Source organism: Aliiroseovarius sp. ABM4_368, from assembly GCF_056161205.1.
The window spans coordinates 1-55,753 of the sequence record NZ_JBSWYR010000006.1 but is presented as its reverse complement, the minus strand read 5'-3'; the positions used below and the strand labels follow the sequence as shown (position 1 = coordinate 55,753).

Annotated in this window: 54 protein-coding genes and 3 pseudogenes (1 of these 57 cut by a window edge); 15 read left to right on the top strand and 42 right to left on the bottom strand. The window is 57.2% G+C overall.

Features of this window, described 5'->3' with window-relative positions; genetic code table 11:
• A protein-coding gene (locus ACXAH3_RS15255) for an ATP-binding cassette domain-containing protein (RefSeq protein ID WP_474863093.1) crosses the window boundary here: on the bottom strand, positions 1 to 66 show its 5' portion. 612 nt of this gene lie to the left of the window's left edge; the window shows 66 of its 678 coding nt (coding positions 1-66); its start codon is at positions 64 to 66; its stop codon lies beyond the left edge, outside the window.
• A 32-nt stretch (positions 67 to 98) separates the two neighbouring features.
• Complete coding sequence (locus tag ACXAH3_RS15250) at positions 99 to 803, bottom strand: ABC transporter permease (RefSeq protein WP_474863091.1); 705 nt, start codon at positions 801 to 803, stop codon at positions 99 to 101.
• A 266-nt stretch (positions 804 to 1,069) separates the two neighbouring features.
• Here ACXAH3_RS15250 and ACXAH3_RS15245 point away from each other — a divergent pair, with 266 nt between their 5' ends.
• Positions 1,070 to 3,025 carry a sensor histidine kinase gene (locus ACXAH3_RS15245; RefSeq protein ID WP_474862987.1) on the top strand — a complete coding sequence of 652 codons (1,956 nt, stop codon included), beginning with the start codon at positions 1,070 to 1,072 and terminating at the stop codon, positions 3,023 to 3,025.
• Positions 3,026 to 3,036: 11 nt separating this feature from the next.
• Here ACXAH3_RS15245 and ACXAH3_RS15240 read toward each other — a convergent pair whose 3' ends face one another.
• The 9 genes from ACXAH3_RS15240 to ACXAH3_RS15200 all read right to left on the bottom strand — a co-directional run bounded on the left by ACXAH3_RS15240 (position 3,037) and on the right by ACXAH3_RS15200 (position 11,591).
• Positions 3,037 to 4,371 carry a sigma-54-dependent transcriptional regulator gene (locus ACXAH3_RS15240; protein WP_474862985.1) on the bottom strand — a complete coding sequence of 445 codons (1,335 nt, stop codon included), beginning with the start codon at positions 4,369 to 4,371 and terminating at the stop codon, positions 3,037 to 3,039.
• 9 nt (positions 4,372 to 4,380) lie between these two features.
• Positions 4,381 to 4,503: a hypothetical protein gene (locus ACXAH3_RS15235; protein WP_474862983.1), complete on the bottom strand. Its 123-nt coding sequence runs from the start codon at positions 4,501 to 4,503 to the stop codon at positions 4,381 to 4,383.
• An 81-nt stretch (positions 4,504 to 4,584) separates the two neighbouring features.
• Positions 4,585 to 5,784, bottom strand: coding sequence for a formate dehydrogenase subunit gamma (locus tag ACXAH3_RS15230; protein WP_474862982.1), 1,200 nt, complete (start codon positions 5,782 to 5,784; stop codon positions 4,585 to 4,587).
• Positions 5,785 to 5,863: 79 nt separating this feature from the next.
• The gene (fdh3B, locus tag ACXAH3_RS15225) at positions 5,864 to 6,457 is read right to left on the bottom strand and encodes a formate dehydrogenase FDH3 subunit beta (RefSeq protein WP_474862980.1); all 594 of its coding nucleotides are present in this window, start codon (positions 6,455 to 6,457) and stop codon (positions 5,864 to 5,866) included.
• 12 nt (positions 6,458 to 6,469) lie between these two features.
• Positions 6,470 to 9,445: a formate dehydrogenase subunit alpha gene (locus tag ACXAH3_RS15220; protein WP_474862978.1), complete on the bottom strand. Its 2,976-nt coding sequence runs from the start codon at positions 9,443 to 9,445 to the stop codon at positions 6,470 to 6,472.
• A gap of 104 nt (positions 9,446 to 9,549) precedes the next feature.
• Positions 9,550 to 9,744 (bottom strand): twin-arginine translocation signal domain-containing protein, encoded by a 195-nt coding sequence (locus ACXAH3_RS15215; protein ID WP_474862976.1) that lies wholly within the window; start codon positions 9,742 to 9,744, stop codon positions 9,550 to 9,552.
• A 49-nt stretch (positions 9,745 to 9,793) separates the two neighbouring features.
• Complete coding sequence (locus ACXAH3_RS15210; protein WP_474862974.1) at positions 9,794 to 10,399, bottom strand: TorD/DmsD family molecular chaperone; 606 nt, start codon at positions 10,397 to 10,399, stop codon at positions 9,794 to 9,796.
• A 14-nt stretch (positions 10,400 to 10,413) separates the two neighbouring features.
• Positions 10,414 to 11,025, bottom strand: coding sequence for a DUF3306 domain-containing protein (locus ACXAH3_RS15205; protein WP_474862972.1), 612 nt, complete (start codon positions 11,023 to 11,025; stop codon positions 10,414 to 10,416).
• Complete coding sequence (locus ACXAH3_RS15200; RefSeq protein WP_474862970.1) at positions 11,022 to 11,591, bottom strand: DUF3305 domain-containing protein; 570 nt, start codon at positions 11,589 to 11,591, stop codon at positions 11,022 to 11,024. Before ACXAH3_RS15200 ends, ACXAH3_RS15205 begins: the two co-directional genes overlap by 4 nt.
• Positions 11,592 to 11,914: 323 nt before the next feature.
• On the opposite strand from ACXAH3_RS15200, the gene ACXAH3_RS15195 reads away from it, so the two are divergent.
• The 5 genes from ACXAH3_RS15195 to ACXAH3_RS15175 are packed head-to-tail and all read left to right on the top strand — an operon-like array spanning position 11,915 to position 16,314.
• The gene (locus tag ACXAH3_RS15195; protein ID WP_474862968.1) at positions 11,915 to 13,861 is read left to right on the top strand and encodes a 4Fe-4S binding protein; all 1,947 of its coding nucleotides are present in this window, start codon (positions 11,915 to 11,917) and stop codon (positions 13,859 to 13,861) included.
• A 13-nt stretch (positions 13,862 to 13,874) separates the two neighbouring features.
• The gene (locus ACXAH3_RS15190) at positions 13,875 to 14,069 is read left to right on the top strand and encodes a DUF6494 family protein (RefSeq protein WP_474862966.1); all 195 of its coding nucleotides are present in this window, start codon (positions 13,875 to 13,877) and stop codon (positions 14,067 to 14,069) included.
• A gap of 3 nt (positions 14,070 to 14,072) precedes the next feature.
• Positions 14,073 to 15,128, top strand: coding sequence for an Mrp/NBP35 family ATP-binding protein (locus ACXAH3_RS15185; protein WP_474862964.1), 1,056 nt, complete (start codon positions 14,073 to 14,075; stop codon positions 15,126 to 15,128).
• Entirely contained in the window at positions 15,125 to 15,835 is a 711-nt protein-coding gene (locus tag ACXAH3_RS15180) for a biotin/lipoate--protein ligase family protein (protein WP_474862963.1), read from the top strand. Before ACXAH3_RS15185 ends, ACXAH3_RS15180 begins: the two co-directional genes overlap by 4 nt.
• Positions 15,835 to 16,314, top strand: coding sequence for a DUF6505 family protein (locus ACXAH3_RS15175; RefSeq protein WP_474862961.1), 480 nt, complete (start codon positions 15,835 to 15,837; stop codon positions 16,312 to 16,314). Before ACXAH3_RS15180 ends, ACXAH3_RS15175 begins: the two co-directional genes overlap by 1 nt.
• A gap of 183 nt (positions 16,315 to 16,497) precedes the next feature.
• Here the strand turns inward: ACXAH3_RS15175 and ACXAH3_RS15170 are convergent, their stop codons facing one another.
• The 9 genes from ACXAH3_RS15170 to ACXAH3_RS15130 form a co-directional block, all read right to left on the bottom strand.
• Positions 16,498 to 16,668 carry a DUF2798 domain-containing protein gene (locus ACXAH3_RS15170; protein WP_474863089.1) on the bottom strand — a complete coding sequence of 57 codons (171 nt, stop codon included), beginning with the start codon at positions 16,666 to 16,668 and terminating at the stop codon, positions 16,498 to 16,500.
• A gap of 100 nt (positions 16,669 to 16,768) precedes the next feature.
• The gene (locus ACXAH3_RS15165) at positions 16,769 to 18,502 is read right to left on the bottom strand and encodes a SulP family inorganic anion transporter (protein WP_474862960.1); all 1,734 of its coding nucleotides are present in this window, start codon (positions 18,500 to 18,502) and stop codon (positions 16,769 to 16,771) included.
• A gap of 103 nt (positions 18,503 to 18,605) precedes the next feature.
• Positions 18,606 to 20,285 (bottom strand): bifunctional protein tyrosine phosphatase family protein/NAD(P)/FAD-dependent oxidoreductase, encoded by a 1,680-nt coding sequence (locus tag ACXAH3_RS15160; RefSeq protein ID WP_474862958.1) that lies wholly within the window; start codon positions 20,283 to 20,285, stop codon positions 18,606 to 18,608.
• A gap of 11 nt (positions 20,286 to 20,296) precedes the next feature.
• Positions 20,297 to 21,178, bottom strand: coding sequence for an MBL fold metallo-hydrolase (locus ACXAH3_RS15155; RefSeq protein ID WP_474862956.1), 882 nt, complete (start codon positions 21,176 to 21,178; stop codon positions 20,297 to 20,299).
• 29 nt (positions 21,179 to 21,207) lie between these two features.
• The gene (locus tag ACXAH3_RS15150) at positions 21,208 to 21,636 is read right to left on the bottom strand and encodes a DUF6691 family protein (RefSeq protein ID WP_474862954.1); all 429 of its coding nucleotides are present in this window, start codon (positions 21,634 to 21,636) and stop codon (positions 21,208 to 21,210) included.
• A 1-nt stretch (position 21,637) separates the two neighbouring features.
• The gene (locus ACXAH3_RS15145) at positions 21,638 to 22,069 is read right to left on the bottom strand and encodes a YeeE/YedE family protein (RefSeq protein ID WP_474862952.1); all 432 of its coding nucleotides are present in this window, start codon (positions 22,067 to 22,069) and stop codon (positions 21,638 to 21,640) included.
• A gap of 4 nt (positions 22,070 to 22,073) precedes the next feature.
• Positions 22,074 to 22,286 (bottom strand): YgaP family membrane protein, encoded by a 213-nt coding sequence (locus tag ACXAH3_RS15140; protein ID WP_474862950.1) that lies wholly within the window; start codon positions 22,284 to 22,286, stop codon positions 22,074 to 22,076.
• Between the two features lie 92 nt (positions 22,287 to 22,378).
• A complete protein-coding gene (locus ACXAH3_RS15135; RefSeq protein WP_474862948.1) occupies positions 22,379 to 23,041 on the bottom strand; it encodes a Crp/Fnr family transcriptional regulator in 663 nt (220 codons plus the stop codon).
• Positions 23,038 to 23,508: an Rrf2 family transcriptional regulator gene (locus ACXAH3_RS15130; protein ID WP_474862946.1), complete on the bottom strand. Its 471-nt coding sequence runs from the start codon at positions 23,506 to 23,508 to the stop codon at positions 23,038 to 23,040. The genes ACXAH3_RS15135 and ACXAH3_RS15130 overlap by 4 nt, the downstream gene beginning before the upstream one ends.
• 120 nt (positions 23,509 to 23,628) lie before the next feature.
• On the opposite strand from ACXAH3_RS15130, the gene ACXAH3_RS15125 reads away from it, so the two are divergent.
• Positions 23,629 to 24,267, top strand: a complete 639-nt coding sequence (locus ACXAH3_RS15125) for a peroxiredoxin (protein WP_474862944.1) — start codon at positions 23,629 to 23,631, stop codon at positions 24,265 to 24,267.
• 44 nt (positions 24,268 to 24,311) lie between these two features.
• Positions 24,312 to 24,743: a DsrE family protein gene (locus tag ACXAH3_RS15120; RefSeq protein WP_474862942.1), complete on the top strand. Its 432-nt coding sequence runs from the start codon at positions 24,312 to 24,314 to the stop codon at positions 24,741 to 24,743.
• Between the two features lie 168 nt (positions 24,744 to 24,911).
• Here the strand turns inward: ACXAH3_RS15120 and ACXAH3_RS15115 are convergent.
• The 6 genes and pseudogenes from ACXAH3_RS15115 to ectA form a co-directional block, all read right to left on the bottom strand.
• Positions 24,912 to 25,046, bottom strand: a pseudogene (locus ACXAH3_RS15115) (integrase core domain-containing protein); the annotation flags it as partial.
• A 43-nt stretch (positions 25,047 to 25,089) separates the two neighbouring features.
• Positions 25,090 to 25,245: pseudogene (locus ACXAH3_RS15110) on the bottom strand (helix-turn-helix domain-containing protein); the annotation flags it as partial.
• 141 nt (positions 25,246 to 25,386) lie between these two features.
• Positions 25,387 to 26,823 carry an aspartate kinase gene (locus ACXAH3_RS15105; protein ID WP_474862940.1) on the bottom strand — a complete coding sequence of 479 codons (1,437 nt, stop codon included), beginning with the start codon at positions 26,821 to 26,823 and terminating at the stop codon, positions 25,387 to 25,389.
• Between the two features lie 30 nt (positions 26,824 to 26,853).
• On the bottom strand, positions 26,854 to 27,258 hold the full coding sequence (locus ACXAH3_RS15100) for an ectoine synthase (RefSeq protein WP_474862938.1): 405 nt from the start codon (positions 27,256 to 27,258) through the stop codon (positions 26,854 to 26,856).
• A 3-nt stretch (positions 27,259 to 27,261) separates the two neighbouring features.
• On the bottom strand, positions 27,262 to 28,548 hold the full coding sequence (gene ectB / locus ACXAH3_RS15095; RefSeq protein ID WP_474862936.1) for a diaminobutyrate--2-oxoglutarate transaminase: 1,287 nt from the start codon (positions 28,546 to 28,548) through the stop codon (positions 27,262 to 27,264).
• 66 nt (positions 28,549 to 28,614) lie between these two features.
• Positions 28,615 to 29,145, bottom strand: coding sequence for a diaminobutyrate acetyltransferase (ectA, locus tag ACXAH3_RS15090; RefSeq protein WP_474862935.1), 531 nt, complete (start codon positions 29,143 to 29,145; stop codon positions 28,615 to 28,617).
• A 227-nt stretch (positions 29,146 to 29,372) separates the two neighbouring features.
• Between ectA and ACXAH3_RS15085 the strand changes: the two genes are divergently transcribed.
• The gene (locus ACXAH3_RS15085) at positions 29,373 to 29,849 is read left to right on the top strand and encodes a MarR family winged helix-turn-helix transcriptional regulator (protein WP_474862933.1); all 477 of its coding nucleotides are present in this window, start codon (positions 29,373 to 29,375) and stop codon (positions 29,847 to 29,849) included.
• Between the two features lie 482 nt (positions 29,850 to 30,331).
• The gene (locus ACXAH3_RS15080; protein WP_474862931.1) at positions 30,332 to 30,937 is read left to right on the top strand and encodes a restriction endonuclease; all 606 of its coding nucleotides are present in this window, start codon (positions 30,332 to 30,334) and stop codon (positions 30,935 to 30,937) included.
• Positions 30,938 to 31,189: 252 nt separating this feature from the next.
• Here ACXAH3_RS15080 and ACXAH3_RS15075 read toward each other — a convergent pair whose 3' ends face one another.
• On the bottom strand, positions 31,190 to 31,789 hold the full coding sequence (locus tag ACXAH3_RS15075) for a TetR/AcrR family transcriptional regulator (RefSeq protein WP_474862930.1): 600 nt from the start codon (positions 31,787 to 31,789) through the stop codon (positions 31,190 to 31,192).
• Between the two features lie 100 nt (positions 31,790 to 31,889).
• On the opposite strand from ACXAH3_RS15075, the gene ACXAH3_RS15070 reads away from it, so the two are divergent.
• Both ACXAH3_RS15070 and ACXAH3_RS15065 read left to right on the top strand, forming a co-directional pair.
• The gene (locus tag ACXAH3_RS15070) at positions 31,890 to 33,083 is read left to right on the top strand and encodes an efflux RND transporter periplasmic adaptor subunit (protein WP_474862928.1); all 1,194 of its coding nucleotides are present in this window, start codon (positions 31,890 to 31,892) and stop codon (positions 33,081 to 33,083) included.
• Positions 33,084 to 33,086: 3 nt separating this feature from the next.
• Positions 33,087 to 36,194, top strand: a complete 3,108-nt coding sequence (locus ACXAH3_RS15065; protein ID WP_474862926.1) for an efflux RND transporter permease subunit — start codon at positions 33,087 to 33,089, stop codon at positions 36,192 to 36,194.
• Positions 36,195 to 36,612: 418 nt separating this feature from the next.
• Here ACXAH3_RS15065 and ACXAH3_RS15060 read toward each other — a convergent pair whose 3' ends face one another.
• The 7 genes from ACXAH3_RS15060 to ACXAH3_RS15030 form a co-directional block, all read right to left on the bottom strand.
• Positions 36,613 to 37,431, bottom strand: a complete 819-nt coding sequence (locus tag ACXAH3_RS15060; protein WP_474862924.1) for a phosphodiesterase — start codon at positions 37,429 to 37,431, stop codon at positions 36,613 to 36,615.
• Positions 37,431 to 38,462: an ABC transporter ATP-binding protein gene (locus ACXAH3_RS15055; RefSeq protein ID WP_474862923.1), complete on the bottom strand. Its 1,032-nt coding sequence runs from the start codon at positions 38,460 to 38,462 to the stop codon at positions 37,431 to 37,433. Before ACXAH3_RS15055 ends, ACXAH3_RS15060 begins: the two co-directional genes overlap by 1 nt.
• On the bottom strand, positions 38,459 to 39,250 hold the full coding sequence (locus ACXAH3_RS15050) for an ABC transporter permease (protein WP_474862922.1): 792 nt from the start codon (positions 39,248 to 39,250) through the stop codon (positions 38,459 to 38,461). Before ACXAH3_RS15050 ends, ACXAH3_RS15055 begins: the two co-directional genes overlap by 4 nt.
• A gap of 3 nt (positions 39,251 to 39,253) precedes the next feature.
• Positions 39,254 to 40,057 carry an ABC transporter permease gene (locus ACXAH3_RS15045; protein ID WP_474862921.1) on the bottom strand — a complete coding sequence of 268 codons (804 nt, stop codon included), beginning with the start codon at positions 40,055 to 40,057 and terminating at the stop codon, positions 39,254 to 39,256.
• A 61-nt stretch (positions 40,058 to 40,118) separates the two neighbouring features.
• Positions 40,119 to 41,114 (bottom strand): ABC transporter substrate-binding protein, encoded by a 996-nt coding sequence (locus tag ACXAH3_RS15040; RefSeq protein WP_474862920.1) that lies wholly within the window; start codon positions 41,112 to 41,114, stop codon positions 40,119 to 40,121.
• Between the two features lie 4 nt (positions 41,115 to 41,118).
• Positions 41,119 to 42,195: a LacI family DNA-binding transcriptional regulator gene (locus tag ACXAH3_RS15035; protein WP_474862919.1), complete on the bottom strand. Its 1,077-nt coding sequence runs from the start codon at positions 42,193 to 42,195 to the stop codon at positions 41,119 to 41,121.
• Between the two features lie 831 nt (positions 42,196 to 43,026).
• Positions 43,027 to 43,524, bottom strand: coding sequence for a hypothetical protein (locus tag ACXAH3_RS15030; protein WP_474862918.1), 498 nt, complete (start codon positions 43,522 to 43,524; stop codon positions 43,027 to 43,029).
• 506 nt (positions 43,525 to 44,030) lie between these two features.
• Between ACXAH3_RS15030 and ACXAH3_RS15025 the strand changes: the two genes are divergently transcribed.
• The gene (locus ACXAH3_RS15025; RefSeq protein WP_474862917.1) at positions 44,031 to 45,146 is read left to right on the top strand and encodes a glycosyl transferase family 90; all 1,116 of its coding nucleotides are present in this window, start codon (positions 44,031 to 44,033) and stop codon (positions 45,144 to 45,146) included.
• Positions 45,147 to 45,548: 402 nt separating this feature from the next.
• Here the strand turns inward: ACXAH3_RS15025 and ACXAH3_RS15020 are convergent.
• Positions 45,549 to 46,577: pseudogene (locus tag ACXAH3_RS15020) on the bottom strand (IS110 family RNA-guided transposase).
• Positions 46,578 to 46,736: 159 nt separating this feature from the next.
• The gene (locus ACXAH3_RS15015; protein WP_474862916.1) at positions 46,737 to 47,750 is read right to left on the bottom strand and encodes an SLC13 family permease; all 1,014 of its coding nucleotides are present in this window, start codon (positions 47,748 to 47,750) and stop codon (positions 46,737 to 46,739) included.
• Between the two features lie 171 nt (positions 47,751 to 47,921).
• On the opposite strand from ACXAH3_RS15015, the gene ACXAH3_RS15010 reads away from it, so the two are divergent.
• Entirely contained in the window at positions 47,922 to 48,581 is a 660-nt protein-coding gene (locus ACXAH3_RS15010) for an AraC family transcriptional regulator (protein WP_474862915.1), read from the top strand.
• A gap of 9 nt (positions 48,582 to 48,590) precedes the next feature.
• Here the strand turns inward: ACXAH3_RS15010 and ACXAH3_RS15005 are convergent, their stop codons facing one another.
• From ACXAH3_RS15005 to ACXAH3_RS14995, 3 genes are all read right to left on the bottom strand, one after another.
• Positions 48,591 to 49,460, bottom strand: coding sequence for an MBL fold metallo-hydrolase (locus ACXAH3_RS15005; RefSeq protein WP_474862914.1), 870 nt, complete (start codon positions 49,458 to 49,460; stop codon positions 48,591 to 48,593).
• A 56-nt stretch (positions 49,461 to 49,516) separates the two neighbouring features.
• The gene (locus ACXAH3_RS15000; protein WP_474862913.1) at positions 49,517 to 49,960 is read right to left on the bottom strand and encodes a Dps family protein; all 444 of its coding nucleotides are present in this window, start codon (positions 49,958 to 49,960) and stop codon (positions 49,517 to 49,519) included.
• A 66-nt stretch (positions 49,961 to 50,026) separates the two neighbouring features.
• Positions 50,027 to 50,671 (bottom strand): peroxiredoxin, encoded by a 645-nt coding sequence (locus ACXAH3_RS14995; protein WP_474862912.1) that lies wholly within the window; start codon positions 50,669 to 50,671, stop codon positions 50,027 to 50,029.
• A 104-nt stretch (positions 50,672 to 50,775) separates the two neighbouring features.
• Between ACXAH3_RS14995 and ACXAH3_RS14990 the strand changes: the two genes are divergently transcribed.
• Positions 50,776 to 51,696 (top strand): hydrogen peroxide-inducible genes activator, encoded by a 921-nt coding sequence (locus ACXAH3_RS14990; RefSeq protein WP_474862911.1) that lies wholly within the window; start codon positions 50,776 to 50,778, stop codon positions 51,694 to 51,696.
• A gap of 324 nt (positions 51,697 to 52,020) precedes the next feature.
• Here ACXAH3_RS14990 and ACXAH3_RS14985 read toward each other — a convergent pair whose 3' ends face one another.
• From ACXAH3_RS14985 to ACXAH3_RS14975, 3 genes are all read right to left on the bottom strand, one after another.
• Positions 52,021 to 53,403 (bottom strand): transposase, encoded by a 1,383-nt coding sequence (locus ACXAH3_RS14985; protein WP_474862910.1) that lies wholly within the window; start codon positions 53,401 to 53,403, stop codon positions 52,021 to 52,023.
• 469 nt (positions 53,404 to 53,872) lie between these two features.
• The gene (locus ACXAH3_RS14980) at positions 53,873 to 54,229 is read right to left on the bottom strand and encodes a DUF5368 domain-containing protein (RefSeq protein ID WP_474862909.1); all 357 of its coding nucleotides are present in this window, start codon (positions 54,227 to 54,229) and stop codon (positions 53,873 to 53,875) included.
• An 11-nt stretch (positions 54,230 to 54,240) separates the two neighbouring features.
• A complete protein-coding gene (locus ACXAH3_RS14975) occupies positions 54,241 to 55,551 on the bottom strand; it encodes an NAD(P)/FAD-dependent oxidoreductase (protein WP_474862908.1) in 1,311 nt (436 codons plus the stop codon).
• Positions 55,552 to 55,753: the final 202 nt, after the last annotated feature.

Sequence of the window (55,753 nt, the reverse complement as noted above, 5' to 3'; positions counted from 1 at the left end):
CACGCCTTTGGCTTGCAGTTGAAGGTCCACAGGACCAACAAGCGTCTTGCCCGCGCGGCGCAACATTGCGCCTTCCAGTGTGACAGGGAAAAGATGGCTCACCAGCGCCCCCCCCGTTCGGTCTGTCCGATCACGTGGATGGCAAGGTTCACAGTGATCGCCATGGCAATCAGGACAAAGCCCAGACCAAGAGCCAGTGCGAACTCGCCCTTGCCAGTTTCAAGCGCGATGGCGGTGGTCAAAACCCGCGTGTGATGGTCAATGTTGCCGCCGACAACCATGATGGCGCCGACCTCGCCTATGGCGCGGCCAAATCCGGCCAAAGATGCCGTCAAAAGCGCCCGCCGACCGTCCCATAACAGCGCCTGAATGCGCTGAAGCTGAGTAGTGTTCATCGAAATCAGAAGGTCGTGATAGTCGGACCAAAGCTCTCGCAGGGCTTGATGCGCAATCGATGCGATCAGTGGCACGATGATTATGACCTGCGCGATGATCATCGCCGTGGGCGTGAACAAAAGGCCCAGAACTCCAAAAGGCCCCGACCGGCTGAGCAGCACATAGACAATCAGACCCACAACTACTGGCGGCAGTCCCATAAGTGCGTTTAGAACGGCAATGGTCACCCGCCGCGCGCGAAACCGGCGCACCGCCAAAAGTGCGCCCAAGGGCAGAGCGATGGCCGACGCGATGACAAGCGCAGTTAACGTGACATACAAAGACCGCAGCGTGATCTCGACCAGATCCGCATCAAGCGTAACAAGCAGCCAAAACGCCTCGGTTATCCCGGACCAAATTTCCAAGATGTCATCCTTTTACGCAGTTCGCAGGATCATGGTCATAATGTCCGACCTACTGCGTTCCGATCAACCACATCATAGACGATAGAAAAACCGAATTCTGTTGCAGAACCGGCAATTTGGACAAATTGACCGTCGCTTGGTGGGTGCCTGTGCCTCTGCCTGCCAATTCGACCAAGATGTACCCTGTGCGTGCGCCGTGATGCTGGCGTGCAGGGCCGAGTCTGCTAAGCTTGTGGAAGTTGTTTTGCGCAAGCCCGGAAGGAAGCAAATTGAACTCTGTCCGCCTGAAGCTTTTGGTGCTGGCTTTGGCACCTTTGGGGGTGCTTTTACCGCTTCTAATGTTGCTTGCGATGGCGCGTTGGACCTCGGATTATGACAAGCTGTTGATCTCGAAAGTGGACAGCGATCTGCGCATCGCCGAACAGTATTTGGGTCACATTCTAACCGGCACCGGGGCAGGGGTGGCGGCAATTGCAGAGTCGCGTGCGTTTGAAGCAGTTCTGACCCAAGAGGATGACAAACGCACGGCGTTTCTGGAAGGGATGCGTGCCGATCAGGCGTTGGATTTTTTGTACTATCTTCCAGAAGGTGACGCCGAAGGCGCCCGCCGTTGGCCGGTCATTCAAGCTGCACTGGATGGGGCGCTTTCTTCGCACATCGACATCTTCGCGGCGGATGATCTGGCGGCTTTCCCTCAGCTTTCAAACCGCGCACGGATCGATCTGATCGAAACCAAGGCCGCCGTTCCCACAGACCGCATTGTCGAAGATCGTGGCATGGTTATTCACACCGCTGCCCCGGTTGAATTACCCGATCACCGCGGCGTGCTGGTCGGGGGTATCTTGCTGAATCGCAACCTTGATTTCATTGATACGATCAACGCGCTGGTCTATTTGAACGCCGCCACCGATGGGGACCGACAGGGCACCGCGACCTTGTTTTTGGAAGACGTTCGCGTGTCGACCAATGTCCGCCTATTCGAGGACGTCCGCGCCCTTGGCACCCGCGTTTCAGCCGAGGTCCGCGCCGAGGTTCTGACCGAAGGCCAAACCTGGCTGGACCGCGCCTTTGTGGTGAACGACTGGTATATTTCTGGCTATATGCCCCTGATCGACAGTTTTGGCGAACGGGTTGGCATGCTTTATGTCGGTTTTTTGGAAGCCCCGTTTTCAAGCGCTAAACGTGCGGCTTATTTGGCGATGCTTGCGTCTATGGCGGCGGTGCTAATTCTGACGGCGCCGCTGTTTTTACGGATGGCGCGTGACATATTCTCGCCTTTGGAAAAAATGACAAGCACCATGAAACGGGTGGAACGCGGAGACCTTGCGGCGCGGATTGGCGATGTGGGGCGCAAAGACGAAATCGGGCAGGTTGCCACCCATTTGGACACGCTTTTGGATCAGGTGCAGGAACGCGACCGCGCGTTGCGAAGCTGGGCGGACGAACTGAATGACAGGGTTGATCGGCGCACGGCCCAGCTGCGTGCGGCCAAGGACAAGCTGGAAGAAACATTCCAGCAGTTGGTAACATCCGAAAAGCTGGCCTCGATCGGCGAGATTACTGCGGGCGTGGCGCATGAAATCAACAATCCCGTCGCGGTCATTCAAGGCAATGTGGACGTGATGCGCCAGACCTTGGGTACGGATGCCGAAGGTGTGAAAACCGAGCTGGATCTGATTGACCGACAGGTGCAGCGCATCGACGGAATTGTTGGCAAGCTGCTGCAATTCGCGCGGCCCACCGATTACTCCGCCACCGGCGAGGGGGTCGAGCTGTCGCAATTGGTCGAGGATTGCCGCGGGTTGATCGCCCATGTGCAGCCCCAAGAAGACGTGCGCGTGACAACTGATTTTGCCGCCGCACCGAACGTTGCAATCAGCGCGGGCGAAATGCAGCAGGTGGTGGTGAACCTGATGGTGAATGCCGTGCAAGCGATGGACGGGGTGGGCGAGATGGTGCTGACCATCCAGCCCTCCAAGAATGACGATCAAGACGGGGTAAAGCTGACGGTTGCCGATAGCGGGCCGGGGGTTGATGCGGACAATCTGAACCGAGTGTTTGACCCGTTCCACACCACCAAACTGGGCGAAGGCACCGGACTGGGCTTGTCGATCAGTCAGACGCTGATCCAGCAGGCCGGGGGGGCGATTTCAGTCGCGAACCGGCCCGAGGGCGGGGCGATCTTTACCGTTTGGCTGCCCGTAGTTCAACCTGACGCCGACTGATCGCCATCCCCTCACATCCCCCATGAGGCGCATTTTCGATCCACCGTTTTGCGCGACACACCCAAACGGCGCGAGGCCTCGGCGCGGTTGCCGTCACAGGCATCAAGCACGTTCAGAATGTGGCGCTTGGTGACCAGATCCAGCGTCTCGATCGCGCGCGACCCGGTGACGTCCCCGCCGCCAGTAAACTCGTCCGGGAATGCCCCAAGGATGACCGACCGTTCGATCATATTGCGCAGCTCGCGCACATTTCCGGGCCAGTTATAGCGGCTGATCTTTAGCAGCGTGTCGTCGTCCAGATCCAGCCCCGGCAAGGCCAGTGTCTTGGAAAACTGGTCCATGAACAGAGCTGCCAATTCGACGATATCTTCCGCCCGGTCCTTCAAGGGCGGCATGTCGATATTGACCACATTAATCCGGTGATAAAGGTCCGCGCGGAACGTGCCGTTTTCGACCGCCGCGGGCAGATCGGCGTTGGTTGCAAAGAAGAACCGCAGATTCAGGGGGATGTCCCGTTCGGCACCCACGGGGCGGATGCGCTGGTCTTCCAGCACACGCAACAGCGCGGCCTGCATTTTGTCAGGCATCTGTGCAATTTCGTCCAGAAACAGCACGCCGCCATCGGCCAGCAGAAACAGCCCGTCACGCCCCTGTCCATCTTCGTTGATCACGCCGAACATGTCTTCGGCGCAATTGTCTTGCGAGATCGCGGCGCAGTTCACCGCGACAAAGGGTTTCTTGGCCCGATCCGACATGGCGTGAAGCGTGCGGGCGGCGACCTCTTTCCCTGTGCCGGATGCACCGGTGAACAGAACTGGGGTCGGCATCGGAGCCAGCCGGGTCATCATATCACGCACATTGTTGATGGGTATTGAGTTTCCCAACAGGCGACCGCGTGCGGTGCCACCTTCAACCGCCAATTCGTGTTTCAAAAGCGAGTTGTCGCGTCGCAGGATCTTGCGATCCAAGGCGCGGGCCACTGCATTTAGGATTTGATTGGCGCGGAAAGGTTTCAACACGAAATCTGCCACACCAACACGCAACGCTTCAATCGCGGTTTCCAGATCGGCATAGGCCGTGATCAAGACCGCGTCGGAAAACAGGCCAACTTTTCCCTGTTCCCGCAACCAGTCCAGCCCGGTTTTTCCGGGCATGATGTTGTCCAGTATCACAAGGTCAAAATGGTTCCGATCCAACGCGGCCGAGGCTTCCATGGCCGAACCCGCTTGTTCCACACGCTTGCAGCGCGGCGTCAGAATTTTGGTCAGGAAGTTGCGCATGCCGGGTTCGTCGTCGATCACAAGGATCGACGCGCCAGCAAGGCTTTCTCCGTATTCGTCGTTCATGATCGGACCTTAGTTTCTGACTGCAGCACCAGAATAGCGGTCAGACGAGGAATAGCCCAGCGTTCCCAGAATATTGTTGGCCCCGATGGCAATCACGATAATTGCCGCAAAGCCCAAAAGCATCGCTTTCATCTTTGGTTCTCCGTCATGGCGCCCGTATGGGCACCGAAAATCCTTGATACCCCGCCGCAGATCTGTCGCGGCGGGGTCTGATTACTCGGCAGGGGTTGTGCTGCCTTCACCTTCCTCGGCGGCTTTGTATTCTTCCAGCCAGATCGAGTGGTGTTGCTCGGCCCAGGCCTCGTCTACTTCGCCCGAGCCCATCGCGTCATAGGCACCTTCCATACCGACCGAGCCGATATAGATATGCGCCAGAACGATGGCCATCAGAACAAAGGCAAGGATCGCGTGCCAAGCCTGTGCCAGTTGCATTTCCTCTTGCGGGGCAAGCTGCACTGGCAGCTCTCCGAAGCCGACCATATGCGGCAAGCCAGTGGCATTCAAAATGTTGAACGTCTTTGCGAAGAGCGGCAGATCGAAGGGGAACAACAAGGACACGCCCGTCAGCGAAATCGAGCTGCCGAACAGAACCACGGACCAAAAGATCATTTTCTGACCTGCGTTGAACTTCTTGGCTGGGGGGTGCTCGCCGCTGAACAGAATGCCGCCGCCTTTCTTCAGCCAGTGAAGGTCAGTGCGGTTGGGAATGTTGTGAACGACCCACATCACAAAGATCATCGCAAGGCCAAGGATGAAGGCCCAAGATACATTGTTGTGAACCCATTTGGACCAAAGCAGCAGGAAGGCGTTGGCGTCCTTGCCGAACAAAGGCACAAGGAACACACGGCCAAACAGGACCAGTAATCCGGTCACGCCTAGCAAGACGAAGGACCCAGCCAAAAGCCAGTGACCGAAGCGTTCGATCGCTTTGAAGCGGGTGACTGTTGTTCCAGCGCGGCCAGCGTCAATTTTGATCCGGCCATTCAGAAGATAGAAAGCCACAAGGGCTGCCAGCGTGCCGACCAGTAGCCAGCCGCCATAGGTGCGCAGCGTGGTGTCGCGGAATTCAAGCCAGCGCATTCCGCCGTCTTGAACAAGAACCGTCGCAACGTCCCCGCCAGCTGAAACCTTTACGTCCGCAGTGCCATAGCGCAGCGCGCGCCATGTTTCGGCATCCGACACGCCGCCTAACGTGCCAAGCTGTGCGGCAATGCCGGCAGCATTGTTCGGATCGCCCACGGCATCAGACCGGAAGCTGTCGTCAATTTGTTGCCCGGCCTGACGAGCCAGAATGTCTTCCAACGTCTGCGCTCCACCTGTGGCGGAACGGTCAATGGCCGGTGTGTCTTCCTGTGCAAACCCGGCCGGGGCCAGCGTCAGCATCAGGACAAGTGCGAGTGCCATGCGCAGCATGGTCGCTCCTCCTTGAAACAAGTGTTTTGAAGTGGGGCGGTCCCAATTCGGGGCCGCCCCATGAAGTGATCAAGACCGATCAGCCGCCCTTGCGCTGGTAAGCTGTACCCCAGCCCCAAGCGCCCGAACCGAAGCCACGAGCAACCACACGTTCGCGATAGATCGCGGACACGTCGTCGCCGTCGCCAGCCAGAAGCGCCTTGGTCGAACACATCTCGGCGCAGATGGGCAATTTGCCCTCGGCCAGACGGTTGCGACCGTATTTGGCGAACTCAGCGGTCGAGTGGTTTTCTTCGGGGCCACCGGCACAGAAGGTACATTTGTCCATCTTGCCTCGGCTTCCGAAGTTGCCAGCCTGCGGGTATTGCGGCGCGCCGAAGGGGCACGCGTAGAAGCAATAACCACAACCGATGCACAGGTCCTTCGAGTGCAGCACCACACCGTCTTCGGTCTGATAGAAGCAATCGACCGGGCAAACGGCCATACAGGGCGCATCCGAACAATGCATACAAGCGACCGAGATCGACCGTTCGCCGGGCTTACCATCTTCGATGGTGACAACGCGGCGGCGGTTGATGCCCCAAGGCACCTCGTGCTCGTTCTTACACGCGGTCACACAGGCGTTGCACTCGATGCAGCGCTCGGCGTCACAGAGAAACTTTGCTCTTGCCATTCTCTTTCCTCCTTACGCTGCCCAGATTTTGCAAAGAGTCGTCTTCGTCTCTTGCATCTGGGTCACTGAGTCATAGCCATAGGTCTGCGCGGTGTTGGTGCTTTCGCCCAACACATACGGATCAGCCCCGTCGGGATATTTGTGCCGCAAGTCTTCGCCTTGGAAATGACCGCCGAAGTGGAACGGCATGAAGGCAACGCCTTCGCCGACCCGTTCAGTGACCATCGCCATGACCTTGACCCTGCCGCCTTCCGGGCCTTCGACCCAGACCTGTTCGCCATCACGCAGACCAAGGTTGTTGGCGTCGCGCGGGTTCACTTCGACGAACATATCCTGCTGAAGCTCGGCCAGCCACGGGTTCGAACGGGTTTCATCCCCGCCGCCCTCGTATTCAACCAAGCGCCCCGAAGTCAAAACGATCGGATAATCTTGCGAGAAATCGTTCTTCTGGATCGAGGCATACAGCGTCGGCAGACGATAGGAATGGCGATCCTCGTAGGTCGGATAATCCGCTACAAGATCGCGACGCGGCGTGTAAAGCGGCTCGCGGTGCAGCGGGATCGGATCCGGGAAGGTCCACACGACAGCACGGGCCTTGGCGTTACCAAACGGCGCACATTCGTGCTTGATCGCAACCCGCTGGATGCCGCCCGAAAGGTCGGTCTTCCAGTTCACCTTCGCAACCTTGTCGTCGTAGTCGGACGGGAAAGGTGACATTCCGGCTTCGCCGACCTCTGCGGTGTAATCCACAAAGCCTTCGACACCGGCCGCTTTCGCGATATAGGCTCGCTCGTTCGCCGTCAGATCCTGATGCCAACCAAGGTCCTTGAGCATCTGGTAGGTGAATTCCGGATATCCGTCCTGGATTTCCGAGTTTTTCGAATAGACGCCTTCGGCTAACAGGTTGTCGCCATCGCGTTCCACACCGAAACGGGCGCGGAAGGTCAGGCCACCTTCGGACACGGGCTTGGACATGTCATAAAGGTTCGGCGTTCCGGGATGCCCCATCTCCGCCGTTCCCCAGCACGGCCACGGCAGTCCATAATAGTCGCCATCCGCCGGACCACCCACAGCTTTCAGCGTGGTGCGATCGAACGTGTGCTGGTTTTCCATGTGCAGCTTGATCCGCTCGGGGCTTTGACCCGTATAGCCGATCGTCCACAGACCTTTGTTGAACTCACGCGTGATGCTTTCAACACTGGGGGTGACATCGTCTTCCATTTCGATGTTGCGGAACAGTCGATCGGCCCAACCGAATTTCTGTGCGAACAGGCCAATGATCTCGTGATCTGGCTTGCTTTCGAACAGTGGGTCGACGATTTTTTCGCGCCACTGAAGCGAACGGTTCGACGCCGTGACAGACCCACGGGTTTCGAACTGCGTTGCCGCCGGAAGCAGATAAACGCCGTCTGTGCGGTCATGCAGAACGGCCGAGACAGTGGGGTACGGGTCGATAACGACCAGCATGTCCAGCTTCTCCATCGCCGTTTTCATTTCTGCCATACGGGTTTGCGAGTTCGGCGCGTGACCCCACAGAACCATGGCACGCACCTTGTCAGGGTTGTCCATATTTTCGGGATCTTCCAGCACACCATCGATCCAGCGACTGACTGGAATACCGGTCAAATTCTGAAGCGATTTGTCTTTGCCATCAGCCGTTTTCAACGTTGCAAACTGACCGGCAAGCCATTCATCGTCTTCTTCCCAAACACGTGCCCAGTGGGCCCATGCACCTTTTGAAAGGCCATAGTAGCCCGGCAGGGTGTGGCTGAGAACGCCAAGGTCGGTTGCACCTTGCACGTTGTCGTGGCCACGGAAGATGTTGGTTCCGCCACCTTCGGCTCCCATGTTCCCCAGCGCAAGCTGAAGGACGCAATATGCGCGGGTGTTGTTGTTGCCGTTGGTGTGCTGCGTGCCACCCATACACCAAATCACGGTGCCGGGGCGGTTGTTGGCCAGCGTGTATGCCACACGGCGAAGCTGCTCACCGGGGGTGCCGGTGACGCGTTCGACCTCTTCGGGCGTCCACTTCTTCACCTCGTCACGGATCTGATTCATGCCCCAGACACGGGTGCGGATGAACTCTTTGTCCTCCCAGCCGTTCTCGAAAATGTGCCACAGGATGCCCCAAACCAGCGCCACATCGGTGCCGGGGCGGAAACGGACGAATTCGTCAGCATGGGCGGCTGTGCGCGTAAAGCGCGGGTCGCAAACGATCAGCGGTGCGTTGTTTTCTTCCTTGGCTTTCAACACGTGCAAAAGCGACACGGGGTGTGCTTCGGCCGGGTTGCCGCCAATGATGAAAATCGCCCGTGAATTGTGGATGTCGTTGTAGCTGTTGGTCATGGCGCCATAGCCCCATGTGTTCGCTACGCCAGCCACGGTGGTCGAGTGACAGATACGTGCCTGGTGATCCACGTTGTTCGTGCCCCAATAGGCCGCGAACTTGCGGAACAGATACGCCTGTTCGTTCGAGTGCTTGGCCGATCCCAGCCAGTAAACGCTATCCGGGCCACTTTCTTCCCGAATGCTCATCATGCCGTCGCCGATCTCGTCGATCGCTTGCTCCCAGCTGATGCGTTTCCATTCGCCGCCCTCTTTCTTCATTGGATATTTCAGGCGACGTTCGCCATGTGCGTGTTCACGCACCGAGGCGCCTTTCGCACAATGAGATCCAAGGTTGAAGGGGCTGTCATAACCGGGTTCCTGACCGGTCCAGACACCATTTTGAACTTCTGCCACGACCGTGCAACCGACCGAGCAGTGCGTACAGACCGACTTCAGGGTCTCTACTGCGCCATCGGCAGCCGTAGCAGCCGTAGCTTGCGTCACCGTTCCGCCGGTGGCGCTGATTGCGGCAAGACCACCAATGGCCAGGCCGCTGCCGCGCAAAAACGCGCGGCGGTCGACAGATTTCTCTGCGACATCGGAAAGGATACTTGTCCGCTGGGGGCGTCTCGCAACCCCGTTGGTCTTTTTCCTCAGCATGTTAACCTCCCTTGCTACCCCACTGGGGCTGGCTGGGTTGATGAATACCTTTGGCAGTCGGGCCTATCGCAACCAGTCGCCGCAGGTGCGGGTCGTTCGGCCTGTCAGAAACGGGCCGACGCAAGATAGGCGCGGGTCTGCGCCGTGTCCTGCAACTTGGTCGATTGCAGATCGGGCTCGCTGGCTGCTTCAGCCGTTTGCCCGCTGGCCATGACGGTGACGGCTGCCGCAGGGGCTGCCGTTCCGGCCAGTTTCAGAAAGTCGCGGCGGCTTGTCGCTTCCTTGTCCTTCTGGGTCATGAGAGTTCCTCCTCTCGGTTAATGGCGGTTGCCCGCCGGGTCTTGCGGATCACTCCGCGCTCATCCGAAAGCCTTCGGCTTCGATCTCCATGAACACGCGGCCAACTTGACCGACGGCGGCATAGAGAACCGAGTTCTTCGCGGCTTCCAAATCTGTGAAAAAGTGACCGGCCCACGGGCCGATATGCGTGTTGAAGAAGGCCTTTTGATCGGCCACATCGCGCGCCTGCCCAAAGCGGCCCACGATCATCGCGCCCATCATCTCCATCAGCGATGCGATATTGTCTTCCGGCTCATAGACGTTCTCGGCGCGGGTCAGCCCACGCGCGGCCATGTCCTGACGCAGCTTCGCCAAGGGCTTTTCGTTCAGGAACCCGGTCAGATAATAGCTGGCATAGGGCAGCAGTTCGCCGCGACCCAAGCCGATGAACAGCTTGTTGAACTCGCTTTCAACAGCAGCGGGCTTGGACAGCTTGGCAATCTTCGCCAGCGCGTTGATCGCCACCCCCAACGGCGTGTCGTCGCCTGTCAGCCCCGCCGTCATCAACAAAGTGTCTTCGTTCGCAGGGGCCGAGAGCAGAAGCCCCAAGAAATTGTAAAGATCCGCGCGCAAACGGTCTTCGTCAGGGACGCGGATGTCTTCAGCTGCACTCATTTTCATATCCTCACTCATGCGCGTGCCGCATCTTCGGGGTTATCAAAAGAAAATCGCATCCGGCGCGAAGGCACGAATGCGTCTGGGTCTTCGGGGTCGTCAATGGTTGCGGGCAGGGTAGGGGGGGCGGCTGCGATGTCCGCCACCAGCACTGGCGCGTCCTCGTCTGGCTCTAAGTCCTCGGGGGCAGCTTCTTCTTCCTCGACTTCGTCCGCCTTCGCGGCTTCCTCGGCTTGGCGGGCCAATTCCAACACATGTTCGGTCATGCCCTTGCCAATCTGATAGGCGGTCTGAAGGTTCTCAACCACGCATGTGGCATCGGTGAAATCCTCGCCGTAGTCGACCAAGCCATCGACGTTGGCTAGAACCGGGTTCAGACGCCACAAGCGGCGCAGCGCTCGGGTGCGAATGCGGGCGGGCACAGCATCGGTCAGGAAAACTTTGAAATCGTCGCCTTCTTTCAGAGTGTCCGGATCAGGCAAATCAAGTTCGGCCAAAATGTCTTCATCCGTACGCTCAGCAAGTTCGGCGTCTCGCGCGGCTTGAGCTTCGGCCTCGGCAAGGCGCTCTTCTTCCAGCGCTTCGGCTTGAACGGCAGCTTTTCGACGGGCCCAGAAATCGCTCATTGCAACCGCTCCTTCTTGGCCTGAACGGGCGAGCGATACACGTCGGCCAGTTGCGAGATCCGGGCATCCCCGATCCCATCTTCAACCAGTCCGATGTCCTTCTTGTCGCGTTTGCGCTTCTTGAACACCTCTTCACGGTGATGCGTGTCGACGAAATGACTGACCCAAGCATGGATGGCAGGCGGCATGGCGATCTTCTCGATGATATCCTCGCCGTTATCCGCGTAGTCCTGCGCCTCATAGGGCGAGGCTGTCAGCAGCACCATGTCCAGCGGGCGGGTCGCGTCACCGGTTTCTCGCATCACGGCGTAAAGGGAAGGCGTCACCGAATTCAGCCCATGCAAGTAGGCCTCGGTGTCCGAACCGTGCAGTTCAAGCGTCGGAGTTGCGGCGTGATAGAACGTCACATCGCCCTCTTCACGCAAAACCCGCCAATCGGCTTGCCCTGCACCCGGCAGCACATCCACGGCTTTCCAAACCCACGCAGCCCAACGGGTCACGCCCGGCGTACGGCGCAGAACGACACCAACTGGCATCGTGTCAAACCTGTTCGGATCATGGATCACGGTTTGGATGTCCTCCCTGCTGGCATCCTGCGGGATGCTGGGGCACACGAAAACGGCTAATTCGGGTCTTGGGACCATTCAGGACAAATTGTCGACGCTTCATGGGGCAGGGTGCCCGTGGTGGACGAATTGTCTATCTCGACAAATTTCATCGGATTTTTGATTGGGAGAAGATTGACGAATCAAAGTCCGAAATTCAGCCCCCGAAGCGGCGCCTGTGCCAAAGAAAACCGGTTTACGCCCGCCCGAAATCATGGCTAGTTGAATGCCGTTCAGCATCATGAAACGGGGCTGAATGGCCAAGGAAACCTATGAGGGGAAACATGGGTAAAACACTGATTCTATGCGATTGTTCTGGAAGTCAGGCGATTGATTCCAAGGCGCTGTCTGACGCGACCGGCACACCGGTCTCGGCACTGCATACAGCCCTGTGCACCACGCAAATCGAACAGGCTGCAGCCGCTATCGCGGGTCAGGCCGCAACTATTTGCTGTGCCCAGGAGCAACGTCTGTTCGAGGCGCTCGCCGACGAAATCGACGCACCCGCACCCCCTGTTCTGGACCTGCGCGATCGGGCTGGTTGGTCCAGCGATCCGGCCTCGAAACTACCCAAAATGGCCGCGCTTGTGGCCGAGGCCGCGCTGCCTGCGCCGTCCGAAAAGGTGGTGGATGTGCGGTCCGAAGGGCTATGCCTGATCATCGGGTCCGAGCCTGTGGCCATCCCCGCCGCTGAAGCGTTGAAGGATCATCTTGGGGTTACAGTACTGCTGACTGATGGCGCGGATTTGCCCGTCACGCGGGCCTATGACGTGATCCGCGGGCGGCTGAAAACAGCCCAAGGCGCGCTGGGGCAATTCAGCGTCCAGATCGACGCGTTGGAGCAGTTGGAGCCGGGAGGTCGCGGTGCCCCACGCCTGACCCCGCCACGGGATGGAGGGCGGTCTGAATGTGACATTATTCTGGACCTGACCGGCGGCACCCCCCTGTTCCCAGCACCTGAAAAGCGCGAAGGGTATCTGCGCGCCGATCCCGCCCACGCACCATCGGTTTCCGAGGTCGTGATGAAGGCGTCCCACCTTGTCGGCACTTTCGAAAAACCTTTGTATATCAAAGCGGAATCCATGCTCTGCGCCCATTCCCGCGCCAGCCAGTCGGGCTGCTCGCGTTGTCTGGATGCCTGCCCGACCGGCGCCATCCAACCGAATGGGGATCACGTGGTCATCGACCCGATGATCTGCGCCGGCTGCGGGGCCTGTTCGTCGCTCTGCCCGTCCGGGGCAATCAGCTATGACGCACCGCCTGTCGACCTGACCATGCGACGCACCCAAACACTGGCACGCGCGTATCTGGAAGCCGGCGGCGAGGTACCGCGCCTATTGGTGGTGAACGACCACGGATCCGAAATGATCCGCCTGTCCGCCCGCTTCGGACGTGGCCTTCCTGCCGATGTGATTCCCTTGGAAGTTCCCGCGCTCGCCGCTTTTGGCCATGCCGAGATGCTGGCCGCATCCGCCGCAGGCTTTGCCGATGTCACCCTTCTGATGGCTCCCGGCGTGGACGCGGATGTAATCGCCTACGAGGTCCATCTGGCCCGTGCCATGGGTGCAATCGTGACGCTTCTGGACACCAGCGATCCCGACGCCATGTCGGACGCACTCTACGATGCCGAACCCTCGGCCCCCATCGCATCCCCCGTGCGTCCGGTGGGCAGCCGCCGCCAAGTCGCGCGTCAAGCTGCCGTCGCCCTGAACCATGATGCCGACCTTCTGCCCTTGCCAGAAGGTGCGCCCTATGGCGCAACCGTGATCGACACCGACGCCTGTACGCTGTGCCTGTCTTGCGTATCGCTCTGCCCATCTGGCGCGCTTGGGGATAACCCCGATCTACCTCAGCTGCGTTTTCAAGAGAACGCCTGCCTGCAATGCGGTATCTGTGCTTCGACCTGCCCGGAAAGGGCGATCACGCTTGCCCCTCAGATGAACCTGACCCCGGCGGCGTTGAATCAACAGGTGCTTCACGAAGAAGAACCGTTTGCTTGCGTCGAATGCGGCGCGCTGTTCGGGGTGAAATCGACCATAGAAAAGATCACCGAGAAGCTCGCTGGCAACCACGCGATGTTTGCCAACCCCGAAGCAGCAAAGATGATCCAGATGTGTGACAATTGCCGCGTAAACGCGCAGTATCACGCAAAGAACAATCCGTTTGAAGGGGGCGAACGGCCCCGCCCGCGCACCACGGCAGACTATCTGTCCAAGCGGCGCGATCACTGAGATAGGAGACCCCATGAGCGACGATTTCAACATGTCGATGCGCAAGTTCCTGAAACAGGTCGGCGTAACCTCGCAACAGGCCATTGAAGAGGCTTTGCGTAACGCGCCCGAGATCAAGGGCAAAACCTTCAAGGCCCGCGCGGTCATCACCATCGACGAGCTGGGAATGACCCACGAGATCGAAGGCGACATCAAGGAACAGGAGTAACCCTTGACCCGAGAACAGGTTCTGGACGCGCTGAAGGGCGTGAACGATCCCGCTGGTGGTGACATCGTGTCCTCGGGCACGATGCGCGCGCTAAATGTGGATGGCGACGCAGTGCGTTTCGTGTTGGAGATCGACCCCGGCCGGGCCCAGGCCTATGAGGCTGTGAAGGCACAGGCCGAGGCGGCCTTGGCTGCCATCGGGGCCACCGCGAATATCGTCATGACCGCGCACAGCGCGCCTGCTGCTCCGCCCGATTTGAAATCGAAATCTGCGGCCGCTGCCCCGAAAGGGCCGGAAAAGATCCCCGGTGTGGATCGCATTCTGGCTGTGGCATCCGGCAAGGGCGGGGTCGGCAAGTCGACCGTATCAGCCAACTTGGCCTGTGCGCTGGCGGCTGAAGGACGCCGCGTGGGACTTTTGGACGCCGATGTCTATGGCCCGTCACAACCGCGTATGCTTGGCGTTTCGGGGCGGCCCTCCAGCCCGGATGGGAAGACCATTCTACCCCTGCGCAATCACGGCGTAACAATGATGTCGATTGGCCTGATGACCAACGACGATCAGGCGGTGGTCTGGCGCGGTCCGATGCTGATGGGTGCGTTGCAGCAGATGATGACGCAGGTGCAATGGGGCGCGTTGGATGTCCTGATCGTGGACCTGCCGCCGGGCACTGGCGACGTCCAGATGACCCTTGCGCAAAAGGCCCCTGTAGACGGAGCCGTGATCGTTTCTACGCCTCAGGATGTCGCCCTTCTGGACGCCCGCAAAGGGATCGACATGTTCAAGCAGATGAACGTGCCGATCCATGGGATGATCGAGAACATGTCGACCCATATCTGCTCGAACTGCGGGCACGAGGAACACACGTTTGGCCATGGGGGCGTCGCCGCCGAAGCCGAGAAGCTGGGTGTTCCGCTTCTGGCAGAAATCCCGCTGGACCTGCAAATTCGTCTGGCCGCCGACAGAGGTGCGCCCATCGTGACAAGTCAACCCGACAGCCCGCAGGCGGATGCCTTCCGCAAAGTCGCGCGTGCCTTGATCGACGAGGGTCATGCATGACCGACCCGATGGTCTTTCCTCCGATGATGTCAGGCCACGAAGTCAGCGGTGTCAGCGATGCCTTCGCGACTGCGCAAGCCAAAGCCGCCATGGGCTGTGATGCTGGGTTGATCGTCTATAATCTGGGCGCGGGCAGCCTGTCCGCGGCGCTGGTTTTCGCGCCCGAAGTACCCCTGTCGCGCGCCATGTCCATGCTGCCGACCTGCGCGGTCGGGTTCCAAAACGCCCTTGGCGCGCTGGCCCCGCCCGAGGTCGCGGTGCATCTGGAATGGGGTGGCGGGATCCGCGTGAATGGTGCGCGCTGCGGGTCGTTCCAAGTTGCGGCCTCGGACCCAAATGTGGACGCTGTGCCGGACTGGCTGGTTGTCGGCTTCACCTTGCCGCTGTGGCCCGAAAATGACCGCCCCGGCGACACGCCTGATGACACTGCGCTTTATGCCGAGGGCTGCGCAGATGTCGAAGCGCCTCGTTTACTGGAAGCTTGGGCGCGGCACAGCCTGAACTGGATCAGCCGATGGGAGCAGGATGGCCCCCGCGCTTTGCACGAAGAATGGCGCGGCTTGGCCCATGCCATGGGCGAAGAGGTCCGCCAAGGTGACAAGATCGGCACATTCATGGGCGTCGACGAGGATTTCGGCATGCTTCTGCGTGACGGTGACGGCACCACCCATCTTATACCCCTGACCAGCCTGTTGGAGAACACTTGATGAAGCTCGCCATGGCCACCCATCTGGACGAAAGCGATACACGTGTCTTTGCCAAGCACGCACGGACGGGCGAATGGTGTATCTCGGGAGGGTTCGAGTTCTCGAACTGGTCCGAGGGCGACCTGGTCGGTAAGGCGCGTCAGGCGTTTTCGAATGGATGGCTTGGGTTGGACACGGGCGGACGTGTGACCTTTGTTGCGGTCACCGCTGTGGAACCCAGCGAAGTCGCGCGTTTGACCGACCAGCTGGCGCAGCATTTTGTGACCTATTATGGCGCGCCGGACATAGACGCCGCGCGTCCGGTCGCCGCCGAGGAAATCGCCCAAATGGCCGAGCTGTGTGACGAACATGAGGACGGAACGCTTCTGACCGTCGCACGCGAGCTGACCGATGCGGGCGTGCGCGAAAGCTATCGCGCGATCCCGCCACAACAGGCCGCGCTGGACCAGTTTGCGGTGCATGGATCACTGGACGACTAAGCTGCCTGGGGTCGATTGGGGTAGGGGGCGAAATACCCCTTTAAGGATTTTGGGTTTTGACTAGCGGCCTTTCGCTGCACGCTGTCTGAACTGGTAAGACGCGGACTGAGGGGCCAATCAACCTTATATGCACACAGCCTCGCTTCTTGCAAAGCGCCACTCTCTCGCCCTCAATCAAGCACCTTACGTTACAACGAACCGATGCAGGATACGTCGTACTATAGGTGCGACAACTAGGACTGTAGGAAAGGCAATGGCCCAGGATGATAGCCATGCGGACAGCCAACTCATTACAAAACCTGGTGCGAAGCCGACCGCCAAAAATGTTGCCACGCCAGAAATCAAAAGCGACATGAAGCAGGACAAAAGAAAGCCGAAGGCGATATGCTCAAGTTTGCGTGGGATGAACGGGCGCATAAATGGGTCTCCTTATGATTTTGTCATGAGCTGAGCTCTACTCTGCTGCGGCGCGCGGGTGATCTGCTAGGGTAGTCCATGCGTCGTTCTGTGACAGGAATATCTGGCCGTTTAGATCGTCGATCAGGTGCGACCGCTTCAAACGATCCATCACGGGGCCTTTGACCTCTGACAGATGCATGCCGACATCCATATCCTTAAGGCGTGCGTTCACCGCCTCCAGGCTTTCTAGGGCGGAATAATCCACCTCATTAACCGCAGAGAACATCAGGACGACATGTGCAATGCCGCTGCCTTCGATCACGCGGGACTGGATCAGATCTTCTAGAAAACGCGCGTTGACGAAATAGAGGCTCTCGTCCACCCGCAGGCAAAGCACACGCGGATCGGTCTCGACCTCGTGGCGCAAAATGTTGCGAAAGTGTTCGCTGCCGGGGACACGGCCAACCTCGGCTACATGAGGCCGCGACGTCTTGTAAAGGTGCAGAAGGATTGACGTAATCACCCCCGCCGCAACACCAACTTCCACGCCAAGCGTGAGTGTCAGGGCGATGGTCGTGGCCACCGCCGTAAAATCAGCTCGGCTGTAGCCCCATGTTTTCTTCAGGATCGACAGGTCGATCAGTGACAGCACCGCAACGATGATCGTTGCCGCGAGCGTGGCGTTTGGCAGGAAGTAGACCAGCGGTGTGAGCGAGACGGCTGCAATTGTAAGACCGATGGCGGTGAAGGCCCCAGCGGCTGGGGTTTCCGCGCCTGCGTCGAAGTTGACGACAGACCGCGCGAAGCCGCCGGTGACCGGATAACCGCCTGTAAAGGCTGCTCCAAGGTTCGCCGCACCCAGACCGATCAGTTCTTGATCCGGGTCGATGCGCTGGCGTTTTTTTGCGGCGAGGGTCTGGGTAACTGAGACCGATTCAACAAACCCGATGATCGAGATCAGGATCGCGGGCACCAAGAGCGCTTGCAAAAGGTCCGGGGAGAACCCAGGCAACGTCAGTGGGGGCAAGCTTTGTGGGACTTCGCCCACGATCTTCACCCCTTGCCCCGCCAGATCGAATGCCCAAACCGCGACAGTCGTGCCAACCACGGCGACAACGGGGCCTGCCTTGGTCGCGATATCCGCAATCAGTTTGGACGCGCCAAGCCGCTTAAGCATTGGTTTCAAACCTTTACGGACCCAAAAGAGAAACGCCATGGCCGTCACGCCAATGATGACCGTGATCCAGTTCACCTCGTTCAGATGAGCCCCGATGGCTAACAGTATTTCAGGCAGCGTATGCCCATGAGCAGAGACGCCAAGAATATGCTTGAGCTGGCTGGTGGCGATTAGGATGCCAGAGGCGGTGATGAACCCTGCAATCACCGGATGGCTGAGGAAATTCGCCATAAACCCCAGCCGGAACACGCCCATCAACACCAGAAAACCGCCCGACAGAAAGGCGAGCGTGAGCGCCGCAATAGCATAGCCCGCGGTCCCTTGTTCTGCGACCTGACCGATGGCCGAAGCCGTCAGCAGCGAGACGACAGCGACTGGCCCAACAGCCAAGGCGCGGCTGGTGCCGAACAGCGCATAAAGCACGATGGGCGCGATGGAGGCGTAGATCCCCGCCTCGGGCGGCAGACCTGCCAAAAGCGCATAGGCGAGGCTTTGCGGGATCAGCATGATCGTAACGATCACCGCCGCAATCATGTCGTTGGAAAACGCTTTGCGGTTGTAGGTGCGCCCCCAGTCAAAGACCGGCATGTAGCGGCGTAGAAGTTGGGTCATGGTATTATCCAAAAATGGTGGTGAGCTCATCTGTTCGCGCATGAGCTCACCCGCCAGAGGCTCGCAACAGGGTGGGGACGTGCGCGCGTCAGGTTATCAAGGCTTACTCCGTCGTAACTTTGAGCTTTTCAGGCTTGGCCATCCATTCCTTGCCCTTCAGCATGGCCTTCCAATAGATCGGCGGCAGCATTTTTTCCTTCAGGAACCAGGCCAATCGTGTCGGCTTTGTTCCGTCCAGAAGGAAGGATGGGAAGCTGGGCTTAAGCACACCGCCATAGCCGAATTCCGCAAGCACAATTTTACCTCGCTCGACTGTCAGCGGGCACGACCCGTATCCGTCATAGGCTGCCGTAGGGGAGCGGCCCGCGATATCAGCCACAATGTTGTCTGCGACCGTGGGTGCCTGCTTGCGCGCCGCAGCAGCCGTTTTGGCATTGGGTGCATTCATCACATCGCCAAGCGACCAGATGTTGTCGAAACTCTTATGGCGCAACGTGGCCTGATCGACATCAACCCAGCCTGCCGCATCTGCGAGGGGCGACACACGGATGAAGTCTGGGGCGACCTGCGGCGGACAGACATGCATCATGTCGAAATCAACCGTGACGGTCTCGGGGGCCGTGTCTGGCTTGGCAATCTTGAACGTTGCCGTCTTGGCCGGGCCATCCACGGCCACCAGATTATGGAAGAAGTTCAAGGTGGCATCGTATTTGTCGATGTATTTCTCCAGCGCGGGCACGTAGTCTTTCACACCGAACAGCACACCGCCTGCATTCATGAACTGAATGTCGATGTCTTTAAGCGCCCCGTTGCGGAACCAGGCATCGCCAGACAGATACATCGCCTTCTGCGGAGCACCGGCGCACTTGATGGGCATCGGCGGCTGGGTGAACAGCGCGCGACCTTCTTTCAACTCTTGCACCAATTGCCATGTGTAGGGCGCAAGATCGTAGCGGTAGTTTGAAGTCACGCCATTGCGCCCGAGCGTTTCTTCAAGACCTTCGACGGCTTCCCAATCAAGCTTTAGACCAGGGCATACGACCAGACGGTCATATTTCACGACCCGACACCCATCGAGGATGACTGCGTTGTTCTCAGGCTCAAACGCAGCCACCGCTGACTTGATCCATTTCACGCCACGCGGAATGAGCGAGCCCATGGTCTTGGCGGTATCAGACGCCTCAAAAATGCCACCGCCGACCATTGTCCAGCCGGGTTGGTAATAGTGAATGTCCGCAGGATCGATGATGGCAATAGACAGGTTCGATTTCCGAGACTGCAGACTGGCTGCCACAGAGACACCGCCTGCACCGCCGCCAACGATCACCACGTCATACTTGGCATCGCCGGTATCTGTTGGGGTTTTGCCCCCATTCGCGATCCGTCTGGCCACGCCGTTCATGTCATAGCCTGCGGCTTTCGTCGCAGCGAGGATTTCGGGCATGGGCCGCTTCTTACTTTCATGGAAAGACCAAAGCGTGGCCGACCGCGTGCCTGTCCGGCAATAAGCCAGCACAGGGCGAGGCAGGTCGCCAAGCGCCGCTCCGAACGCATCGACTTCCGTGTCTTGAACCATGCCGGTTTTCACTGGAACGTAAGCAGCTTTGAGGCCCGCGACCTTTGCTGCTGTTTCAATTTCCTCAAAACTTGGCTGATCCGCCCCTTCGCCGTCCGGGCGGTTGCAAATTATGGCGCGGAAACCCGCGGCCTTGATTGCGGCCATATCCTCAACCGTGATCTGGGGGGTTACAGAGGTCTTGTCGGTGATCGTCTTGATATCCATCGATCTGCTCCTCACAGTCCGTTCACGGGCACTTTGAGCATTGGGTTGCCGTCCTTGTCGGTCGGCACCTCGCCCGCGCGCATATTCACCTGCAAAGAGGGGATGATCAGCTTGGGCATATCCAACTGCGCATCCCGTTCGGTGCGGAATTTAATGAACTCCTCCTTCGTCTTGCCGCCGCCCACATGGATGTTATGCGCTTTCTCGTCGCCGACAGTGGTCTCCCACTGAATATCGCGCCCATTGGGGCCGTAGTCATGGCACATGAACAGCCGTGTCTCGTCCGGCAATGCCAGCACTTTCATAATGCTTTCATAGAGCTCTTCTGCTGAGCCACCTGGGAAGTCGCAGCGCGCAGAGCCGCCATCGGGCATAAAGAGCGTATCGCCCACAAATGCCGCATCCCCCATCACATGCACCATGCAGGCGGGCGTGTGGCCGGGCGTATACATGGCAAAGGCCTGCATATTGCCTATCATGTAGGTGTCGCCGTCTTCAAACAGGGCATCAAATTGCGACCCGTCGCGCTGGAATTCGGTGCCTTCGTTGAAGACTTTGCCGAAGGTATCCTGCACCACCATGATCTTTGACCCGATGCCGATCTTGCCGCCCAGCTTGTCTTGGATGTACGGGGCCGCGCTCAGGTGGTCGGCATGGACATGGGTCTCAATGATCCATTCCAGCTTCAAGCCCTGCGCTTCGATCTGTCGGATCAGCTCATCCGCATGATCATAGGTGATACGCCCGGCAGCGTAGTCGATGTCCATAACGCTATCGACAATGGCGCAGGCCTTCGAAGACGGGTCTTTCACGATGTAACTGATGGTGTTTGTGGCTTCATCAAAGAAGGCCTGAACCTCTGGCTTGATGTCCATATTGACGGGATACGTCATGCTGTTTCCTCCAACAGAAATTCTAGAGTTTAGGGGGTGGCCGGTTTCGGCGCGGCGCGCATCAAACGGCGTAGGTAAAAGCCGCCTGTTACGGAAATCAGAAACAATGCGACTTCCCACCGGCCTGTCCCAAGTGCGGGGATGGCAGCGCCTGGGCAAAAGCCCGCGATGCCCCATCCGATGCCAAACAGGGCCGATCCGCCGATGAGCTTGGTGTCGATGAGCTTCGAAGTGGGGACTTGAAAGCGCTGTTCAAACAGCGGTTTGGACCGACGCCAAACCAGTCGATACCCAACAAATGTCACGATCAACGCACCACCCATGACAAACATCAGACTGGGATCCCATGTCCCAGAGATATCAAAGAAGTTCAGAACTTTGGCCGGGTCCATCATGCCAGAGATTGCGATGCCTGTGCCAAAGACAAGGCCGGTGAGAAGTGCAAAAAAGTGTTTCATATCAACCTCCGAACACGTGACGGATTAGGAAGACGGTGACGGCAGCAGTGGCCATAAAGGTCGGCACTGCCACAAGCGAACGGAGTGACAGGCGCGATAGGCCACAGACGCCGTGACCGGAAGTGCAACCCGAGCCGAGGCTCGCGCCAAGGCCCACGATGAGGCCGCCAACGACGATCATCGCTGGGCTAACCGGCACCGTCAGCGCAGGCATCGCGCCTGTGACCGCAAAGATCAGTCCAGGGGCGAGGATCATGCCGATAATCAAGGCCAAGCGCCATGTCATCTCGTCCCGGCTTTCGACGAATACTGCGCCAGACAAGATGCCCGTCGCCCCAAAGATCCGTCCGAGGCCGAGCATCAGCAGAACCGCTCCGAGGCCAATGAGCAGACCGCCCCCTAGGGACGCGAAAGGTGTGAAAACCGTTTCCATGGTCCTAGGCCTTGCAGGTCTTGAAGCCGAAGATCGAGTAGATCGGGCAGACGCGTGTCGCGGCAACGATCAACATAGCAACCCCGACAATCGCCGCGCCAGATCTCAGGATGGCACCGTCAAAAGCGGGCAGCCCGCTAAGAAAAGCGAGGTAGAGCAGCCCAACGCCCAGTGCGGCGCGAATAATACGGTCAAGGGTTCCGACATTGCTGGTCATCGTGTTCTCCATTCTGATAACTTGGAGAACAGATATAACTTTGATTTTTCAGCTTCAGTGACATTGTCACTTAACATACAGAAAGCTGAATATTAGGCTGAGGCGGCGAGCTTTTTCAAGGCCGGTTTATCCAGCAATGCAATGCGACCACGGGATTGTGCGATCATCTCACGTTTTTGAAAATCCTGCAGGATGCGGCTGATGACCTCGCGCGCCGTGCCCAGTTCACTGGCCAGCTGCTGATGCGTGGTCGCAATCTCTTTGAAATCGCCCGACAAAGCCAAAAGCCGTTCCGCCAAGCGCACATCCATATGTCCAAAGGCGACGTCATCCACGACGCGCAGCAGGTCAATCAAACGCCGTGAATAGGCTGCGAAGACGAATTTGCGAAACGCTTCTTCTTCGGCCACCAGCCTGTCAAAGGCGAGCTTTGGCAGAACGATGGCGGTGATATCAGTTTCCGCGATGCCTTCCGCGTTGTAGGCCTCTTCGGCCAACATGCAGGCGGTCGTCAAAACACAGCTTTCACCCGCATCTACGCGGTAGAGCACGATATCTCGGCCCGTATCAGAGCTTTGCGAGACACGGATGCGGCCATCATACAAAAAGAGAAGGCTGTCTGGTATATTCGTCGGTCCAAAAACCTGTGCTCCCTTTGGCATTTCGATGGTGCGCGCGACCTTTAACAACCGATCCCGTACAGGACGCGGCAAGGCGGCAGTGCCATGAAACCGCTCGGTCCAATCGGCGATCATCGTGCTTTACGCATCGGTGTGACGATGCCCTCCTCAAGCGGTGCGATGCGCCCCAACAGGTCGTCCCGGTTTGCCGCAATATCGGCGAGCGTCAGATCATCCAGAACATCCATGAACGCCCGTGTCGCTTTTTGCAGAGCGCGAGACAGTTTACAGACACCAATCAGCGGACAGGTGTTTTTTTCCGGATTGAAGCACTCAACAAGGTCGAGCGGACCTTCCGTCAAACGCACGACATCGCCGATCACAATCTCTTCGGCAGGCTTACCCAGACGGAACCCGCCATTGCGGCCCCGTTGCGTTGCGACATAGCCCGCAAGGCCTAGTTCATGCACGATTTTGACGATATGCGGCCGAGCCAACCCGTGGACGCGGACGACATCATCAACTCGGATCAATTCAGGGGATTTGAGTGCGGCCAGCTGCAAAGACCGCAGGGCAAAATTCGTATAAGACGTCAGTTTCATGGCATCTCTTTACTGCAAACTTATATTCCAAATACATCTTTTTGCAAGTTGGGTGACATTGTCACTGAACTCCGGCGGGGCGGCTCCTAGTTCAGACTCAGATAACCAAAGGAGAGCAAGATGACACTTCTGCTTGGTGACATTGTTCCTGACTTCAAGGCAGACACCACAACCGGGCCCATCTCGTTTCACGACTGGATCGGGGATGACTGGGCATTCTTTTTCAGCCACCCGGCAGATTTTACGCCCGTTTGCACCACCGAAATGGGGCGTACTGCGCAACTGGCCGAAGACTTCGCCAAACGCGGTGTAAAACCCATTGGCCTCAGCACGGATGGGGTGAGGGAACACCTTAAATGGATCGAGGATGTGAACGACACCCAGAACACAAAATTACGGTTCCCGATTGTTGCAGACCCGGATTGCGAGATCGCGAAGCTTTATGAAATGCTTCATCCCGGTGAATCTGAAACTGCCGCAGTACGGTCCGTCTTCATCATCGACCCCAACAAAAAGCTGCGCTTGTCGATGACCTACCCAATGAGTGTCGGGCGCAACTTCGATGAAATCCTGCGTGTGATCGATGCGTTGCAGACGGGCGATGCGAAGGGCGTCGCGCTTCCTGCCGATTGGCGGCCCGGAGACCGCGCGATCATCCCGCCGTCTGTGTCGAATGCAGAAGCTACAGCCAAGTTTCCGCAAGGCTTCGAGGAAATCCGCCCGTATCTGCGCACTGTGGACCTCGGCAACGAAGCCTAAGCCGTTTCGCCTCCAACATTTCCCCTATACCGGAGAGAACACCTATGAAGACGTTTGTACTCGCATTAACAACTGCACTTGGCCTCAGCTCTGTCGCGCAGGCCGAAGATACCCCAAACCTAGTGACGATCCTGGCTTCTGGGGAGCCTCAAACGCAATTGATGAGCATGGTGTTGACAATGCAGTCCATGCAGCAGGGATCAAACGCGCATATCCTTCTTTGCGGACCGGCGGGTGACCTTGCGCTGAAGGAGGCACCAGCCTCTGCCACGGCACCCCAAGCGCCGCGCAATATGAGCCCACAGGGATTGATGCAAAATATCATGCAAAGTGGTGCCACGGTCGAAGTATGTGCTATCTACCTACCCAACAAAGGCGTTAAACCGACAGCGTTGCTGGATGGGATAACTGCTGCTGCGCCACCCGAGATGGCGGCGCGGATGCTGGCCCCCAACACACGGATCATGTCGTTCTAAACCGCTTGGAAAACACGGCTTATGGCGGAGCACTGCCATAGGCCCTCGCTTTGCAGGAATGGGAGTTTACCATGCTTGACGGCTTTAGCGTAGAAATGCTCGCACGTATCCAATTCGCGTTTACGGTGTCGTTCTGATCAGCCCCACCTAAGTGGTCCGGTTTGAATGTTAGTGCATGATTGGCCTGGGTTCCATCGGGACGATGGTTTCCGGTGCCGGTGGGCGGTAGCCCAAAGCACTGTGGGGCCGCTTGGTGTTGTAGTGTTTCCTCCATTGTTCGATCAGGATTTGTGCCTCCCTTAGTGGTCTCTGGATCCTGAGCCATGAGCCCCAGTAGCTTAAAGACCGGCCCTCCCGGCTGTCGATGACCGTCCTCCCAGAGACGGTAGCCATTCACACTCATGCCGATCAGGTCAGCCATCTCTTCCGCCGAGAGGTTTGCGTCTTCCCGAACAGTACGCGGGTCGGGTCTGGCATTTTCTTCCGGCGTCTTGAGGGGCATGATCTTCTCCTTGCCGCGGTTGTGGCAGCGAATACAGGTTCGCAAAAAATCGCGTTTTGCGTTTCATAGCGCACGCAATCTTCCGCGCGGCGCAAGTCTTAGGCGTTCACCAGTGGCCTCGCGCATTCGGCACAAACCATGTCACGCCACCTGTTGGAGATGAGTTTCGCCTGAAGCGCTGACCAGAGCTGCATGTAGGGCCACCACTGCTGCATCGGAAGCTTCGCGCGGGACGACGAATTGAATGTCCACATTGCGCGGCGTCTGGTGGGCGGCAATCAGCTCGATCTCTGCCATTTCAAGAGACATCAGACCTCGGCTAAAGGCTTTAAGCCCACTAAGATCGCGCCCGATCGCAGAAACAATCGAAACATTGCGTGTACTGATCGTAGCTGATGGGTAAGCGCCTTCCAGATCAGACACCACGCGCCGCACGGTTTTCAACGGCGCCTCGACATAGTGGGTGATTGTATTGGCGTTCGATGTCTTCGAGGCAATGCGTACGTTGTGGCGCTTGAGCGCATCCAGAGCGGCGGCGTCATAGCCTTTTACGCCCACCATGTCCTGTTCGAACAATTCCAACGCCACGACGTTCAACCCGGTGATGATTTCCACGCCCGGTATGCTTGCAGGCTGTTCATCGATAAGCGTGCCCGGGTCAGAGGGCTCAAACGCATTGGTGACCCGCAACGCCACCTTCGATTGACGCAGGATTTTGGCGGCGTTGGGGTGAATGGCTTCCATCCCCATGTTGGAAAGCTGATCAGCGACATCGTAATTCGTATGCCCCAACTTGCGCACCTGCTCTGCCCCGACCAAAGATGGATCGGCAGAGGACAAGTGAAACTCCTTGTGAATGATCGCCTCTTTTGCCCCAGTGAAGGCCGCGATATTCGAAAAGGTGACTTCCGAATAGCCACGATCATATTCTCGCATCAATCCTTCACGACATTGCGCATAGCCTGTGACGATAGGCAGTTCCGTCGTAAGGTCCACATCTTGAAATGCTCCCGAGATGCGTTCTTGCAAGTTGCATTCAGTATCATCGCGCCAGCCGCTGAGATCAACGAAGCGGGCGTTGACCCCGGCACGCTGTAGCATAAGCGTTGTGATATATGCGGAATGCGCCTCGCCCAGGCCGGACAGAAGCTCGCGCACGATCATCATCTGGCTTGATAGGCGGAAATGCCCATACGAGCACAGGCGGCGCAGGTCATAAAGACAATTGCGCGCGCCCTCAATCCGATCACGGACGAAATCCTCGGCCAGGGTGCGGTCGGCGGCATTGTCCAACACTTTGTTGTGACAGGCGCCCATCGCCTCGGCCACGTGGGTCAGTGCATCCAGCCAGCTGTGGTCATTATCGTCATTGGCAAACAGGGCATAGACGCCGGGTGCGCCGGTTTTCTTATGCTCTAGAAGCAAGTTGGTGATCCCGCCGAAGGCGGAAACCACGAAAATACGGTGGAACAGGGCGTCTGCCTTCCGGTCACCGATGATCAAGCTGTCGCGCAGCTCGTTGATGCGCGACATTGAGGTGCCGCCGATCTTCTCGACGGTATGTGCAGGAAAGTTCACGATATGTCATCCGGTTGGCACCGGAGCCTCTCAGGTTGTTTCGAGGGTGCCTGCCGCCGCATAAGAGCCATCTTCGCGGTGCACTTCGGTGCCCGTGACAGGCGGATTAAAGCAACAGGCCATGACCAGCTGTTCTTCAGCGCGCAGGATGTGGCGGTCGTGCTTGTCCAGCGCATACATCACGCCGGGCTTGATATAGTGGGTTTCCCCTGTGGCCACGTCAGTGATCGAGCCAGCACCCTGCATGCAATAGACGCTTTCGAAATGGTTCTTGTACTCGAACGTGTGTTCTGAACCCGGCTCAAGAAAGGTGATGTGGAAGGAAAAGCCCATCCCGTCATCAGCCAGCAGCATGCGAACGCTGCTCCATTGAGCATCCGACACGACCCGGTCGCGCTCGTTTTTGATGATCTCATTGAAATCGCGTACAATCATTTCTTACTCCGCTGCAAATTTGCTTGAATCGGTAGCGATGCGCATGGCATTCCGCAGGATCTTTAAGCCCTTCATGAAGGTGTTCTGATCCGTGGTCAGCGGAGCCAGAATTTTGACCACCTGATCCTCGTTCCCTGAGGTTTCAATGATCAACCCGTCCCGGAAGGCGCGCGCACAGATGTCGGCGGCCAGATCGCCTGATCCCACATCCAACCCTTGCATCATGCCGCGCCCTTTCAGCGTCGCGCCGGGCAGCATTTCCGCCATCTCTTTCAGAGCCGTCGTCAGCAACATCGCCTTGGCGGCAATCTCTTGCTGGAATTGATCATTAGCCCAAAACTTGGTGATTGCGACGCTGGCGGTGACAAAGGCGTGGGTGTTGCCGCGGAAGGTGCCATTATGCTCGGCGGGGCCAAAAGCGTCGTGTTCCGGACGCACCAACAAAAGCGCCATGGGCAGGCCAAAGCCTGATACGGATTTCGCCATCGTGACGATGTCAGGAGTAACGCCCATATCTTCGAACGAGAAGAACCCGCCGGTCCGGCCGCAGCCCGCCTGGATGTCATCAACGATAAGAAGCGCGCCGTGTTCCTTGGCCAGCGCGGCCACGCGTCTGATCCATTCGGGGCGCGCAGCGTTCAGCCCGCCTTCACCCTGTACCGTTTCCAGAAGGATTGCCGCAGGCGCATCAATCCCGGACGAGCGGTCTTTCAGCATGGCTTCAAGGAAATCGGCCGTGTCCGTGTTGCCGGGGAAATAGCCGTCATAAGGCATGCGCGTAACGCCGTTCAGCGTGGTGCCTGCGCCGCCGCGATGATAGCCATTGCCTGTCGCAGACAGCGCACCCAGCGTGACGCCGTGAAACCCGTTGGTGAAGGCGATCACATTGGTGCGCCCTGTAACCTTGCGGGCCAGTTTCATGGCCGCTTCCACCGCGTTGGCACCGGTGGGGCCGGTGAACATTACCTTGTGATCCATCTTGCGCGGCTGAAGGATGAGTTGGTCAAACGCGTCTAGAAATGCGGCCTTGGCATCTGTGTGCAGATCCAGTCCATGGGCCAGACCATCCGATTGCAGATGGTCAATCAACGCCTCTTTCATGTCCGGATCGTTATGTCCGTAGTTCAACGACGAACACCCGGCAAGGAAGTCGATATAGCGCGCGCCGTCGCGGGTGATCATCTCAGATCCTTGTGCTGAAGTGAATACAGTGTCAAATCCTCGGCAATAGCTGCGCACCTCGGATTCGCGGCGTTTAAAAATGGCGATTTCAGGCGGGTTCGTAGACATACGACCTCTCTCGGGTTTTAGCGGATGAATTAGGAATAAGCTGCTGAGTGCTGAAGGGCGCATAGCTCAAGCGGCCAGTTGCGCCTGGCTTTTCAGCGGGATCGTGACCATGTATTCGGTCTTGTGGCGCTCCCGGAAGTGCAGCGCTTGTGTGTAATAGGGTGCGATATCCAGTTCGCTGCCCTGATGGCTGGCGAATTTGCGGAACAAAGCCCAAGAGGCTTTGTTATCGGCGGTGATGGTTGTCTGCACACGTGTCACGTGTTTGCATTGCAAGCGGTTCAGGATGTTTTGCAGCATCAGGCCGCTCAATCCTTGACCACGTGCGTTTTTCGAGACCGCGACCTGCCAGACAAACAAGGTGTCAGGTTCGTTCGGCATGACATAGGCGGACACCCAACCGGCAGCCTCGCCTGAAATTTCGGCCAGAACACACGTGTCGGCAAAGTGATCGCATTGTAGCAGGTTGCAGTACATGGAGTTTTCGTCGAGCGGGCGACAAGCCCGGACCAGCTTCCATATATCGGCGCCATCTTTGGCGTTGGGCTTGCGCAAAGACGGCAGGTCGACGCGCATGGGGCGAGCGGGGTGTTGCATTGTGGGCTCCTTTCGCTTCGATGGGTGAACTATCACGGAGAAATATAAAATTCAACAGTCGAAGTATTAACGCGACGATTTTTGGCAATCTTCATTGAGATTACAGAATAAAAACTCCTTTTCCGCAAAGAATCTCGCGATAATCGCTTAGCTTTTCGAACTAATTTTGAATTTGCGTGAAGGTGTCGAACTGCGTATGCTTTGATGATCAAACCAATGGAGGCGAATTGGATCGAATCGACAGCAGCTTGATTGCCCTAAGACGAATAGTGCGCGCGACAGAGCTTTTCGGGCGCGAGATTCGCCAGTCTACGGGCGTCACCCCCACCCAATTTCGCGTTCTGCAAATTGTCTCGGAGCAGGGGTTTGCCACCGCCAAAGCCATCTCGCTGCGCATGCGCGTTTCACAGGGAACAGTCACATCCTTGGTTGATAAACTTGTGCGTGATGGGCTGGCCGTAAGGGAAAAATCAACGCTGGATCGACGCCAAACGAATATCCTTCTTACCGACGATGGCCGTACCGTCCTGCAAGACGCTCCTGACCCACTTCAGCAACGCTTCGTGCGCAAGTTTGCCGCGATGGAAGATTGGGAGCAGGCGATGCTGGTGGCCAGCCTTGAACGCGTGGCCACCATGCTGGATGCAGAAGACATGGATGCCTCACCTGTGCTGGATACCGGTGAAATCAGACCTGCTGGCTAGGTGTTTGGTGATATGCTTCGCAGCCAAAGCCTTTTGGGTCTTAGGATCGTAAATTCATGTAGTTCTGCGCGAGGCGCCCAGGACTTGGGTAGCTGACATTTAACAACTCACATCAAATGGGTGTTTGCCCCAACCCTTGCTTACTGACCGACAAAACCTCGCCGCGCTTGGCGCGAACTTCCGCTCTTTATGCCGCGTCACAGCACGCAAGATAAGGCGCGCGCGACAGATTCTGTGCTGCGCGCGCGCAGCACGAGATCCAAATTCACAGGATGGGCTCTCCACCAGCTTTAGCCGCGTAGATCACCAAGGGCAGGACTGGGGAAAACGTCACCGAAGGCACACTTTCAACTGAGCTGACTGAAACCCAGCTTCGAACAGGATCCGCGTTCAAGCAATCGGGCATACGCAGTGAGGAAAGCAGCTCAGCCCACTCACTTGTTTCGTATGACGTTATCGGCAAACTTGCTGAAGGAGCGGAATTGACGCGCGGGACGATCGGGAAAATCCTGACCGGAATGAGCGCTGCGAAGTTCTCGACGTTCCAGGCCAACCCTGAACAGTTCATCTCTGAGGCCTCACGCATAATCAAAGAGCAGAAGGCCACGACTGTCATCGAGCATCTGACCTATGATGCAACTGCCGACAGATACGACACAGATATTTTCCCCGCGAACCAGAGTGGCACAGACCTAACGCACGCCGTCGGGAAGTTGCGAAACAACATATACGACTATGCTGTGGTCGACTCCGGGGTAGAACGGAAATTTGTCGAAGACCTAGATACAAGCGATGAAATCGTCGTCTATTCAAAGCTACCGCATGGCTTTCTCATTCCTACTCCTGTCGGAGACTACAATCCTGACTGGGCGATAGCTTTCAAGGAGCAATCAGTGCAGCACATTTATTTTGTCGCGGAAACAAAAGGTTCTCAGCCGTCTCTCAAGTTCCGCGAGTTGGAACGTGAGAAAATCAAGTGCGCCAGAAAGCTTTTCGAGGAGATTGCAAACAGCGTCCCGAATGACCGCGTAAAGTATGATGTCGTATCAGACTTTTCTGAGCTCATGTCTGCAGTTCGAGGCAACTAACCGTGTTTGGGAAGGGTTGCCTATGCTCCGCTTTGATTTGAAACTTGACCGATTGCCCCAGCGACACCCGGTCCCGGCGCTATCAGAAACGCCTCGCTGTTCTGTGCCTGTTCGTGCACGATTGGAGTGATGCCGGGGAATGCAGAGCCTCTGCTAAATGCTGAGGAGACGCTTGCCATAGTTGTGCAGATTGCCATTCGACCACAACAGTGTTGAGGGGGTTAGCACGTCTTTTATGTTGACCCCATGCAGTCAGGCTTTTCCAGGAATAGAGGCGTGTTTCCAACCGGTCAAAAGCGCTCCAACGATTTGTCTGAGCCGGTAGGCACCATCATCACCGGGCACGATTTCGATCAAGATCGGATTGTGAAATGGCATCGTGGCTTCAAACAATAGCAGAGCGGCCTTGTCGGGAAGGCTTGGCTCATCCATCTGCGACAGTAAGTCGGTGATCTGTCGCAATAAAGTTTCGACATGCGACATTGCCGCCGGAGACTTGCCTAACATGGCAATTTCGAGTGCGTGAAACAGTCGTGGATCGTTGTTCACACTTTGCCGTTTTTGCATGTACAGTGTGTGGAACCAATCAAGCAGGCGCTGTTCGGCAGGTCCATTTGACGATAAAATCTCCGAAGTTGCGTCCTCTGTGCGCTTGAGCCAGTGCGCCATCGTGGCTTCACAAAGGGCGGCTTTGTTTTCAAAATGACTATATAACGCAGCATGAGACAGATTGAGCGCCTTTGCGACATCAATAAGTTTCAGATTTTTCAAGCCGTTACTGCGTATGATATCCATTGCGACAGCTATGGCTTGGTCTCGGATTTGATCGCGGCTTAGCCCTGTACGTGGCATAGTTTCGCCTCATTTTGGGTTTTTATTACATTTCTGATGAAATGTAATTTATGTCGTATTATGTCAGCCTTGTTTGAAGAATATCAAGGAACGCGTGCTTATGCCCCGAACCCCGTCGAATGTCTTGTGCAGAGCAATGAGCTTTTGCTGTGCCGCATTGCTGCTGAGCACGCTTGAGCTGTCAGCACAACCTATGCCCGGGGGCCCGGAAGGAGGAGGTCCCACATCTGTCGGTGTTGTTCGCCTCGAACAAAAGAAGGTTCCTGTTACGACGACCCTTCCGGGACGCGCAGTTGCATCGGATGAAGTCCCTATTCGGCCACGTGTAGGCGGGATAATCAATGAAGTCAGTCACCAGCCCGGTCGTCACGTTGAGGTTGGCGATCTTTTGTTCAAAATTGACTCCGAGACCTACGCGGCTGAACTCGATGCGGCCAAAGCCGAGGTGGACCGCGCAGAAGCAGCTCTCAGCACCGCGCAGGCAACGCAAAGCCGGTACGAAAAGCTCGAAGGGTCTGGCGTTTCAACCGTTGATCTGGAAACAGCCCGTGTAGATGTAAAGCAAAAGGAAGCGGATCTCAGCTCTGCAAAAGCCGCGTTGACGCTGGCTGAACTGAACTTGAGCCGCACCGAGGTTCGCAGCCCCATTTCGGGGATCGCAGAAGTTTCGGACACCTCGGTTGGCATGCTCGTGACCGCCCATCAATCCGATCCTCTGACAACAGTGACCAATATTGACCCGATCTTTGTGGACTTTGAAGAGGCCTCGAAACGCATTACAGAAATGAGGGCGATGATTGCTTCGGGTGAATTGCAACCAAGCGAAAATCTGCGCGTGTTGCTTAAGCTGGAAAATGGCGCTCTTTACGACCTTGAGGGCGAAATGGTTTCGCCTGGGGTACGTGTCTCGTCCACAACGGGGACCACTCAGATCCGGGTTCGTTTTGCCAATCCAGATCGTCTGATCTTGCCGGGTCAGTTTCTGCGCGTCGAAATTGGTCTTGGAACACGTGATGGTGTGCTTGTGCCGCAAGGCGCGACGTCGCGGGCCTCTGACGGCTCTCTCACCGCATTTGTTGCAAAAGATGGCAAAGCGGAAAAACGCATTCTAAAGGAAGCCGGCGCATATCTGAACAGCTGGATCGTAACCTCTGGCGTCGAAGCCGGAGACATGCTTATTGTGGACGGCCTCAGCAGTTTGCGCGGCGGCGCAGACGTGGAAACGGTTCCGGTGACCATCAACGCGCAAGGTGTGGTGACAGAAGTGTCGGCCATCGCGGCTGAGGAGAACTAAGCCATGGGCATTTTCTTTATTGGCCGTCCGGTCTTTGCCTGGGTTCTTGCCCTTGTGACCATGCTGATCGGGACATGGTCGATGGTGTCGCTTCCTGTCTCGCAATACCCCGACGTTGCGCCGATTACAGTCCGGGTCTCGGCCAGCTATACAGGCGCAACACCAGAGGCTGTCGAAAACTCTGTCACCCGCGTCATCGAGGATGCGATGACTGGTCTCGAAGGCTTGATTTACATGACAGCTTCGTCGTCACAGGGGTCGGCATCCTTGTCTCTGACTTTCGATGACAGCGTAGAGCCTGTGGATGCGCAAAACGAAGTGCAGAGCCGGGTGTCGCGGGTTGAAAGCCAGCTTCCTACGGCGGTGCGATCCCAAGGCGTTACCATTTCCCGTTCGTCATCTTCGATCCTAATGGTTGGCGTAATCGTTGCCACTGACGGTAGCTATTCCACCGTGCAACTCGGAAATATTCTGTCGGAACAGGTCGAAGGGCCGATCAAACGCACTGAAGGGGTCGGTGGAATTAATTCCTTTGGTTCGGGCTATGCCATGCGCATCTGGCTCGACCCGCTCTCATTGCTGCGGTTTCAGCTGACACCTGCAGACGTGGTGAGCGCTGTCAAAGCACAGAACACAACTGTGTCCGTCGGCGCCTTGGGCCACCAACCCACGGTAGAAGGCCAGCAGTTTACCGCCCAGATCACAGCACAAAGTCAACTGACAACCGTAGAAGAGTTCAACAATATCCTTCTAAAGGTCGAAACCAGCGGCGCAACCGTTCATCTCGGTGACGTTGCCGAGGTCGAAATCGGACAGGAAACATATGGTAGCGATTCCCGGTTCAGCGGAATGGCGGCGGCAGGCTTTGGTGTAAATCTTGAAACAGGTGCAAATGCCGTCGACACTGCAAAAGCTGTGCGCGCCACATTGGACAAACTCGCGCCCTCATTGCCCGAGGGCGTGGAGTTCCGCATCGCTTTTGACACCTCACCTTTCGTAGAACTCTCGATTGAGCAGGTCTACCACACTCTAGTCGAAGCGGCCCTCTTGGTCTTTGCCGTCTTGTTTCTCTTCCTCCAAAGCTGGCGCGCTACGCTTATTCCGCTGATCGCGGTTCCGGTTGTGCTTCTTGGCACCTTCGTCGTTCTGTCTGCGGTCGGCATGTCCATCAATACGCTGACAATGTTTGCCATGGTGCTGGCCATCGGTCTGCTGGTGGACGACGCCATTGTTGTTGTTGAAAATGTCGAACGCCTGATGAAAGACGAAGGGCTTAGCCCGATGAAAGCAACCAAGAAGAGCATGGGTCAGATCACCTCGGCACTCTTGGGCATTAACATCGTACTGGCTGCAGTGTTCCTCCCTATGGCGTTCCTCGGAGGATCGTCCGGTGTGATCTACCGGCAGTTTTCCGTGACTATGGTGTCCGCGATGACGCTGTCGCTTCTGGTTGCTATCATTTTGTCGCCACCGATGTCGGCCCGTTTGCTGAAACCCGCGCAAGGGGCCTCCGGATTTGCGCCCTTTCGTTGGTTCAATACGCTTTTGGACAAGGCCACTCAGGGCTATGGAGCAATCGTCAAGAAAAGCCTCAAGCTGCCCCTGCTGATGCCAGTAATGCTTTGCGCGATCCTAGCCGGGGCCTGGGCTGTGAATGACCGTCTCACAACTTCCTTTATTCCGACAGAAGACCAGGGCGTGCTGATGACAATGATCAGTCTGCCAGAAGGCGCAACATCTGCGCAGACGATTGCCACGGTCGAAAAAGTTGAAACCTACCTGCTTGAGAACGAAACAGATGCGGTCGAGAGCACCTATGCAGCATTGGGTTTTGGCTTTGGTGGCAGCGGGCAAAACCAGGCCATGCTCTTTATCAAGCTCCGGGATTTTGACGAAAGGGCCAACAATGCCGATCTGAGCGCAACCGCGGTTGCAGGGCGCGCCAATATAGCCCTCTCCAAAATTCGGGCCGGACGGATTTTCGTAATGCAACCCCCCGCCATCCCGGGCCTTGGGAATTCAGGCGATTTCTCAATGTATCTTCTGGATCAGGCCGGCCTCGGCATAGACGACATGAAGGCGGCAGCACAGGACCTTGTCGCAATGAGTAACCAAAACAGCGCCGTAACCAACCTGCGCAGCAACGGCACAGAAGATGCAAGTGCCGTGAAATTGACCATTGATGCGGAAAAGTCAGAAAGCTTCGGACTGAGCCTGTCGGAGGTGAACGGCATGCTGTCCGTGATTTTTGCAGGTTCAGAGGTGAACGACTTTGAATTGGGCAATGCGCTGCGCCCGGTGATCGTCCAGGCCTCGCCGGAATTTCGGATGCAGACGGCAGATATCGCTTCATGGTTTGCCCGAAATTCTAACGGAGAAATGGTGCCGTTTTCAGCTTTTACAACGACAAGTTGGGAACCGGTTGCACCTTCGTTGGAGCGATTTGACGGCACGGTCGCGCTTCAGGTGTCCGCATCGCCTGCGCCGGGCGTAAGCTCGGGTGCTGCCATGACAGCCATGGAGGGCATGGTCGAAAGCCTGGACGGGGGTTATGGCGTTGCCTGGACCGGGCAAAGCTATCAGGAACGCCAGTCCGGCAATCAGGCTCCGTATCTCTATGCGGCCTCAATGCTCATTGTATTCTTGGCGCTTGCTGCCTTGTACGAAAGCTGGACCATACCGTTTTCTGTCATGCTGGCTGTGCCGGTCGGAGTTTTGGGTGCTTTGCTTGCGGCATGGCTCTGTGGGCAGTCCAATGACGTCTATTTCAAGGTTGGCATCCTGACGACCATCGGGCTTGCGGCTCGCAACGCAATCTTGATCGTTGAGTTCGCAGAAGACCTGCGACGTGAAGGTCGAAATATTGTCGAGGCCGCCATCGAAGCCGCACGCCTGCGTTTGCGCCCGATCATGATGACCGCACTCACGTTCATTCTGGGGGTGTTGCCTCTGGCGATCGCCACAGGCGCAGGCGCTGCGTCTCAGAACGCGATCGGTATCGGGGTGATCGGAGGAATGCTGGCCTCAACTTTTATCGGCATCTTTATGGTACCCGCGTTTTATGTGCTGGTCGTGCGTCTTGTGCCCCAGAAAAAACACCCTATCGCCTGACGATGATGCAGCGCATTAACATCCAAAAGCCCTGATCCCTGCTGTGCCAAACAGCATAAACAGGCCCAACCGCCCCGAGCGTGCTCAAATGGGGGTTATGAGGAACGCAAGGAGAACACATTATGCAGAGGCCGTTCGCTGCGCGTTGTTCGAACTGGAAAGATGCGGGACCAAGCCGCCTTTTGTTCCCGCCGCCCTTGCTGACGCAGAGAATGCTCGCGGGCGCGGCATGGTTCTCGCTGTGAAGCGGCGCGTGTCACCAAAGCGGTCATTGGAAATCAAACAGAGGTGTCCGTGATCCGGCTGGTTATAAAAACTGACAAGCTTGCAGTCTTTTTGTGGTATGCCAAATAAAAGAAAGGGGTTCCCGGCAAACCCAATCGCCAGCCAGTCTATGCGATAGCTCCTTCCGCGATAGTTAGTCATCGGAGAAGGGCCACGGACCCGCGAACTTTCCGACAGGTAGCGTGGTTGAGACAAGACAACCGCCGAGGTTTGTCTGGTGCCCGTAGATAGTCACAGCCCCAGGCTCAAACACCAGTTCCGGTGATTCTGTGGCATGGTGCTCTAAGTTGACGGCATGACAGGGTGCGGGTGCGATTTCGCAGGTCACCCTCCCGATCTGGGCTGTCGCGGCGCGATGAACATGCCCAGATATCATGCGAACCGGTCCAGGATGTGCCTCCAGCCGCTCCATCAGTGCCGCGCCGTTACGCAGGTTGTCGGCGTCCATCGCGGGGATGCCCGAGGGCATCCAAGGATGATGCGTGGCAATCACGGTAGGCTGATGTCCGATGTTCGCAAGCTGAGCATCGACGAAGGCTAAACCGTCCTCGCACAGGTCGCCATGATGCGCACCTTCCAGCAGCGTGTCGAGAGCAATTAGAGTAAAGGGACCAAAATCCCGCGCCCAGTGGATCGGTCCCGCCTCTGGCATCCAGTTTTCATCTTCAAACGCGGCGCGCATTGGCGCACGCCGGTCGTGGTTGCCGGGCACGGCCATCCAGGGTAGGCGCAACCCCTTCATGATTGCGGCAAACCGGTCGTATTCCTCCGGCGTGCCGTGGTCGGTCAAATCGCCGGTGACGATGGCGCAATCGATCCCTTGAAGGTCGGGCAACTTGGCATTGATCGTCTCAACGGCTTGCTCCAGGGCGGCGGCCGTATCTGAACGTCCGTACGCCAGCCGCCCCTCCGGGACGATATGGGTGTCGGAAATTTGGATAAATCCTGGCATTAGGCGGCTTGGTCCTGCGGCAACGTGATGATGGCATCCGGGGCAACGGACAGTTTGACCGTATCGCCGATGGAAGGTGCGCTTAGGCCGCTATGAAGCGCGAAAAGCATCGTCCCGGAGGCGCCCGAGAGCGCGATGCGATAGTGGGTGCCAAGGAACGTGACGGTTTCGACCTTGGCCGTCAGGGGCCCGTTGGGATCGATCCGGATATCCTCCGCCCGCACATAGGCGGCCTCGCCATCGGCGGCGCGGGATAGCGCCAGAACACCACCATCCAGATGCAAATGGGCGGCCGCGATGCGACCGCCAAGCGGCATGGCATCGCCGACGAAGCGCGCGACAAAAGGCGTGGCGGGATTACGGTAGAGCGCCTCGGGCGTGCCAATCTGCGCGACCTGCCCCTCGCTCATGACCGCAACCCGGTCGGCAATGGCCATGGCCTCGTCCTGGTCGTGGGTTACGAAGATCGCCGTGATCCCGAACTGGCGCAGGAGGATCGCCAATTCGTCGCGCAGATGGTGGCGCAACGAGGCGTCGAGTGCCGAGAGAGGTTCATCAAGCAAAAGGACGCGCGGCCGCGCGGCAAAGGCACGGGCCAGGGCCACGCGCTGACGCTGGCCACCGGACAGGGCAGTGATGGGCCGCCCTGCGAAGCGTTCGAGCTGGCAGAGTTGCAGAACCTCCTCGACACGCGCGTCGATCTCGGCCTTCGGCAGTTTCTGCATCTTGAGCCCGTATCCGATGTTGCCGCGCACCGACATGTTCGGGAAGAGGGCGTAGGACTGGAACACCATGCCGATCTTGCGTTTCTCGACCGACAGCGCGGTCACATCTTCGCCGTCGAAAAGGATTGTGGCACCGTCATCGGCCCTTTCCAGCCCCGCGATGATGCGCAGGAGCGTGGTCTTCCCGCAGCCGGATGGGCCGAGAAGCGAGACGATCTCGCCGCTTTCGATCTCCAGATCGGTGGGCAAAAGGGCGCGTGTTCCGCCCGGAAAGGTCTTGGCGACATTGGTCAGTGAAAGTGTCATTGAAGTATCCTTGAAGCGCGTGCGCTGGCCCATTGCATGGCCATCAGGAGCGGCACGATCATGACGAAAAAGACGAGAGTATAGGCCGAGGCGACTTCGAGCCGCATCGAGGCATAGCTGTCGGCAAGGCCCACCGGCAAAGTCTTGAGATAAGGCGTGTGGAGCATCCATGTCAGGTTGAACTCTCCTATGGAGAGCGTCACCACCGTCAGCGCACCAGCGAGGATGCCGGGCAGCGCGTTGGGCACCACGATGTCGATGAACCGCCGCGCCGGGCTCGCCCCCAGAGATGCAGCCCCTTCCTCAAGCGTCTTGAGGTCGATGGCCGCTAGCACCGACAGCACCGAACGCACCATGAAGGGCAGCGTATAGAGAACGTGGCCCACTAGGATGAACGACCAATGCGTGCGGAAACCCTGCATCGTGCCATAGAGCTGCAACAACGCGAGGGCGAGGGCGAGGCCCGGCACAGCGAGGGGAAGCGAGATGAACTCCTCCAGCATCCGCGAGGCGCGGCCAGGGTTGCGGGCCAGCGCGTAGGCTGCCGGCACGCCGATCACCAGCGTGCACGCCAGACAGGCCAGCGCTAACCCGATCGAGAGGAAGATACTGTCGGCATAGAGGTCCCAGACCTGTACGACCCATTTCAGGGTCAGGCCGGACGACACGCCTTGAAAGTAGTTCGCGGTTACGCCTGCCAAAACCGATTGCAGGGTTGGCACCAGAAGAAAGGCACAGGCCAACAGGGTCACGCCAAGCTGGATGAGTTTTCCGGGTGAGTTCAGCATGTCTCAGCCTCCTGCCGCGACGGTGGTGCCCGAGAAACTGCGCGCCAGAAGCAACAGAGCCCAGGTGACGATCCCCAGAAGGACCGACAGGGCGGAGGCCATGGCGATATTCGCGGACAGGGTGAATTCGGTGTAGATGACCATCGGCAGCACATCGATGTTGGTCGCCAGCGTGAAAGCCGTGCCGAACGCGCCCATGGCCGTTGCAAAGGCGATGGCCCCGGCTGCGATCATTGCCGGGGCAAGCGCGGGCAGGATGACATCTGTGATGATCCGCCAGCCCGGCGCGCCAAGCGTCCGCGCGGCCTCTTCGAGTGCGGGGTCGATCTTTTCCGCCGCCGCCATCACTGTCAGCAACACGCGCGGGATAGAGAAATAGAGATAGCCCAGAAACAGGCCAAAGACCGAATAGGCAAAGACGACATGTCCCGGCGTCACTGCGTTCACGAGGCCTTGCCGTCCACCCAGCAGGATAATCATGAACCCGACCACGACGCCGGGAAAGGCTAGGGGCAAGGTCAGGATCGCCAATAGCGTGCCGCGACCAGGAAATTGGTTGCGCACGAGGAACAAAGCCGCGGTTGTCGAGATGGCAAGCGCCGCAATGGTCGTGGCAATGGAGACAAGCACCGTCTGCACCAGCGTGGAAAGATACCGAGGCGTTTGCAGCACTTGCAGGTAGATGCCCCAGCCACGCTCGCTTTCGCCAGAGGCAAGGATCAGACGTACGATGGGTAGCGCCAAAAAAGCGAGCGTGAAGATCGCGAGTGGCAATAGACAGATAAAAGTGAATTGACGCGATGTCATGGGGCGGCCTCCTTGACCAGTGAAAGGGGCGATGCCGGTAGGCTTCGCCCCGTCCGACAGATCAGTTGACCTCGTTGAGGTACCGTTCACCGAAAGCCGACTGGGCGGCCTCCATCTCGGCGTAATCGACCGCCACGGCGCGCTCATACTCGGACGCTGGCAGAAAGCGCTCTGCCACCTCGGCCGGAAGCTCAACCGGACGCGCAGGCTGGAGATAGGCGTTGGTCCAGATCGCCTGACCTTCGTCCGACAGGATGAAGTCCAGAACGCGCTTGCCCGCATCCTCGTTGGGCGCACCGGCCACGAGGCTCATCACGTAAGGCACGCGCAGCGAGCCTTCACAGGGCAGGACAAACTCGAAATTGCCGTCCTCTTCGTATTTGCCGCGATAGGCGTTGAAATCGTAATCGAAGAGGATTGGAATTTCACCGGAGACGACCCGGGCAAAGGACGTCTGCTTCGGTACGATGGGCGCGTTTTCCGCCAAGGTGTTGAAGTATTCGATCGCTGGGTCGAAGTTTTCGAGATCGCCGCCGAATGCGAGATTGATCGCGACCGCACCCGCATAGCCCACAAAGGCCGAGGACGGATCGAGATAACCGACCATGCCACGGTATTCGGGCTTGTGGAGATCAGCCCAGCACTGCGGGACAGGCGCGCCGCCAAGCGCATCGACATTCACAAACATGCCCACAGTGCCAAAGTGGATGGCGAACCAGTTACCTTCAGGGTCTTTCAAACCTTCTGGAATGTCGTCAAATCCAGAGGGCTTGTAGGGCTGAACGACGCCTTCATTGCCCGCCTTGATGCCGGTTGTGACGCCGTAATAGGCCACATCAGCGACAGGGCTTGCCCGTTCTGCCAGAAGCTGGCTGAGAGTCTGGCCCGAGTTCTTGTTGTCGTGCGGCATCTGGATATCCAGATTTTCATCGATAGCTTCCAGCATCGAGGCCCAGTCGGCCCACTGCGGCGGGCAGTTGTAGCAGACAGCGTCTTCGGCCAAAGCGGGGGCAGCGATGGCCGTTGCGAAAAGGCCCATCAGAAGAGTATGTTTCATTGGTTCATCCTTGGTTGAGTTTGGTCTTGAGCGAGGGAACAGACGGCGGCCGGGTGGCACCCCGGTCGTCGTCGCGGCTTTCCGTGCGTGGTGGCCCCAGGGTGCCGCCTTCACGAAAAGAGAAGGGCAAGGGAACGCTCCGGGATGGCGCCTCGCCTTGCAGCATGGAAAGAAGTGTCTGGGCTGCGCGGTCACCGATCGACTGCGGATCGGTTTCGACGGTCGCGAGCGGGGGATCGAGCAGTTGACCAACTTCAATCCCGTCAAAGCCCACAACGGACAGGTCGCCCGGAGTACGTAGCCCTAAAGACTGGGCTGCGCGCTGAACTGCGATGGCCAGAAAATCGTTTGAAGCGAAAATCGCTGTCAGACCACTATGGCGTGCTAGCACTTCGGCCAGTTTTGCGGGGTCCCGCGCCTCGGCTTCGGTTAGTTCAATCAGGGCGGGATCGCCGAGCCCGCGGGCACGACACTCGGCGTGAAACCCAGCATAGCGGTTCCGCGACCGGTCTGACTTAGAAAACCGCAACGCAAGGAAGCCGCAGCGGCGATGCCCGAAGTCGGCAAACCTGCCAGCGACACCACGCGCCGCCTCGTAGTTGTCGATGTGGGCCGTGACATATCCCTCAAGGGGATCGTGAAACATCAAAGACACCGGAAGGCCACCGGTCAGCGCCTTGCTTTGGTCAGGCGCGATCATGGTGACGATCAAACCGTCCACCCGGTTCGAGATGAGGTTCCTGATCGCCTTCTCATCCGCCTCAGCATCGTAGCCTGAACTGGCAATCACAAGCTGATAGCCTGAACCGTTCAGCCGATTCTGGATTCCCTGCACCGCTTCGGCAAAGACAGGGTTAGCCAGTGACGGCACCAGGCAGCCAATCGTCATGGACCGATTGCTTTGCAGAGCCCGACCAATAGCGCTGAAGGAAAAGCCCAGCTCCCGCGCGGCCCGTTCGACGCGCTCTTGCGCATCAGCACTTGTCGGGCCGGACTTGTTGAGCACCCGGCTCGCCGTCGCGATCCCGCATCCCGCCCGCTCTGCGACGTCCTTGATTGTGATTCTGGCGTTCGTCGACATGGATCGCACTCAAAATGGAAACGTTTCCATTATGGTTACTACTGATTCTTTACAGGGATATGACAAGCCTTCGGGCGATACCCTGCAGCGCCTACCGCAAGCCTGGTAGAAACACCTGCCACGATGGCGCTCAGGCAAAACTGCCACCAAGTACGTTGCGTCGCCGGTTGGCACTCAGCGCGAGGGCATCTCAGTCAACATGCAGTGCGCGCGAGATGGCGAAGAGGCTTGAGGCTGATCTTAGCTTTCGAGGCCACTTACCCAAATGGATGGTGAAAGTCGCCCTCGTGCGGCAGATTGAGCGATGCCCAGACCAAGACAGGCCGCGTTGCATAAAGCTACCTATAGCGCGATAATTAAGCGGTACTAAAATCAGCGACCTATCAGCCCGATATCCATACAGTGCAGCATCTTGCGCCAACGGCCGGTTCTTCTGCCGCCTCGCAGCACACCAAATTGCGCACTGGCAGAGATTTGTTCGCTGCGTGCGTATGCAGCATGAAAACCGAATTCACAGGATGGGCTCTGTTGTTGAATCCGCCGCAGTGTGAACGAATGACGGCTAACCACATAACGCATCGTCGGACTTAGCACTCGCCCGCTGGCGATATCATTGGAAAAACGCTTAGGGTGTCATTTCTCACTCAGCGACACTCGACCCCTCTAAAGGCAACCTACCGCTATGTCCGGATGTCACACAGGGGAGCGCAAAGCGCTCCCCTTAATTGTCTCTCGCTATCGATTTGGAACGAAAGCCACGCCAACGTTCCATCTATGATCTTTTTTCTGTCCGATATCGCAGCTTCGGGCCCCTCAGGCCAACTAGTATATCTACACCACGTGGCAAAGCTTCAAACCATCCCCCGGCGAACTTTGACGGCATCCGCCACCGCTACCACCACCGTCCGATGGCTTGACGTCTGGAGGAAGCGCCATAGGTTCAGATGGAGGTACAGCCCACAACTCCGGGCTGATAGTAGTAGGCTGAGGAAGGCGATAAGGGGACTTCACTGGTTCTTTATCAATTTCAAGATAGTCGGAAGCTTTTCTATCGGCATCCACCACAACGGGAGGTTGGGTTTCGCCTGACACCGATTCATAGGTATTGCGAATACCTTCGTTCACGCCATCGCGATGACCTGAACGATAGGCTTCATTCAATGCACGTTCGCTTTGGTACTGCTTGTATGCGTCCCAAAGTAGGCCATAGGCGAGACCAAAAAAATAGTCTTTGAAAAACCCTACGCCAGGGTCTTCGTCAGCCATTGCAACATTGGTACTCGTTTGGAGCAAGTTAAATGCAATGGCAAAAAAGAGAATCTTCTTCATCATTTTCTCCTCAAGTGTACTGTGTCGACTGATCTACCGTACTATGACCAGCGTGTTAATTTACGTTGGTGTGTGTCGATTAAATTTGAATAGCTAGCCTCATTGTCTGCGCAGGTGAAACGCTCTGCTCATTGAGACGTCTCAAAGCTTCAATACCTTGATCAAAGTTATCAATATCAACGACAAGTTTGGTGAAACCGACGGAGCTACCGCCGCGTCTTGAGCACGCCACACGAATAGAGAACCACCTAGGATATGTATCCGCGACGTCATCCGAATGAATGTCAATGGGATGGTTAATATCTGTCAATAAGACACCTATGTGTATGTTTGCAAGATGGGGCGAGTCCTCACGTTCGCCACCCTTTATAGGGGAATTAGTTGGCCTTAGATGTATGCGGGAACTTTTTCGATTGTTATTTGGTCTGAAAACCTCGCACGTCGATTGGACGCGCATGTTTGACATTGAGGTATTTGCTGATATCTGTCTGAAATAGCTTTCAATTTTGATCGCATTTCAACACTGGACCTTAGAAGTATTGGCTCTGAACTCGCAAAATGCACTAGACCAACTCTATGCCTCCGCTATCGGGGAACAATCCGAAGACGCGATCGGAATAAAAAGGGGCTACTTCAGTGACGTTTACTGTAGTTGGAGTGGGAGCGAGTTTCTGGACAAAACTGGAAAGCACTTTCCTTTAACTTATGATCCTGATCGAAACCACGTCGCACGTGTCGCCCATCGGAATAAGATTTATCGCGTCGAAAGGTTCTTCTCTGAATACTTTGAGCACGGCGGACAGAAGGCTATCGACTGTGACTTCGGTGATGCGAGAGAGTTTGGACGCGTTGCTGACAATAGATCCATACAATCGATCTTTGCTTATGTCCGGCGTCATGACGCAAAGAATGTGAAGCTCTGGCCGCTTGCTGGCTATCACGATATTGGTTACGAAGGATTCATTTCGCAAGAACCCGTTGACGATATCGCCTTCGAGGACAAAGCCAATACTTGTTTCTGGCGAGGTGCCCTCGTTGGGAGAACAGCCCCTGAATTGCTGCCGTCATTGATTAGTCCAACAGGGAGCGGTCGGATATTTCGCGCTCTTCGCGATGACACCAGTATCGCCAATCAGGTGGCAGGCGAGATCGCTCTCGGGACAGTAACGCGATATAGAGTCTGCGCTGAGGTCGAAGGTAATCCGGATTTCGATGTTGGCTACGTTGCTGGAGACCACTTTCGAGACCTAAGGGAACTGGAATTTATTTCAAGGTATGTGAAGCCCCGGGTTTCTCAGCAACATCACTATCGATTCCGTTACCTTCTGTCTTTGTCTGGGCACGATACCGCATCTAATTTCCCTGTATTTCTGAATTCCAATTCTCTTGTCTTCAAAGAAGATGACGGCTGGGAAGTGTTTTTTTCTAGGATTTTCAAGCCCTGGGTACACTTTGTCCCATTGAAACGAGGTGCCGTTGATTTAGAGGAAAAACTGGACTGGGCAAGGTCAAACCCCAAGACTGTTAAAGACATCATTGCAGAAGCGCAGAGGACCTCTTCGTTTTTGGGGAACAGACAACTGCGTACAGAACTACTTCAACGACTGGTGTCATCTGTCTAATGTAGATTGAGGATCTGAAATCACTCTTCACGCAGCTTGTAGGCCTAACTGGACCGAGCCTGCACATTTAGGCGTTATGAAGAACTGTCAGTGTTCGCCAATCGTTCCGCCTTTACGGGATCCTACGTACAAACCTTCCTCTGTGGTTGCCGTCCGATATGCAAGTCGCTTTTTGCCTTCTTGGAGTGCTCGAGTGCTTTCCTCTGTCAGGCCTGTTTATGCGACGCTTCTTGATTGTCGCTGGCCGGTATGGTGATCCGCGGGATGGGTCCAAATCCGATTGCTGGGCTTTAGCGGCCCTGGAAGGTTTTCTGGTTTTCCCATTCCCGGATTTCTCGATTGTTCCATTCAGGTTTGGACGTCTTACACTCCTTTCAGCTCCACCTGCACGCTGATGCTCTTTCAGACCGTGATTGGCGTTGCCGGTTCAATATACTCTTCGCGTTTCGTCAGCATAGCCCAGATTTGTCGGGCCATACGGTTGGCCAATGCGATCGCAACAAGCATTTTGGGCTTGCGCTTCATCAACCGGTCGATCCAATCCCCATCACGGATTGATTTCCGACCCAGCCAATTCAGCCGCGACATTGCGCCGATAATCAACAGACGACGAATGTCTGATTGCCCAGCTTTGGACACAGCACCCAGCCTTGCTTTGCCGCCAGTCGAGTTTTGCCGTGGCACCAAGCCTAGCCAGGCGGAGAAGTCTCGCCCGCGCCTGAAGCTGGCCATGTCCGGTGCAAAGGCGTTGATCGCAAGGGCCGTGATCGGACCAAGCCCTGGCATGGTCTGAAGCCGAGATAGTGTTTCCGATTGATCAGCAAGGCGCTTCACCTCTTTGCTACGCTCATTGATCCGCTCTGTTTTTTCGGAAATTTGGGTGAGCATGTCCCGACAGTCATCTAAAACCACTTGTGGGACATCAATGTCCGATCGTTCAAGGAGCTCCCCAGCCTTTCCTAGGGAAGCAATTCCTTGCGGGAGGGTAAAGCCAAATTCAAAAAGAGCTGCACGGAGTGCGTTTACCAATTCCGTCCGTTGCTTAACAAGTCGTTCTCGCGAGCGAAACACCACCGCTTGCGCCTGCTGTTCAGTCGTTTTTGGGATCACATAGCGCATCTCCGGCTGACGCGCAGCAATGACCAGCGCCTCAGCATCCGCTGCATCGTTCTTTTGACGCTTCACAAAGGGCCGAACATATTGTGGCGCAATTAAACGCACTTCATGCCCCATTTTAGCAAGCTCCCGCGCCCAAAAATTTGCGCTACCACAAGCCTCCATGACCACCGTTGCCGGGTCACGCTCAGCCAAAAACTTCTCGAATTGTGGGCGGGTCAGTTTCTAGCGAAACAAAACATCACCCGATTGCTTTGCCCCATGAAGCTGAAAAACGTTCTTTGCCAAATCAACCCCAATGATCATAGCATCCATGCCGTCGTCCTTTCCTTGATGTGGCCATGACACCACAAAATTGGCACACTACGATGCCGTTTGGATAGGACGGCAACCACACCATTCGATTGGGCCTAAGTCTGGATAGTGTCGAAAGGCATCATGAGACAGGCATTCTACCGTCGAGCTGGCTACGCTTCAAATATGGCCCAGAATGTCTCCCAAGCCGCTGCTGTTAACGACTGTGCCAAGAGTCAGGGCGCCCGCGACGAACAGGATCATCGAAAAGTCCACCGCGGATTTGAACGCGGGCGGGGACAAAAAGCCAAGCTGCGGGATCATCAAAACCAACGCCGCCGCCAGCCCGACCCAAGCCGCGTTGACCCCATGAAGTTGGTCTGTAGACCAAAAGCCCAATGTCACCAGCAGGATTGCGAGAAGCGCCCACTGAGTGCGGCTTGACCCAGTCGATGGCACAGCCGCTTGCGATGCCACCGGCACGCGGGCAGGAAAGAAATAAAGCACCAGTCCGACAGTGAACGCGGATTTGATGACGCCCAAGACAGGGTAGTGCAGCATCAAGTAGTCAGCATAACTGAACTGCGCTCCGAGAGATTGCTCTGCCACACCTGACAGGATGATGTTGGGGATGTTAGACGGCAGAATTGCAAAGCTCGGCATGTTCGTTCCGATGGCGATGATGATCGCCACACCCGTACGCCCCAGCGAATCTTTTTCAAGTCCAAGGGACTCAGCGAGTGCCATGCCGACTGGAACAAGCACCGCTGCGCGTCCGAGTGACGACGGCATCAAAAAACCCAACGCCATTCCCAAGATCATCAAGCCACCGATCAAGGCAGCGTAGCTTTTTGACAAATGCGGCCCGGCCAAGGCGCCCATGCGGGCCCCGAGGCCCGATTGCGTAATCGCCGCGCCAATGACAAAGCCCGCAACGACCAGCCAGATCGCTGTGGATGAGAAACTGGAAAACACTTCTTGCGGGTCAGAAAGCCGTGTCAAAATTAGCGCGACGAACAAAAAGGTTGATGCCACATATCCCGGCACAAGACCTGTCCCCCAAAGCGCGAGGGTGATCACGACGATTCCGAAAAGCATTCCCTGATCCAGAGTCATTCCAGCGGGCTGGGCAATGGACGCCCAAATTGCCAAAGCGACGGCGACAGAGAAAACAGCTTCCTTGAAACGGAACATATCCTGGCCTCATATTGATTTCGCGGCACCCTAGCGCGTAAGCCCGGATTGCAGTAGAACGACATAATGCCAAATGATATCGCTTTTCCGCCAAATGCGCGTTTGCCCGTGGTGGCGTGGTCTGGCCCACTTGCCAAGGGCGCGCGCCTTGCGCCTCGCAGCAGGCGGGCAATGGTGCTGTTTTGCTTTGACGGGCTTATGCGTGTCGAAGTTGGCGAGGATCTCTGGTTTATCCCTGACCGCCACGGGATCTGGGTTCCTGCTGACACGAGGCTGCTGGTTGAAGCGTCAGGCACTATTGAATTTCAGGCGTTCCAGCTCCACCCCAAGTTTGGAAACCGCATCAAGATGCCAGGCAAACCCACGGTTTTACGCGCGACGCCATTGATGCGCGGAATTGTGCGGCGAATGATGCAGCACGCCCCCTTGCCACAGGCAGAACAGCGGCGATTGGGCTGGGTTGCGCTCGACGAAATCGCCCGTCTTGATCGCCCCGACCTACACCTCCCAGGGAGCAGAGAACCACCTGTCGCCGCCGTTATGAGCCATGTGATGGGATCCCCGCGCGAGGCCAACAACCTTGGCCAATTGGCCCGTGTAACCGGAACAAGTGAACGGACGTTGAGCCGTCTTTTTCAACAGGAAATCGGACTAACATGGCGGGATTGGCGCGACAGGATGCGCTTTGTGCTGGCGATCGAGGGACCGCAACTGGGGCAAAGCAGCAGCGCATTGGCCGAGTCGCTGGGGTATGCGAATACATCGGCGTTTGTCGCGGCCTTCCGACGCCAAAGCGGGATGACGCCAACTGAATGGCGTCATCACCATTAAGCACCGTGACTAGCAGCTCTTAAAGTAATTCAACGGCACCTTCAGATAGGAGCGCCCGTTGTCTTCCGGTTCGGGCAAACGACCACCACGAATGTTAATCTGAAGGGCTGCCAACATCAGTTTGGGCAAAGACAACGTCGCATCGCGGGCGTCACGCACCGCACGGTATTCGGCCTCTGACGGGGCGTCCTTCCAGTGGATGTTGGACGCGCGGTGTTCGGCAACGTTGGCCTCGCAAGCGGCATCCCGACCGGGCGCGTAATCGTGACCGACAAAGACGCGGGTGTCTCTGGGCAGGGCTAGAATGGCCGAGATGCTGTCGTAAAGATCGGCCGAGCTCCCGCCCGGAAAATCGGCTCGCGAACTGCCGCTGTCAGGCATCATCAAGGTGTCATGTACGAAGGCTGCATTGCCCGCCACATACGTGATCGACGCAAGGGTATGGCCGGGCGAGAACATCACCGTCACCGGAACATTCCCAACCATGAAGGTGTCGCCGTCCGCGAAAAGATGGTCCCATTGGCTGCCATCCTTAGGGAAGTCATCCGGCAGATTGTAGATGTTCTGCCACAGGTTCTGCACACCCGTCACTTTCTCGCCGATGGCAGTTTGCGCGCCGGTCTGTGCCTTGATCCAAGGCGCTGCCGAAAAGTGATCTGCGTGTGGGTGCGTATCAAGGACCCAGACCAGCTCGATCCCTGTTTCGCGCACATAGTCCAACAGCGTTTCGGCGTTCTTGGTGGATGTCGCCCCCGCCAGCGGATCAAAATCCAGCACAGGATCGACGATCGCACCTTTCATGGTGTCGGGGTCGTGGAATACATATTGCCAGCTTCCCGTTGGTTCATCCCAGAAGCCTTTTACGATTGGATTGCTCATTGGTTTTCTCCTGTTCAAGCGGGTGGAGGTCGAACCCGTAGGCTCGACCATCTAGTTCAACGTGCGCTGGCTTTCATCATCCAGAGCTCTTTTTCGTGCCACTCAAGACGGTCGGTCAGCACCCCCGCAGAGACTTCGTCGCCCGCGTCGGCGCTGGCTTCCATTGCCGAGCGCAAGGTCTGCGCCAAAGCCTCGTGGCCTGCAATCAGCTTGGTGATCATCTCGTCGGCGGATTGTGCGGGCGCGTCTTCGGGGGCGGCCAACGCCATCAGATCTGCCACCGAGGCCGGGGCATAAGCTCCTTGGGTACGGATGCGTTCTGCGATCTCGTCCAGTGCCGCCCACATGTTCTGGTATTGCTCTTCGAACACGGCGTGCAACTGGCGGAAATTCGGGCCTTCTACGTTCCAATGATAGCCGTGGGTCTGTACGTAAAGGCGGAAGGTTTCGCCCAAGACTGCGTTCAGGCCAGCGATGTTGTTTTGGGAAGGGGTGGTCATAGGGTGTCTCCTTGCAATTATAGGTGATGCGGTTGGGCCGGCGGGCCATAGGGGCCCGCCAAGTGTTCACAGCGTGCGGGTCGAGAAGTACCAATCGACGGTCTCGTAGCCTTCGTCAGCACGGGCCATTGCAGCGTCAGGTGTGGCGGGGGTTGGCACGATCACTGGATCGCCGGGCTTCCAGTTTTCCGGCATCGCGCAGCTGTTTTCATCTGCGGTCTGCATGGCCACCAGAAGGCGGTAGATTTCATCAACCGAACGGCCCGCGTTCATCGGATAATAGACCATCGCGCGCAGCACTCCTTCGGGATCGATCAAGAACGTCGCCCGCACGGCTGAGGTGTCAGATGCGCCTGGCTGAATCATCCCGTAGGCTTGAGCAACGGCCATATTGAGGTCCGCGATGATTGGGAACTTGATCTCAACTCCGAACTTTTCCTTGATGTTCAACATCCATGCGATGTGGCTGTAGTGACTGTCGATGGACAGGCCGAGCAATTCCGTGTTGCGGGCGTTGAAATCATCCTGCTTTTTGGCAAAGCCGATGAATTCGGTGGTGCACACGGGCGTGAAGTCCGCGGGGTGAGAGAAGAGAACCAGCCATTTGCCGCGATAATCCTCAAGGGTTTTGCGTCCGTGAGTGGTGGGGGCGTCGAATGCGGGGGCGGGCTCGTTCAGGCGGGCGCCAGCGGTTTGAACTTGGTCGATCATTTGGGCTGTCCTTCTTGTCAGCGTTTCGATGAACAAGAGATAGCGACTGGACATCTATAGTTGAAATTGATTATAAGAATTAAAACTATAGAGCAAATCTATCAATGATCACACTTCGCCAAATGCGCTTTCTGACGGCTGTTGCCGAAACACTGAACTTCTCGCGCGCTGCAGAGATGTGTTTTGTGACGCAGCCAACTTTGAGTGCTGGCATCAAAGAGCTCGAAGAGCGCTTGGGCGTGCAGCTGATCGAGCGGACACGCCAAAATGTTATGCTCACGCCCTTGGGCAAAGAGATTACGGATCGCGCGCGGCGCTTGCTGCTGGACGCCGGCGAGATCGAAACTCTTGCGCGGGCTCATCAGAACCCGTTTGAAGGCGACTTAAAGCTTGGCGCGATTCCGACGATCGGGCCATACATGCTGCCGCGAGCCTTGCCTGCCATTCGCCGTGCTTTTCTTGACATGCGTGTCTATCTGCGCGAAGAGATGACGGAGAGCCTGCTGGAGGGGCTTCACGCGGGGCGGCTTGATCTGGTTCTGATCGCGCTGCCATTTGACACCGGTACGCTGGAGCTAATGCCGCTATTTGAGGACGGCTACCAACTTGCCTCGCCAGCTAGCTGGCCCGCGCCTAGCGGTGCTGAAGCGTTGACAGAAAGTGGACAGCTAATGCTGCTGGAAAAGGGCCATTGTCTTCAACGACATGCGCTAGCAGCTTATCCAGGGCGGATATCCATGGCTGAGGATAGCTTTGCGGCCACAAGCCTGACCACTTTGACGGCGATGGTGTCTGAGGGTTTGGGCATAACACTGTTGCCCAATCTTGCCGTCGAGGCTGGGGTGGCCGGAGCAACCGACGTGCAGCTGGCGCCACTGCCCGATGCATGCCCGCGCACTGTAGCGCTCGCTTGGCGTCCAGGTTCGGCCAGAACGGAGGTCTTTAAGAGTCTCGGTAAGTTGCTTTTGAAGCAACATCAAACGCCATTGAATAAAGAACTCGATGGGCGCTTCCGGCGTTCGTAGTGTGATGTATAAGGCCGGGCGCATTTACTGTCCGCTTGGTCGGGAGCAGACATTGCCTCAATCGCAACGAATTGGCTCTTTGTCACACAACTTGATCCTTCGCCTTTGCAGTTGTGCTGCACAATGTATGAGTAGCCGGTTTTCCCACCGCTGCGAAACGCCGAAAACTACGCTGCTGCTGCAATTTTCACGCCGCGAGCGCGCGCAGCACAAAGAACGAATTCACGTTTTGGGCTGATTTCGTTGAAAAAGTCACTGATTTTGGCGCGCCTGTTTTAGGTACCGGTTTGATTTCGTTAAGATGTCTAAGGCGTAGCCGCCGCTTCAAGCTGCGGCGGGCTCCATCGGCTTAAGTTTGGCTAGTTTTCGAAGGTTCTGGGCGGTAGCTGAGAGCGTAAATTCGTCTTGAACGCCACATGGGCCACGTAATCGGAGCCGTCCCAGGCCAAGGATGCGTTTGAGGTGGGCAAAGAGCATCTCGACCTTCTTGCGGCGCGCCTGGGCCTTGGGATTGAACTCTGATGCAGTGCATTGGCGGGCGAAGTCTCTGACGATCTCATATTTGTCGCGATGGACAGAACGCGTGTCAGCGTTGGGGCAGCACTTTGCCTTCAGCTCGCATCCTGTGCAGTCTGATTTCAGTGCCCGATAGTTTCTGGATTTCCAAACTGTCGCATTCCGTTTTGGATCAGAATAGATCCGCCATGTATGTCGCATCTCTTTGCCGCCCGGGCAGACGTACCGGTCGTTCTCGTCATCCCATTTCAAGTCGGATCGCGAGAAGGTTCCGTCGGTCCGTTCGCCTTTGTCAAAGACGGGAATGAAGGGGAGGATTTGACGCTTTAGAGCCAGCCAAAACAGAGTGTCGGATGATCCGTAGGCCGTATCTGCGGCGATCCAATCTGGCTTCATGCCAAAGCGCTCTTCGGTCCGGTCGAGCATCTTGCGCATTGCGCCCACCTCAGCGGTCTTGTTCGACCTGCTGGCATCCACATCCATGATGATGCCGTGGTCCGTATCGATCAGATAATTGTCAGAATAGGCAAAGAAAGCGGGGCCTTTGCGCGCTGCTGTCCATTGACTGGCGGGATCGGCATGCGCAGTGAACTTGGGCTTGGCCGTTGTTGCAGCTCCAAAAGCTTCATCATCCAACGTGTCGAGATACTCGCGCACGGCACGCGGTGCATCAGCGGGTTCAATCTCACGTGCGGCCCAATCCTCGGGATTGCTGGAGTTCTGTTTCTGGACATCGGCGCTGATCAAGCTGGCGTCGACCGCGAAGCCGTGGCCACCGACAAACCCTTCCTTCATGCAACGCGTAAACGTCGGCTCGAACACATGACGCAACAAGTCGCTCTTTCGAAAGCGGCCTTGGCGGTTCTTTGAAAAGGTCGAATGGTCCGGGATGTTGTCCGTCAAATCGAGGCAGCAAAACCAGCGATACGCAAGGTTCAGATGTACCTCTTCACACAACCGCCGCTCGGATCGAATGCCAAAGCAATATCCGATCAAAAGCATGCGGATCAGAAGCTCTGGGCCAATGGAGGGGCGGCCGGTGCGGCTGTAGAAGTCTGCGAGATGTTCTCGAACGCTGGTCAGATCAACGAACCGATCAAGCGACCGCACCCGATGATTACGGGGAACATGATCTTCAAGCGAGAACTCGTAGAACAACGCCGCCTGCGCTTCCTGTCTCGGTCCCATCATCGCCAATCCTCCCGCTCGTTGAGAGAATTGAATCAGCCGATCAGTCGGCGATCAAGTACGAGTTTTTCAACAAAATCGGCTCTTTCGAGCCGTTAGCCGCTGCGCAGTATCAAAGCTCTTGAGGCATGGGCACGGCGCCGCTCACGGCCCATACCAGCCATTCATTATGTTAGACTGCGCTTCAGCGCAGCTTCACCGAACCGGCCATTCGCTGCACCCGCGAGATTGTTGCGTGTCGAAGCTTCGAATAGCGAAAAGGGAGCGGCCGTATACTACGTCGGTGCCATTGACGATGCCTAAGGCAATGTAAAAAGCCGGTCAAATTTGACACACGTCAATACAAACACCGCAACGATATCGAGATGATGTTCGGCCGGCTCAAAGAGTAGCAGCGCGTCGCCCCCAGACATGACGGGTGCTCAAGGCTTTCTTCTCGGCAATCGCAATCGCTGCGGCAGTCATGGACTGGCTATGAGTTCCTATTGTTAGGGCGCAACAAGGATTGGACTGTGTAAACCAGAATTGCGGTGCCGACGGCTCCGGCGGCGGCGATGCCGAGGAAAACAATGATGTCGACCGGGCCTCCCAGATCGCTCAGTTTCGAGCTTGTCATCAGAAGCACGAACCAGACTGAAGCGATTGCACCAATTGGCATGGAAAGCTGAGCAAGCAGGAATTTGCGCCACGAAATGCTGTGATCCCGGATCAAAACGTAAATGTATCCGACTGTCACAAGTGCCGCGGCGATAACCATTGCCCAGAACAGGCCAATGCCGAATATTTCTTCGAAAACGGCAAGGATTGTGCCGAAGGTCATATCTTTCATGTCAGGTCTCCTTACGCGCGTCCGCGAAGCATGGCGTTGTAGGTCGCCTTCAGGGCCACCTCTTTCATCAGCCAGCTGATCCAGAGTTCTTCCAGCGGTGCGATGATACCTGGGAAGGAGGGGACTAGGTTGTTGTTGTAGTCGAACTCGACCAGCATGGCGCGGCCGACGCGGGTGATCATCGGGCAAGATGTGTAGCCATTATAGGTCTCGGTCGCCTCGCGACCTTCGATGGCGGCAACCAAACCGTCCTCGACAACCGGCACCTGCCATTTGACCGACGCGGCTGTCTTGCCTTTGGGCACGCCGGCGACATCGCCAAGCGCCCAGATCGTGTCGTAGCGCAGGTGCTGTAGGCTGGCCATGTCGCACTCGACCCAGCCTTCCCCAGTCCATTTGTCAGCCCAGCTGAGGCCGGATTGTCGGATCACATCGGGCGCGCGCTGGGGCGGGATGATGTGGATGTAGTCATACTCCATTTCTGCCGTTCCGTCCGGTGTGTCGAACGTCGCGCGTTTTGCGCCTGCGTCGATGGCCCTCAGCGTGTGCTGCATCGACGTTTCGATCCCCCGATCTCCGAACAGCATACGAACCTTTTCCGCGACAATCGGCACACCGAAGAGTGACCCCTGCGGCGCGGCGTAGTGGAATTCCGCCTTGCCACGTGTCCCGGCCGTGCGTGCGATATCCTCGATCAGGAACGTGTGTTTGAGCGGCGCACCTGCGCATTTCATTTCGGTCTCCGGTCGGGTGAAAAGTCCAACACCGCCAGTTTCGGTGAAGGCTTGCGCCGCTTGCCATGTGGCCGCAGCGTATTGCGGCCCTGCATAAAGCGCACCGATGCCGTCCTTGCCCACCATATCGAGCGAGAAGCCATCTATCGCGTCGTGATCCAGCACGAGGCCGGGTGCAACGACAAGAAAGTCATAAGGCACCTTCTGGCCGCTGGTCGTGTCGACAGTCTTGGCTTCGGGGTCAATCGCAGCGGCCGCTTCGGCGATCAGGGTGATGCCATCGGGCAGCCAATCCGTCGTTTTGGACACAACGTAATTGGCCGGTTTCAGGCCGGCGGCCACCAGTGACAGGCCCGGTTGATAAAGGTGATCAACACGCGGATCGATCAGCGTGATCTCTGCCCCATCCAGTCGATCGACGAGCCTGTTGGCCAGTGATGTGCCGCCAGCGCCCGCGCCGATGATCACGATTTTCGCAGATGTGGCCACTTGCGCCTGCACCTTTGACGGCGCGGTGACAGCTGCCGCAGCAGCGCCACCCGCGGCCAGGGCAAAGAATTGACGCCGTGTTGCGGTCAGCTTTGTCATTGTCTCCTCCTCGAGAATAGACATTCTAAATTACGCATATGTGATTCTTGAAAAGATGGATTTGATATGCGTCAAACTTATCAACAGGCGTGGGGGGGGGGGGGGGGGGGGGGGGGGGGGGGGGGGGGGGGGGGGGGGGGGGGGGGGTGGGGGGGGGGGGGGGGGGGGGGGGGGGGGGGGGGGGGGGGGGGGGGGGGGGGGG

What these genes read in the sequence shown, in the direction of transcription:
- ACXAH3_RS14975 (WP_474862908.1), bottom strand. Translation starts at nt 55,551, where the DNA reads ATGACAAAGCTGACCGCAACACGGCGTCAATTCTTTGCCCTGGCCGCG.
- ACXAH3_RS15140 (WP_474862950.1), bottom strand. Translation starts at nt 22,286, where the DNA reads ATGACCAGCAATGTCGGAACCCTTGACCGTATTATTCGCGCCGCACTG.
- ACXAH3_RS15120 (WP_474862942.1), top strand. Translation starts at nt 24,312, where the DNA reads ATGAAGACGTTTGTACTCGCATTAACAACTGCACTTGGCCTCAGCTCT.
- ACXAH3_RS15205 (WP_474862972.1), bottom strand. Translation starts at nt 11,025, where the DNA reads ATGAGCGATTTCTGGGCCCGTCGAAAAGCTGCCGTTCAAGCCGAAGCG.
- ACXAH3_RS15235 (WP_474862983.1), bottom strand. Translation starts at nt 4,503, where the DNA reads ATGAAAGCGATGCTTTTGGGCTTTGCGGCAATTATCGTGATTGCCATC.
- ACXAH3_RS15015 (WP_474862916.1), bottom strand. Translation starts at nt 47,750, where the DNA reads ATGTTCCGTTTCAAGGAAGCTGTTTTCTCTGTCGCCGTCGCTTTGGCA.
- ACXAH3_RS15210 (WP_474862974.1), bottom strand. Translation starts at nt 10,399, where the DNA reads ATGAGTGCAGCTGAAGACATCCGCGTCCCTGACGAAGACCGTTTGCGC.
- ACXAH3_RS15150 (WP_474862954.1), bottom strand. Translation starts at nt 21,636, where the DNA reads ATGAAACACTTTTTTGCACTTCTCACCGGCCTTGTCTTTGGCACAGGC.
- ACXAH3_RS15155 (WP_474862956.1), bottom strand. Translation starts at nt 21,178, where the DNA reads ATGACGTATCCCGTCAATATGGACATCAAGCCAGAGGTTCAGGCCTTC.
- ACXAH3_RS15005 (WP_474862914.1), bottom strand. Translation starts at nt 49,460, where the DNA reads ATGAGCAATCCAATCGTAAAAGGCTTCTGGGATGAACCAACGGGAAGC.
- ACXAH3_RS15190 (WP_474862966.1), top strand. Translation starts at nt 13,875, where the DNA reads ATGAGCGACGATTTCAACATGTCGATGCGCAAGTTCCTGAAACAGGTC.
- ACXAH3_RS15230 (WP_474862982.1), bottom strand. Translation starts at nt 5,784, where the DNA reads ATGCTGCGCATGGCACTCGCACTTGTCCTGATGCTGACGCTGGCCCCG.
- ACXAH3_RS14995 (WP_474862912.1), bottom strand. Translation starts at nt 50,671, where the DNA reads ATGATCGACCAAGTTCAAACCGCTGGCGCCCGCCTGAACGAGCCCGCC.
- ectB (WP_474862936.1), bottom strand. Translation starts at nt 28,548, where the DNA reads ATGTCTACGAACCCGCCTGAAATCGCCATTTTTAAACGCCGCGAATCC.
- ACXAH3_RS15215 (WP_474862976.1), bottom strand. Translation starts at nt 9,744, where the DNA reads ATGACCCAGAAGGACAAGGAAGCGACAAGCCGCCGCGACTTTCTGAAA.
- ACXAH3_RS15130 (WP_474862946.1), bottom strand. Translation starts at nt 23,508, where the DNA reads ATGAAACTGACGTCTTATACGAATTTTGCCCTGCGGTCTTTGCAGCTG.
- ACXAH3_RS15055 (WP_474862923.1), bottom strand. Translation starts at nt 38,462, where the DNA reads ATGACACTTTCACTGACCAATGTCGCCAAGACCTTTCCGGGCGGAACA.
- ACXAH3_RS15240 (WP_474862985.1), bottom strand. Translation starts at nt 4,371, where the DNA reads ATGAACGACGAATACGGAGAAAGCCTTGCTGGCGCGTCGATCCTTGTG.
- ACXAH3_RS15170 (WP_474863089.1), bottom strand. Translation starts at nt 16,668, where the DNA reads ATGTCGCTTTTGATTTCTGGCGTGGCAACATTTTTGGCGGTCGGCTTC.
- ACXAH3_RS15165 (WP_474862960.1), bottom strand. Translation starts at nt 18,502, where the DNA reads ATGACCCAACTTCTACGCCGCTACATGCCGGTCTTTGACTGGGGGCGC.
- ACXAH3_RS15065 (WP_474862926.1), top strand. Translation starts at nt 33,087, where the DNA reads ATGGGCATTTTCTTTATTGGCCGTCCGGTCTTTGCCTGGGTTCTTGCC.
- ACXAH3_RS15035 (WP_474862919.1), bottom strand. Translation starts at nt 42,195, where the DNA reads ATGTCGACGAACGCCAGAATCACAATCAAGGACGTCGCAGAGCGGGCG.
- ACXAH3_RS15195 (WP_474862968.1), top strand. Translation starts at nt 11,915, where the DNA reads ATGGGTAAAACACTGATTCTATGCGATTGTTCTGGAAGTCAGGCGATT.
- ACXAH3_RS15075 (WP_474862930.1), bottom strand. Translation starts at nt 31,789, where the DNA reads ATGCCACGTACAGGGCTAAGCCGCGATCAAATCCGAGACCAAGCCATA.
- ACXAH3_RS15175 (WP_474862961.1), top strand. Translation starts at nt 15,835, where the DNA reads ATGAAGCTCGCCATGGCCACCCATCTGGACGAAAGCGATACACGTGTC.
- ACXAH3_RS15040 (WP_474862920.1), bottom strand. Translation starts at nt 41,114, where the DNA reads ATGAAACATACTCTTCTGATGGGCCTTTTCGCAACGGCCATCGCTGCC.
- ACXAH3_RS14980 (WP_474862909.1), bottom strand. Translation starts at nt 54,229, where the DNA reads ATGAAAGATATGACCTTCGGCACAATCCTTGCCGTTTTCGAAGAAATA.
- ACXAH3_RS15010 (WP_474862915.1), top strand. Translation starts at nt 47,922, where the DNA reads ATGGTGCTGTTTTGCTTTGACGGGCTTATGCGTGTCGAAGTTGGCGAG.
- ACXAH3_RS15145 (WP_474862952.1), bottom strand. Translation starts at nt 22,069, where the DNA reads ATGGAAACGGTTTTCACACCTTTCGCGTCCCTAGGGGGCGGTCTGCTC.
- ACXAH3_RS15135 (WP_474862948.1), bottom strand. Translation starts at nt 23,041, where the DNA reads ATGATCGCCGATTGGACCGAGCGGTTTCATGGCACTGCCGCCTTGCCG.
- ACXAH3_RS15180 (WP_474862963.1), top strand. Translation starts at nt 15,125, where the DNA reads ATGACCGACCCGATGGTCTTTCCTCCGATGATGTCAGGCCACGAAGTC.
- ACXAH3_RS15050 (WP_474862922.1), bottom strand. Translation starts at nt 39,250, where the DNA reads ATGCTGAACTCACCCGGAAAACTCATCCAGCTTGGCGTGACCCTGTTG.
- ACXAH3_RS15070 (WP_474862928.1), top strand. Translation starts at nt 31,890, where the DNA reads ATGCCCCGAACCCCGTCGAATGTCTTGTGCAGAGCAATGAGCTTTTGC.
- ACXAH3_RS15220 (WP_474862978.1), bottom strand. Translation starts at nt 9,445, where the DNA reads ATGCTGAGGAAAAAGACCAACGGGGTTGCGAGACGCCCCCAGCGGACA.
- fdh3B (WP_474862980.1), bottom strand. Translation starts at nt 6,457, where the DNA reads ATGGCAAGAGCAAAGTTTCTCTGTGACGCCGAGCGCTGCATCGAGTGC.
- ACXAH3_RS14985 (WP_474862910.1), bottom strand. Translation starts at nt 53,403, where the DNA reads ATGATGGGACCGAGACAGGAAGCGCAGGCGGCGTTGTTCTACGAGTTC.
- ACXAH3_RS15160 (WP_474862958.1), bottom strand. Translation starts at nt 20,285, where the DNA reads ATGGATATCAAGACGATCACCGACAAGACCTCTGTAACCCCCCAGATC.
- ACXAH3_RS15125 (WP_474862944.1), top strand. Translation starts at nt 23,629, where the DNA reads ATGACACTTCTGCTTGGTGACATTGTTCCTGACTTCAAGGCAGACACC.
- ACXAH3_RS14990 (WP_474862911.1), top strand. Translation starts at nt 50,776, where the DNA reads ATGATCACACTTCGCCAAATGCGCTTTCTGACGGCTGTTGCCGAAACA.
- ACXAH3_RS15045 (WP_474862921.1), bottom strand. Translation starts at nt 40,057, where the DNA reads ATGACATCGCGTCAATTCACTTTTATCTGTCTATTGCCACTCGCGATC.
- ACXAH3_RS15060 (WP_474862924.1), bottom strand. Translation starts at nt 37,431, where the DNA reads ATGCCAGGATTTATCCAAATTTCCGACACCCATATCGTCCCGGAGGGG.
- ACXAH3_RS15030 (WP_474862918.1), bottom strand. Translation starts at nt 43,524, where the DNA reads ATGAAGAAGATTCTCTTTTTTGCCATTGCATTTAACTTGCTCCAAACG.
- ACXAH3_RS15100 (WP_474862938.1), bottom strand. Translation starts at nt 27,258, where the DNA reads ATGATTGTACGCGATTTCAATGAGATCATCAAAAACGAGCGCGACCGG.
- ectA (WP_474862935.1), bottom strand. Translation starts at nt 29,145, where the DNA reads ATGCAACACCCCGCTCGCCCCATGCGCGTCGACCTGCCGTCTTTGCGC.
- ACXAH3_RS15000 (WP_474862913.1), bottom strand. Translation starts at nt 49,960, where the DNA reads ATGACCACCCCTTCCCAAAACAACATCGCTGGCCTGAACGCAGTCTTG.